Annotated in this window: 40 protein-coding genes (2 of these 40 cut by a window edge); 11 read left to right on the top strand and 29 right to left on the bottom strand. The window is 43.0% G+C overall.

Translation table 11 applies throughout. The features are described 5' to 3' along the window. From QP775_RS12600 to QP775_RS12585, 4 genes are all read right to left on the bottom strand, one after another. Window positions 1-132: the start of a glycoside hydrolase family 31 protein gene (locus tag QP775_RS12600; protein WP_285106422.1), read on the bottom strand. The gene continues 2,319 nt to the left of window position 1, outside the view; 132 of the gene's 2,451 nt are visible here — the first part of the coding sequence; its start codon is at window positions 130-132; the stop codon falls past the left edge of the window. Between the two features lie 103 nt (window positions 133-235). Beyond that, window positions 236-1,078, bottom strand: a complete 843-nt coding sequence (locus tag QP775_RS12595; RefSeq protein ID WP_239328731.1) for a sugar ABC transporter permease — start codon at window positions 1,076-1,078, stop codon at window positions 236-238. After that, window positions 1,075-2,466 (bottom strand): carbohydrate ABC transporter permease, encoded by a 1,392-nt coding sequence (locus QP775_RS12590; protein ID WP_239328732.1) that lies wholly within the window; start codon window positions 2,464-2,466, stop codon window positions 1,075-1,077. The genes QP775_RS12595 and QP775_RS12590 overlap by 4 nt, the downstream gene beginning before the upstream one ends. 119 nt (window positions 2,467-2,585) lie before the next feature. Then, the gene (locus tag QP775_RS12585) at window positions 2,586-3,869 is read right to left on the bottom strand and encodes a sugar ABC transporter substrate-binding protein (RefSeq protein ID WP_239328733.1); all 1,284 of its coding nucleotides are present in this window, start codon (window positions 3,867-3,869) and stop codon (window positions 2,586-2,588) included. 279 nt (window positions 3,870-4,148) lie between these two features. On the opposite strand from QP775_RS12585, the gene QP775_RS12580 reads away from it, so the two are divergent. The 4 genes from QP775_RS12580 to QP775_RS12565 all read left to right on the top strand — a co-directional run bounded on the left by QP775_RS12580 (window position 4,149) and on the right by QP775_RS12565 (window position 9,466). Then, window positions 4,149-5,198 (top strand): LacI family DNA-binding transcriptional regulator, encoded by a 1,050-nt coding sequence (locus QP775_RS12580; RefSeq protein ID WP_239328734.1) that lies wholly within the window; start codon window positions 4,149-4,151, stop codon window positions 5,196-5,198. 112 nt (window positions 5,199-5,310) lie between these two features. Beyond that, window positions 5,311-6,990: an alpha-amylase family glycosyl hydrolase gene (locus tag QP775_RS12575; RefSeq protein WP_483312013.1), complete on the top strand. Its 1,680-nt coding sequence runs from the start codon at window positions 5,311-5,313 to the stop codon at window positions 6,988-6,990. A 187-nt stretch (window positions 6,991-7,177) separates the two neighbouring features. Beyond that, a complete protein-coding gene (locus QP775_RS12570) occupies window positions 7,178-8,929 on the top strand; it encodes an alpha-glycosidase (RefSeq protein ID WP_285106415.1) in 1,752 nt (583 codons plus the stop codon). Between the two features lie 147 nt (window positions 8,930-9,076). Further along, window positions 9,077-9,466 carry a DUF5684 domain-containing protein gene (locus tag QP775_RS12565; protein WP_239328737.1) on the top strand — a complete coding sequence of 130 codons (390 nt, stop codon included), beginning with the start codon at window positions 9,077-9,079 and terminating at the stop codon, window positions 9,464-9,466. Window positions 9,467-9,851: 385 nt separating this feature from the next. Here the strand turns inward: QP775_RS12565 and ligA are convergent, their stop codons facing one another. The 12 genes from ligA to QP775_RS12505 form a co-directional block, all read right to left on the bottom strand. Further along, entirely contained in the window at window positions 9,852-11,903 is a 2,052-nt protein-coding gene (gene ligA / locus QP775_RS12560; RefSeq protein WP_285106413.1) for an NAD-dependent DNA ligase LigA, read from the bottom strand. 319 nt (window positions 11,904-12,222) lie between these two features. Then, the gene (pcrA, locus tag QP775_RS12555; RefSeq protein ID WP_285106411.1) at window positions 12,223-14,667 is read right to left on the bottom strand and encodes a DNA helicase PcrA; all 2,445 of its coding nucleotides are present in this window, start codon (window positions 14,665-14,667) and stop codon (window positions 12,223-12,225) included. A 307-nt stretch (window positions 14,668-14,974) separates the two neighbouring features. Then, a complete protein-coding gene (pcrB, locus tag QP775_RS12550) occupies window positions 14,975-15,682 on the bottom strand; it encodes a heptaprenylglyceryl phosphate synthase (RefSeq protein ID WP_285106462.1) in 708 nt (235 codons plus the stop codon). 567 nt (window positions 15,683-16,249) lie between these two features. Next, entirely contained in the window at window positions 16,250-17,779 is a 1,530-nt protein-coding gene (locus QP775_RS12545; protein ID WP_285106409.1) for an alginate O-acetyltransferase AlgX-related protein, read from the bottom strand. Between the two features lie 30 nt (window positions 17,780-17,809). Then, entirely contained in the window at window positions 17,810-19,234 is a 1,425-nt protein-coding gene (locus QP775_RS12540) for an MBOAT family O-acyltransferase (RefSeq protein ID WP_285106407.1), read from the bottom strand. 64 nt (window positions 19,235-19,298) lie between these two features. Beyond that, a complete protein-coding gene (locus QP775_RS12535; protein ID WP_285106405.1) occupies window positions 19,299-21,509 on the bottom strand; it encodes a glycosyltransferase in 2,211 nt (736 codons plus the stop codon). 21 nt (window positions 21,510-21,530) lie between these two features. Next, the gene (locus QP775_RS12530; RefSeq protein ID WP_285106403.1) at window positions 21,531-22,814 is read right to left on the bottom strand and encodes a class I SAM-dependent methyltransferase; all 1,284 of its coding nucleotides are present in this window, start codon (window positions 22,812-22,814) and stop codon (window positions 21,531-21,533) included. A gap of 1 nt (window position 22,815) precedes the next feature. Further along, on the bottom strand, window positions 22,816-24,039 hold the full coding sequence (locus tag QP775_RS12525; RefSeq protein ID WP_285106401.1) for an ABC transporter ATP-binding protein: 1,224 nt from the start codon (window positions 24,037-24,039) through the stop codon (window positions 22,816-22,818). A 14-nt stretch (window positions 24,040-24,053) separates the two neighbouring features. Further along, window positions 24,054-24,830 (bottom strand): ABC transporter permease, encoded by a 777-nt coding sequence (locus QP775_RS12520; RefSeq protein ID WP_285106399.1) that lies wholly within the window; start codon window positions 24,828-24,830, stop codon window positions 24,054-24,056. After that, window positions 24,823-25,782 carry a GDP-mannose 4,6-dehydratase gene (locus QP775_RS12515; protein WP_285106460.1) on the bottom strand — a complete coding sequence of 320 codons (960 nt, stop codon included), beginning with the start codon at window positions 25,780-25,782 and terminating at the stop codon, window positions 24,823-24,825. The genes QP775_RS12520 and QP775_RS12515 overlap by 8 nt, the downstream gene beginning before the upstream one ends. A gap of 28 nt (window positions 25,783-25,810) precedes the next feature. Beyond that, on the bottom strand, window positions 25,811-26,779 hold the full coding sequence (gmd, locus tag QP775_RS12510; RefSeq protein ID WP_285106397.1) for a GDP-mannose 4,6-dehydratase: 969 nt from the start codon (window positions 26,777-26,779) through the stop codon (window positions 25,811-25,813). 26 nt (window positions 26,780-26,805) lie between these two features. Then, the gene (locus QP775_RS12505) at window positions 26,806-27,882 is read right to left on the bottom strand and encodes a mannose-1-phosphate guanylyltransferase (protein ID WP_239328753.1); all 1,077 of its coding nucleotides are present in this window, start codon (window positions 27,880-27,882) and stop codon (window positions 26,806-26,808) included. Window positions 27,883-28,117: 235 nt separating this feature from the next. Between QP775_RS12505 and QP775_RS12500 the strand changes: the two genes are divergently transcribed. Genes QP775_RS12500 through QP775_RS12485 form a run of 4 tightly spaced genes read left to right on the top strand, consistent with a single transcriptional unit; the run spans window position 28,118 to window position 34,328 of the window. Beyond that, window positions 28,118-29,608, top strand: a complete 1,491-nt coding sequence (locus tag QP775_RS12500; RefSeq protein ID WP_285106458.1) for a sugar transferase — start codon at window positions 28,118-28,120, stop codon at window positions 29,606-29,608. After that, a complete protein-coding gene (locus tag QP775_RS12495; protein ID WP_285106395.1) occupies window positions 29,608-30,735 on the top strand; it encodes a glycosyltransferase family 4 protein in 1,128 nt (375 codons plus the stop codon). The genes QP775_RS12500 and QP775_RS12495 overlap by 1 nt, the downstream gene beginning before the upstream one ends. A gap of 32 nt (window positions 30,736-30,767) precedes the next feature. After that, window positions 30,768-31,862, top strand: coding sequence for a glycosyltransferase (locus QP775_RS12490; RefSeq protein WP_285106393.1), 1,095 nt, complete (start codon window positions 30,768-30,770; stop codon window positions 31,860-31,862). 3 nt (window positions 31,863-31,865) lie between these two features. Then, window positions 31,866-34,328 carry an O-antigen ligase family protein gene (locus QP775_RS12485; protein WP_285106391.1) on the top strand — a complete coding sequence of 821 codons (2,463 nt, stop codon included), beginning with the start codon at window positions 31,866-31,868 and terminating at the stop codon, window positions 34,326-34,328. A 39-nt stretch (window positions 34,329-34,367) separates the two neighbouring features. Here the strand turns inward: QP775_RS12485 and galU are convergent, their stop codons facing one another. The 8 genes from galU to uvrB all read right to left on the bottom strand — a co-directional run bounded on the left by galU (window position 34,368) and on the right by uvrB (window position 48,035). Next, window positions 34,368-35,258, bottom strand: a complete 891-nt coding sequence (gene galU / locus QP775_RS12480) for a UTP--glucose-1-phosphate uridylyltransferase GalU (RefSeq protein ID WP_285106389.1) — start codon at window positions 35,256-35,258, stop codon at window positions 34,368-34,370. Window positions 35,259-35,503: 245 nt separating this feature from the next. Next, window positions 35,504-38,119: a U32 family peptidase gene (locus QP775_RS12475; RefSeq protein ID WP_285106387.1), complete on the bottom strand. Its 2,616-nt coding sequence runs from the start codon at window positions 38,117-38,119 to the stop codon at window positions 35,504-35,506. A 419-nt stretch (window positions 38,120-38,538) separates the two neighbouring features. Further along, window positions 38,539-39,534: a stalk domain-containing protein gene (locus QP775_RS12470; RefSeq protein WP_285106385.1), complete on the bottom strand. Its 996-nt coding sequence runs from the start codon at window positions 39,532-39,534 to the stop codon at window positions 38,539-38,541. 63 nt (window positions 39,535-39,597) lie between these two features. Next, on the bottom strand, window positions 39,598-40,764 hold the full coding sequence (locus QP775_RS12465) for a S1C family serine protease (RefSeq protein WP_285106383.1): 1,167 nt from the start codon (window positions 40,762-40,764) through the stop codon (window positions 39,598-39,600). Between the two features lie 214 nt (window positions 40,765-40,978). Next, window positions 40,979-41,185: a DUF2759 family protein gene (locus QP775_RS12460; RefSeq protein WP_239328764.1), complete on the bottom strand. Its 207-nt coding sequence runs from the start codon at window positions 41,183-41,185 to the stop codon at window positions 40,979-40,981. 666 nt (window positions 41,186-41,851) lie between these two features. Then, window positions 41,852-42,625 carry an HAD family hydrolase gene (locus QP775_RS12455; RefSeq protein WP_285106381.1) on the bottom strand — a complete coding sequence of 258 codons (774 nt, stop codon included), beginning with the start codon at window positions 42,623-42,625 and terminating at the stop codon, window positions 41,852-41,854. Between the two features lie 297 nt (window positions 42,626-42,922). Continuing rightward, window positions 42,923-45,790 (bottom strand): excinuclease ABC subunit UvrA, encoded by a 2,868-nt coding sequence (gene uvrA, locus QP775_RS12450; RefSeq protein WP_239328766.1) that lies wholly within the window; start codon window positions 45,788-45,790, stop codon window positions 42,923-42,925. Window positions 45,791-46,037: 247 nt separating this feature from the next. Then, complete coding sequence (gene uvrB / locus QP775_RS12445) at window positions 46,038-48,035, bottom strand: excinuclease ABC subunit UvrB (protein WP_239329199.1); 1,998 nt, start codon at window positions 48,033-48,035, stop codon at window positions 46,038-46,040. Between the two features lie 464 nt (window positions 48,036-48,499). Between uvrB and QP775_RS12440 the strand changes: the two genes are divergently transcribed. Next, window positions 48,500-49,312 (top strand): flagellar motor protein, encoded by an 813-nt coding sequence (locus tag QP775_RS12440; protein ID WP_239328767.1) that lies wholly within the window; start codon window positions 48,500-48,502, stop codon window positions 49,310-49,312. Then, complete coding sequence (locus QP775_RS12435) at window positions 49,296-50,174, top strand: flagellar motor protein MotB (RefSeq protein WP_285106378.1); 879 nt, start codon at window positions 49,296-49,298, stop codon at window positions 50,172-50,174. Before QP775_RS12440 ends, QP775_RS12435 begins: the two co-directional genes overlap by 17 nt. A 320-nt stretch (window positions 50,175-50,494) precedes the next feature. On the opposite strand, the gene QP775_RS12430 is transcribed toward QP775_RS12435, so the two are convergent. The 5 genes from QP775_RS12430 to ftsE all read right to left on the bottom strand — a co-directional run bounded on the left by QP775_RS12430 (window position 50,495) and on the right by ftsE (window position 56,350). Then, window positions 50,495-51,790, bottom strand: a complete 1,296-nt coding sequence (locus QP775_RS12430; RefSeq protein WP_285106376.1) for a PDZ domain-containing protein — start codon at window positions 51,788-51,790, stop codon at window positions 50,495-50,497. Between the two features lie 97 nt (window positions 51,791-51,887). Then, window positions 51,888-53,330 carry a S41 family peptidase gene (locus QP775_RS12425; RefSeq protein WP_239328770.1) on the bottom strand — a complete coding sequence of 481 codons (1,443 nt, stop codon included), beginning with the start codon at window positions 53,328-53,330 and terminating at the stop codon, window positions 51,888-51,890. A 113-nt stretch (window positions 53,331-53,443) separates the two neighbouring features. Beyond that, entirely contained in the window at window positions 53,444-54,727 is a 1,284-nt protein-coding gene (locus QP775_RS12420; RefSeq protein WP_239328771.1) for a murein hydrolase activator EnvC family protein, read from the bottom strand. Between the two features lie 35 nt (window positions 54,728-54,762). Continuing rightward, entirely contained in the window at window positions 54,763-55,674 is a 912-nt protein-coding gene (ftsX, locus tag QP775_RS12415) for a permease-like cell division protein FtsX (protein WP_285106373.1), read from the bottom strand. Further along, a complete protein-coding gene (gene ftsE, locus QP775_RS12410; protein WP_028543981.1) occupies window positions 55,664-56,350 on the bottom strand; it encodes a cell division ATP-binding protein FtsE in 687 nt (228 codons plus the stop codon). The genes ftsX and ftsE overlap by 11 nt, the downstream gene beginning before the upstream one ends. A gap of 465 nt (window positions 56,351-56,815) precedes the next feature. Between ftsE and QP775_RS12405 the strand changes: the two genes are divergently transcribed. Next, window positions 56,816-57,671, top strand: the 5' portion of a protein-coding gene (locus tag QP775_RS12405; RefSeq protein WP_285106370.1) for a VanW family protein. 572 nt of this gene lie beyond the right edge of the window; 856 of the gene's 1,428 nt are visible here — the first part of the coding sequence; it begins with the start codon at window positions 56,816-56,818; its stop codon lies off the right edge, out of view.

Here is a 57,671-nt window from a genome sequence, read left to right as displayed (position 1 = left end):
ATGACTGCCCACAAGTAGCAGCGCCTGATTCATTTCTTGTATATGAGTAATATTCCCAAGTTGAACGCCCGTATGACTTTGCGTCTGGTGACTTGCGTTCTCTGGATGTATAGCTGCGCTTGTATCTAGCATAATAGTCCCTCCTACTTTCATTCCAATTGAAATGCTCTCTATTTGTTGTTACTACACGATTGGAACCTATACGTCTTTTGTTGTCACTAGCGTCTGTTCATGATTACCCTTTGCTTGCCCCAGCGGTTAACCCTTCCACCAAGAAGCGCTGCAAGAACAGATACAGCAAGGCGATTGGAATCGCAATTAACACAGCGCCGGCCGCAAACATCGTAAAGTTCGATGATGCATTGTTTACCATATCCCACAATCCGATGGCCAGTGTCCACTTCTCTTTCGTCCGCAGCACCAAGCGAGCAAATATAAAGTCACCCCATGCGCCAGCAAATGTCATCAGTCCGATGTACGTAATCATCGGCTTGGAGAGCGGCAGCATAATTTTAATAAATACAGTCCAGTGTGTTGCACCGTCGATCCGAGCTGACTCTTCTAAGCTTTTTGGAATTGTGTCAAAGAAACCTTTGACGACAAACGCCCCCAACGGCGCCCCCGCCGAATACACTAAAATTAAAGCCAGATGGGTATCCAGTAAGTTTAACTGCATAAGCAAGATGTAGATTGCAATCATACTCATAAAGCCAGGAAACATACCGAGCACGAGCATACCGGACATCAGGTTTTTCCGTCCATAGAACCGAAAACGTGATAAAGCATAAGCAGTCATCACCACAAGAATAACGCCAAATATCATATTAAACGTCGCAATCTTTAACGTATTTAAATACCAACGACCATATTGATATTGTTCCGATGTAAACAAACTGACATAGTGTTCAAACGTCGGATTGCTAGGAATAAGTGACTCGCTATAAATGGACGATCCAGGTCGTATGGAAGACATCACAATCCAAATCGTCGGATAAAACACACAAATCGCGATGATAATCAGCATGAGATAACTGAAAAGTAACCGAGTACGTGAATTCTTCTTAGCCCCTACACTCATTGGATCATATCCTCCTCTCGGAACGAACGGGTACGTCTGTAGCTCCAAATCGACAACGAAGCAACGATAATAAAGATGATAATACCGATTGCAGCTGCCATATTAAACTTGTTATTGTCCAAAGTCAGCTTGTAGAGCCACGTCACGAGCAAATCCGTACTGCCCGCGTACTGGTATTCACCATTAGGCGGATTACCATTGGTCATCAGGAAAATAACGTTAAAGTTGTTGATGTTACCAGCAAATTGACCAATTAGAATCGGAGCGGTTGAATACGTAATCATGGGCATTGTGATCGCTTTGAACTTGTGCCACGCTGTCGCGCCATCCACATCTGCCGCTTCATACATATCTTTTGGTATGGTCGTTAATATACCAATAACAAGCACCATCGTTACCGGAATACCAACCCACATATTTACCATTAATACCGTTACTTTTGCCCAGAACGGATCAGACAACCAAGGAAGCTTGCCCAAGCCGAAATAACTCAAGTATTGATTGATCGGTCCAAACTCACCATTAAACATGTTGCGCATAATAAGGAAAGACAACATTTGCGGAATCGCATACGGGATTATAAAAATTGTGCGCCACATCGTTTTAAAGCGGATACCCGATTGTTGAACTAGAAGTGCAACTAGAATCCCGCCAAAATAACAGGTCACCGTGGCTAGTATGGCCCAAATAATGGTCCACGCCAACACGCCGTAGAACGTACCGCTCCATGTGCCTAGCTGCAGCAAGTCTTTAAAGTTCTGGAAGCCTACCCAATCGACAAGCTTCGCCGGAGGGATATGTTCGGGAGCCGAGTAGTTAGTAAAAGCAAGCAAGATCATAAAAATAATAGGCATTATCGTAAAGAACAACACTGCAGCCGTCGGTAGTGCAAGGAACAAGTAGGCAAACTTTTGCTCTTTGACATACTCCAAGGTTTGCAAGAAATTATTCGGCTTGTCACCTTTAGTTCGCATGCGTCCTACTGCATGGGCGTCTCTTACCACAAGTACATATACCCACACAAATATAAACAGAACAAGCAGCGTAATTAATCCTTTAATAATTAAATGAATGGAATGGTCGCCAGGAACCATTTTGTAGAGCTTTCCAACCTTCATCATTTGCGACGGCGTTTCACCCAATGTGTAAATTCCCCATACCGCTCGCGGCAAATAATTAATTAAATAAATTAAACCTACAGCTTCTAACAGCATCAACAGGATGCCTTTTATATATTGACGATTAAATAGTTGCCCAAGACCCCAAAATACACCGGAAAGCACTGCAGCTTTGGCGGCAGTATTGGACTTAGTCTCCTTTGGCGACGGCTGAGGTTGGCGGCTGATTGTCGCTGCGTTACTCGCTGAAGCTGATTGTCTAGTGGCCATGAGGTTCTCCCCTCTCTCGCTAACCTAAAGATCATGTTCGCATTTGTATAACCGTAACTATCCAATGAAACGACCCGGGCGAGCGTTGATCACTCCCCCGGGCCCCCTCTCTATCTCTTTTACTTCACAGCATCTTTAATTTGTTGTACGGCATTATCAAGTGCCGCTTTCGGGTCTTTACCTTTATTAAGCACATCTGCCAAGCCAGCAGCCATCGGACTCCACACACTTCCCATTTCTGGGATTGCAGGCATTGGATAAGAGTTCTTGAACTGCTCCAGTACAGCTACTGTAAACGGATCACCCGCTACTTTACTGTCTGCTGCCGCTTCTTTATTAGAAGGAACGACACCCGTCATTTCGTAGTTTTTCAACTGTGCATCTTTTGTTGAAGCAAATTCAGCAAACAGTTTTGCAGCGTTAGGATATTTCGAGTAAGAGTTCACATACCAAGCTTTAACGCCAGAGAATGTCTTGGACGGTTGACCTTCAATGCCAGGGATCGGTGCTGCACCCAGATTAATGCCAGATGCTTTCAGGTCAGGGATAGCCCAAGGACCATCAATATTCAAAGCCAATTGTCCGCTGGTAAAGAGACCTTTCTTGACGTCACCCGTTACATCGGAAGTCGTCAGTGGAAGCACTTGCTTGGCGAATTGCTGCAAGAACGATGCTCCTTTAATGGCACCTTCATTGTTTAAGCCAATATCGGCTTTGTCACTGCCGTTGTTGCCAAATACGTACCCACCAGTGGATGCAAGGAACATGTAATCGTAGTAGAAGTTACCGATCTCCCACATGTACGTATACTTTTTGTTTTTCACGTCGTTCATCTTCTTGGACAATTCGACGACTTCTTCCATTGTCTTAGGCGCTTCTGGAACCAGATCCTTGTTGTAGAACATGATTAGCGTCTCTACAGAACGCGGGTAGCCATACAGTATACTGTCGAAAGAAGCTGCGTTAACCGCTAGTTCGGAGTTCTCTGCACGCGTCTTCTGTTCGTGGAAATCATTTGGTAAAATCAATCCGGCTGTTACCGCTTTGCCCAAATTGTCGTGCGGAAACACGACAACATCTGCTGCAATGCCGGCTGGACCGTCATTTATCAGCTTGTTCACTTGGTCAGGTGCGGCTACTTCTTCGTATTTAACTGGGACGTTGTATTTAGCTGTGAACTCCTTCGCAATTGCCTCTATGAAAGGACGAGCCTCTTTACTTTCCCATACGATCAGATTTGCACCATCCTCAGGTTTCAATTCTTCATTTCCAGCTGATGTATTGTCTGTTGTTTCTGTAGAGGTGCCCGTATCCGCCGGAGTGGAATTGCTTCCGCTAGATGTACATGCCGTAATTGTGAATACCATCATGACTGACAACAGCATTGCTACCCATTTCTTCATCTTCTTTACTGCCCCTTTCGATTCTGGTTCATGGTGTGGAACAAAGCGCGCAAAGGTAAAAATAATGACAGACGTGATTTATATCTCATTAATTTATGCAAACCTTTGCACAAATAACTAAAAAAATAATTCCTTGCTATTACTTATGTTGTAAGCGGTTACGCCTAAACCGAATTATACACAGTGCCATATTGTTTGTAAACCGTTTGCACAAAAATATTTTATCCTCTATACTTTGACACATAATCGGAATAGTTCTAGTTAAGCGAGGTATTATTTATGGCAGTAACGATTGTAAATGTAGCCGAACAAGCCGGCGTATCCCCTTCGACTGTGTCGCGGGTCATTTCGAATGATTCGCGGATCAGCCTGAAAACAAGTCGCAAAGTACGCAAGGTGATGGATGAACTCGGCTATCACCCGAATATGTTGGCCAAAAGCCTGGTAACGAACACGACACACAATATCGGAATCGTGCTTCCTCGCCCTGCAGATGAATTGTTACAGAATCAGTTTTTCTCGGAAATTATACGCGGCATGGTGGCCAAAGCAGCCTCCATTCATTACGATATTCTGATGACAACGGGATCCAATGCGGAAGAAGAGGTCAAGGCGGTAGAGCGATTAGTGCGTGGTCGTAACGTTGACGGTATTATTTTGCTGGACTCGCATAAGGATGATGTCAATATCTCCTTTCTTCGCGAGAAAAAGTTTCCGTTTGTGCTCGTGGGACGCAGTGAGGACTTTAGTGACATAACCTCCGTCGATAACGACAACATTGCAGCATCACAAGCTATCACACGGCACCTCATAAACCTTGGGCACCGTCGAATCGCCTTTGTGAGCGGTCCATTTGATTTGACCGTATCCAAGGACCGACTGGATGGATTCAGCAAGGCGCTGTTGGAAGCTGGCATACCGTTTGATCGTGGTTATGTATATGAGGGCGCATTCACACCAGAATCGGCCGCCAAGATCACCGAGCAAATTTTATCGTTAGCAGAACGTCCAACCGCTATTATCGCAACTGATGACGTGATGGCATTTAGCATTATCCGCACCTTGTGGAACAACGGTTTGCGTGTTCCTGAAGAATGCAGCGTAGTAGGATTTAACAACACCCTGTTGGCTCAGATGTGTCTGCCGCAAATCTCAAGCGTTGACATTGGCACCTACCAGATGGGTCAATCGGCCGTGCAAGCCCTTGTGCAGCGTATTAAGGGAGAAGGCTTCGAGCAAGCCCGTATCATTATTCCCCATCAGCTCATATGGCGCGATTCGGTTCAGGCACCCGTCGAAATATTAGAATCAGCATTGCTGAATAAATAATAGTTGTTTGAGAGTACTGCAGCCGCTAGAGGTATTTGTATCTCACCGCTGTCCGCTTGATAAATGAAATGATCTGTACCTGCTATGCATGTCCACCACTGCACTAAGGAGCGTGATCCATTTGTTCAAGTCCAAACCAATTGTTCGGTTTCTGCTTACAACGCTAGCTATCACAACGATGCTGTTTGCTTCCAGCTGCCAATCCTCCTCCAATACATCAACGCCAGCAGCCAGCAAGTCAACCGCACCGTCTCCACAAGTAGAAGCAACATTATCCGACGTCAACAAAACGTTACAGTTAACCGACGCCCTCACCCCGATGGGCCCTAGCAGCGGTGTCTATTATGAAATATTTGTCCGTTCGTTCTATGACACCAATAAAGACGGAATCGGGGATCTAAATGGAATTACTGCCAAGCTGGATTACTTGCAAGACCTTGGTGTTAAGCATCTGTGGCTGATGCCGATTAATCCTTCTCCTTCCTATCACGGCTACGATGTTACCGATTATTACAGCATTAACCCTGACTACGGCACGATGGAGGACTTCAAGCGGCTGCTAACAGAAGTCCACAAACGCGATATGTCACTTGTGATGGACTTGGTCGTGAACCATACGAGCAGCGAGCACCCCTGGTTCACCCAATCGATGAAAGGGATAGATCATCCAAAACGAAATTGGTATATGTGGGCGGAGGATTTGAAGCTGGATCCCGCTACCAGAGGTGCCTGGGGGCAGCAAGCTTGGCACCAGAAAAATGGACAGCACTACCTCGGCATCTTCTGGGAAGGTATGCCTGATCTGCATATGGATAACCCCGATGTCCGGGCCGAGATTAAAAAAGCCGCGCAATTCTGGCTTAAGCTTGGCGTAGATGGATTTCGGTTAGATGCCGCCAAGCATGTATACGAAGACTTTCAGAATACAAGTCAGGACCCTGCTGTTGTAAAAAGTAATCAACTATGGTGGCAGGAATTCCGAAAAGCCGTCAATGAGGTCCAACCAGATACCTATCTGGTCGGTGAAGTGTGGGACTCCCCGGCTGTTATTGGTCCGTATCTGAATGAAGCACTGAACTCTGCATTTAACTTTGATCTGTCTAAGCGACTGATCTCGATGGTAGCAGATGAGAAGGACGCAGATGTCGGCGCGATGTTGAGCCGAATTTATACGTACTACAGCAAACAGTCCAACGGTCAATTCGTCGATGCGCCCTTCCTGTCCAACCATGACGGAAACCGCGTCATGAGTGAATTGGGCAGCAACGTGAACCACGCCAAGATGGCAGCTTCCGTGCTGCTTACGCTGCCTGGCAATCCGTTTATTTATTACGGTGAAGAAATCGGAATGCTTGGCATGAAACCAGATGAGCGGCTGCGGGAGCCAATGCAGTGGTCTATGGATGCCAAGGCTGACGGCATGACTTCGTGGGAGCCTGCCGCTTCGAATGAGAAGACGGTATCTGCTGAACAGCAAATGCTGGATCCCCAGTCATTATGGCATCACTACAAGAAGCTAATCACATACCGTAATTCCGACAAAGTGCTACAGAACGGAGGCATCCAGTCCTATACATCTGGTCAGGACAAAGTAGCTGGATATATCCGGGCAACTAAAGACGAAGTGCGGCTCGTACTGCACAATTTATCTAGCACTAAGCAGGAGATTAAGCTGCAATCAGGTGCTGCTGAGACGATGAAGTCGTTGGTATTTTCCAGCATAGATGGGGCAGTCCTGGCTAATGGTACTTGCACGATACCGCCTTACAGTACAGTAGTGCTGGGACCGTGAATTCGTCAGGGCATCAGGCCGTTAGATACTTAGTTTTGTTAGCTGTTTCGTTGTTTGGCTATTTGTTTGTTTAGTTATTTCGTTGTTTCGTTGTTTCAGTCTTTAGTTCCTGAGTTGTTTATGACTTCATTCGTCAGATCAGAAGATTCAGCAATCCACTTTCCCACATTAAAGGAGATATCACATCATGCTGTTAGAAGCTATCTACCATCGCCCCAAGCAGAACTGGGCCTATGCCTATGATCGCAAAACCATTCATGTACGCATTCGCACTAAGAAAAACGATGTTAGCCGTGTGACGGTATACTACGGTGACAAGTTTGACTGCTGGGAAGGGCTGGAGAGGACAACGACTATATCCATGACACGACTATACCAAGATGAGTTGTTTGACTATTGGCAGGCAGAAACAGTTCCCACCTTCCGTCGACTCGCGTACGTATTTAAGCTGGAAACATCGACCGAGGAAGTGTGGATGACGGAACGTGGTTTTCAAAAGGATACGCCTACACCAACTAAAAGTTGGTTCGAGTATCCGTTTCTGAACCCCGTAGATGTATTTACCCCTCCTGCCTGGGTGAAGGATGCTGTTTTTTATCAGATCTTCCCGGAGCGCTTTGCAAACGGTGATACACACAACGACCCTGAAGGCGTACTGCCTTGGGGAGGCGAACCGACACCGGACAATTATTTTGGAGGGGACCTGCAAGGGGTAATGGACCACCTTGACCATCTGGCGAAGCTGGGTATTACGGCTATTTATTTTACGCCAATATTTGAAGCAACGACCAATCACAAATACGACACAAAAGATTACATGAAAGTGGATTCACACTTTGGGTCTAACGAAAAGCTCAAGGAACTGGTAGCTGCCTGCCATCGCAAGGGCATTCGGGTGCTGCTGGATGCTGTGTTTAACCATTGCGGTTATACTTTTGAGCCTTACGTCGACGTGTTGGAGAAAGGCGAAGAATCCATCTACAAAGATTGGTTCCATGTCCGCCAGTTCCCGCTAACGGTCATTGACGGCATTCCAACCTTTGATACGTTTGCTTTTACACCAATGATGCCAAAATTAAATACTGAAAATCCAGCGGTTAAACAATATTTGCTTGAAGTAGCCCGGTACTGGATTGAAGAAGTCGGCATTGACGGCTGGCGCCTCGACGTCGCTAATGAAGTCGATCATCAATTCTGGCGGGAATTCCGACAGACAGTAAAAGCCGTTAATCCAGAAGCGTACATTCTCGGTGAGATGTTCCACGAAGGCATGATGTGGCTGCAGGGGGATCAGTTTGATGCGGTCATGAATTATCCGTTCACGTATGCCATTCACGATTTCTTTGCAGAGGGCAAGATCGACGGCATACAATTCGCGCAGGCAATCGAACATCAATTGGCCAGTTATCCGCAGCAGGCGAATGAAGTGATGTTTAACCTGCTCGACAGCCACGACACAGCACGATTACTGACTTTATGCGGCGGGGATAAGCGCAAGTTGAAGCTGGCTTCTTTGTTCCAGCTGACCTTCCTGGGGACACCGTGTATCTACTACGGAGACGAGATCGGACTGGACGGAGGCAACGACCCTGACTGCCGCAAATGTATGGAGTGGGATGAATCGAAGCAGGATCTAGAACTGCTGCAGCATTATCAGGACACGATAGCATTTAGACACAAATATACAGCGCTTCGCACCGGCAGCTTCCGCTTTTTGTATGCAAAGGAAAATGATCGGGTCATCGCATATGAGCGTGCTGACGAGCATAGTCATGTTATAGTGCTGCTCAATAACAGTTCCCGTCGTCGGACGGTTCGACTGTCGTTACCTCAAGGTGAATGGCACAATGAAGTTTCGGGAGAGACCGTTGTGGTTCAAAGCAGCAAGGTTTCCATCTCGCTTGAAGCGATGAGCGCCCTTATTTTACGTCGTGAATAAAATTCATTAGTTTTTCACCCAGCCTATACACAAGGTCATTAAAGTAGTTATGTCACCATACTCTAATATATCCCTCATACGTGCTAATGCGTGCTTAGCAGCCTGAAAGGTAAAACGATGAGAACGATATAACAAAGGAGTGATATGATGTATAACTTCTACGAGGACGGCCTACTAGGGTTAGGCTGGGGTCTATTTTCCATCCTTCTTTATTTGGTATTTTACCTGATCGGAACAGTGCCTTATTATGTACTTGGCAATAAAGCCGGGTACGACAAGTCTTGGTTTGCCTTTATTCCCATTTTAAATATCGTGCTTGTAATCCGGGTGGCGCAGGAGAGCTTGTGGTTCCTCCTACTCCTCATTATCCCGTTTGTTAATATTGTGGCTAGTATTTATTTGATGTACAAATTTATAAAAGCGTTCGGCCGGAGCGGACTTGAAATCATTCTGCTTATTATTCCAGTTGTTAATCTGGTATACCTTTACTACTTGGCCTTTAGCAACAATGTACGGTATGTCCTATATCTACGTTAACATCAAGGTGTATCACCTGTTAACTTATAGCGGCTGGCTACGCTTAAGCCAGGTTTGGGATAGAGCACGAATATCGTCCCTACTGCAAACCTTCAAGGTTCGATAGCAGATGGCGGCGTACCAAGTCTGGTCGGATTTTATAGTGGAGTTAAACGCAACACGAGCAGCCCCCACTCCACGCGGAATGGGGGCTGTTAGCGCTGCAGCTTTTTATTCAGGATAAGATCGTTTTCCTTGACTAGCGAAGAGAGGATACAGTGAATTGCTACTCACCTGCACTCGAAAGGCTTTACTTCAAATTGACATGGTTATCTTATGACATCCCGAAGTATTGGTTAGTCTGGCTGTCCACAGCTATACCGAGTTGAGCCATATCATACTGTATTTATCCCTCGCCCAACGCCTCATTTAGCAAACGAACAAACTCATCTTCATCCGTAATCGTCTGAATGCCAAGCTGCTCCGCCTTAGCCAGCTTGCTGCCGGCCTTTTCGCCAGCGATCACAAGATCTGTCTTCTTGGACACACTTCCTGTTACCTTCGCGCCGCAAGCTTCCAGCTTAGCAGTGGCATCATCGCGCGTCAGTTGGTGCAGCGTCCCTGTAAGAACTACCGTTTTGCCAAAGAAGACAGAATCCGTACTCACTAGTGCCTTTGGCTCCTCGCTCTGTGGCGCAACGCCTAGTGCAAGCATCTTCTCCACACTCGCCCGATTCAATGGATCGGCAAAGTAACCTACGATGCTGTCTGCTACAATCGCACCTACATCCTGCAGCCCCATCAATTCTTCTGCTGTAGCGCTTATGACACCTTCCAAGCTAAGATAATGCTCAGCGAGCGCACGTGTCGTTGTCTTACCTGTGTTCGGAATGCCCAGCGCAAACAAGAAGGAGGACAACTCCCGCGTCTTACTTGTCTCCAGTGATTGCAGTAAATTGTTCGCTTTCTTCTCACCAAAGCGGTTCAATGCTACAAGCTGCTCGAAAGTGAGCGCGTACAGATCAGCCGGATCGCGCACCTCGACTTCGTCGTACAACTGCTCTGCTGTCATTACGCTGAACGTCTCGATATCCATCGCGTCACGAGATGCAAAGTGAGCCAACCTTGCTACGATCTGCGGTTTGCAGCCAAGTCTATTGTTGCAGAACAAATGTGCTCCGCGCATTTCCAATTCTGAGCCGCAGGAAGGGCATTGTGTTGGACATACAATTTCTTGACCATCCTGTTCTTCAGTTACCTTGCCCAATATCTCAGGGATCACATCATTGGAACGGCGTATAAATACACGTGAACCCAGAGCAAACTTTAGATTCTTACGTTCGATGTCCCCGATATTGTTCAGTGTACAATTTTGAACCGTAACCCCTGCCAGCTCTACTGCTTCAACACGGGCGACTGGCGTAATTTTCCCCGTCCGACCGACTTCCCAACTGACGCTCTCCAAAACAGTCGTTGTCTCTTCTGCTTCAAACTTAAAGGCTACTGCCCAACGCGGGAACTTGTCGGTGTACCCCAACACTTCACGGGTCCGCATGTCTGTCAGCTTTACAACAGCTCCGTCAATCAAATAGTCCAATGAAGCCCGCTGCTCTTGAACACGCTGCAATTCTGCTTTGACCTCGTCAATCGTACTGTAGTAAGTCACATATGGATTAACTTTGAACTCGTTGTCGCGCAGAAATTGCATCATCTCTTGATGGGTGTCAAACGCCAGTTCATCCGTATAACCAACGTTATAGAAAAAGGCGTTAAGCTTCCGGGTCGCCGTCACTTTTGGGTTTAGATTGCGCAGGGCGCCTGCTGCAGCGTTGCGTGCATTTTTAAGTGGTTCGGCTGCCGTCTGGTTATAGGCTTCCAGCACGGATAGATTCATAATTCCTTCGCCTTGAATCTCAAGTGTGCCAGCCGTATACGGGATTGTGAGTGGTACAGAGCGAATCGTTTTCACCTGCGGAAGAATAGACTCTCCAATCGAACCGTTGCCGCGTGTTGCCGCTTGCACGAGTTCACCGTTGCTGTATGTCAAATTTAGCGTAAGGCCATCAAACTTCAGCTCCACGACAAAATTCGGGTCTGGCAGTGGTTCAGCGTTAGGATTCTTAGTATTATAATCTGCAATTAGCTTAATGACACGCTGGTACCAAGCTTGCAGATCCTCTTCATTCTGTGCTTTGTCTAGGCTCCACAGGCGCGCAAGATGTCGATGCGGATCAAACCCGTTCAGCAGTTCGCCGCCAACCCGCTGCGTGGGTGAGTTAGGCAGCACAACACTTGTCTGCTGTTCCAGCACTACAAGCTCATCATAGAGCACATCGTACTCCTTATCGCTTGCAATGGGATTGTCGAGCGTGTAGTAATGGTAGTTGTACCGGTTCAGCTCGGTTATAAGCTCCTGAATGCGGGCTTGTTGTTCAGCGGAGGCTGCTTGGCTAGTCATGTATGGGCACGCCCCTTTCCTAATGATTAAGTCTATTTGAGTTATCAGTGTTTCTGTAGGCCTGTGTTAAGCAGATCAGCAGAGCATCCTATCCTATTCCTGTATTTAGACCCTGACTTTATATGTAACACGCCCGCACATGGCCTGTATCTGTTATTGCTGCCATGACGGGCGTGATGTACTTCTATAGTATCGCGATACGTGTACAGTTCAGTTGTACTAGTTATCAGATATTGTCTGGAAAATAAGAAATGAATATACAAGTGTATTTTTTACCCACACACTGTGCTTGCACTTTATTCATTTGTATATTTCTAGATCAAACCTTCGTAACAGGCGCAAACGCAGCCAACAAACGCTTCACTCCTACTGGAGCTGGGAAGGCAATCTGCAGCTCGGTATCCGTCCCTGTTCCTTTGACGGATACGATTACCCCGATCCCCCACTTGCCGTGGGAAACCTTGTCGCCAGCCTGGAAACTTGCATCACCGCTGCCCGCTTGCTTTGCCTTATCCAGCGGCGTAGACACCGTCACGCGGTTCGTACCTGCTGTTCCCCCTGCTCCTGCAGGGCGCATTGCACCGCCAAATGTGCCCGCAGAGCTGCGTGCCGTCGCTTGCCCTGCTGTGCCATAGCCCGTACTGCCAGGTGCTGTACCAGCGGCTGATCCACCGCCTGCACCATTGTAGCCAAGTCCGCGCCCACCATAACCTGCGGATGCAGCTTGCCGGCCGTAACGATCAAAGCTCCCGTAACGTCCGCCAGATGGCGATACATCTTCCTTCAGCTCGTCTGGAATCTCGCCTAAGAAACGAGACGACGGATTCGCATTCGTCCGTCCAAACAAAGTCCGCGTGCGCGCAGACGTCAAGAACAACTGCTGCTCCGCCCGCGTAATGCCAACATACGCTAAGCGCCGTTCTTCCTCCAGCTCCTCGTTATCCGTAAACGCTCGGCTGTGCGGGAATACCCCTTCCTCCATACCGATAATAAACACAACGGGAAACTCCAGCCCCTTAGCGCTGTGCATCGTCATCAGAATGACAGAGTCGGCCTGTTCCTCGTCTTCTGCATCGTTCATGGAATCAATGTCCGCAATGAGTGCCAGATCCGTCAGGAAGGATACAAGCGACCTGTCCTCATTACGCTGCTCAAATTCTTGTGTTACCGACAGGAACTCGTCGATATTCTCCATACGGGCTTTGGACTCTAACGTATTCTCACGCTGCAGCTCAAGCTTATACTCAGACAGTTCCAACGTCTTCTCCGTCAGCTCAGTTACAGAGACAAATTCCTGCATCTTATTCAAACTATCGATCATGCTATAGAATTCGCGAAGTGTGCCCTTCGTGCGCGGCGCAATATCAAGCAAATCCATGTCGCCAATCACTTTCATGATCGACGTGCCCCGCTCCGATGCTGCTTCCGCAAGCTTGGCAATTGTTGTCGCGCCAATGCCTCGCTTCGGTACGTTTACAATCCGCTCCAGACTGATATCGTCGTCAGGGTTGGAAATTAATCTTAAATATCCCAGCACGTCTTTAATCTCTTTACGATCGTAGAACTTAATTCCACCTACGATCTGGTAAGGAATTTCAGATTTAATGAGAATTTCCTCGATTACACGAGACTGTGCATTCGTCCGATACAAGATCGCATGCTGGCTGTACGATTTACCACTCATTTGATTCTTCTTAATTTCGGCGGTTACAAAATACCCCTCATCATGCTCCGTATCCGCTTGATACACTTTGATCGGATTGCCTTCGCCGCTGTCTGTCCACAGTTTCTTAGGCTTCCGTCCCGTGTTGTTCTGAATCACTTGGTTCGCCGCGTTCAGAATATTTGCAGTCGAACGGTAGTTCTGCTCCAGCATAATCGTAGTTGCATTCGGGTAATCCTCTTCAAAATTGAGGATATTCGTAATATCCGCCCCCCGCCAGCGATAAATTGATTGGTCGCTATCGCCAACTACACAAATATTGCGATGCTGATCCGCTAACATACGACAAAGCATGTATTGCGCACGGTTCGTATCCTGGTACTCGTCAACATGAATGTATTTAAATTTCTTCTGGTAGAAATCTAACACTTCAGGCTCGTCCTTAAACAACTGCGTTGTCTTCATAATGATATCGTCAAAGTCCAGCGCATTGTTCGAACGAAGCCGCTTCTGATACTGCGTGTATACTTTAGAGACAAGACCATCAAAATAATCGCCTATCTTCTCCTCGAATCTCTTCGGCGTAACAAGTTCATTCTTTGCGGTGCTAATCGTGGACTGTACAGCCTTAGGATCAAACTTTTTCGTATCCACATTCTGTTCCTTCATAATGCCTCGAATAACCGACAAGGAATCCGAAGAATCCAGAATCGTAAAGTTCGAAGAAAACCCAATTCGCTCAATATCACGACGTAATATACGTACACACATGGAGTGGAACGTAGAAACCCAAATATCTTGGCCTTCTGGTCCAACTAACTTGGCAACACGCTCCTGCATCTCGCGCGATGCTTTATTTGTAAATGTAATCGCCAAAATGCTCCACGGCGCCGCCTTACGCGTCGCGATTAGGTAAGCAATACGGTGCGTCAGCACACGTGTCTTGCCTGATCCCGCTCCCGCCATAATAAGCAATGGTCCTTCCGTTGCCTCTACCGCTCGCCGCTGCTCAGGGTTCAGCCTCTTAATCGCCTCATGAATGTCCGTCGCCATCTTCGCTGGCTTCTTCCCCTCATCCGCTGATTCCAGAAATTCAAACATAAGTCCGCAAGCTCCTTCCCTACCTAATATTTATTATAACGATCCATAAATTAATCGTGACTATCCATCAAATAAGCTTATTGGGATCTCTGATCTGATGCCAAAAACTCACTCTTAAGAAGAAATATTGTGTCCCCATGATCTCAAAAACACAATTAATCAAAGAAGCTCCCTAGCAAAGCAACTACTACCTCTGATTTTATATTTATCACTAAATACATACCAAGCCTTAATGAACTTTCTTTAGTAAAAAACTACATAACAGCAATTTAAATATGTTAATCCTTAAATCCTAACATTAAACCTTCTAGTCGCTCGCCTTGACGGCCTCAACAGTAGCAAGAGCAGCCTCCAAGTCTTCGTACACCACATTACCTACCACAATCGTATCCGCAGCTTGCGCAGCCAGTCTAGCCTGCTCCACAGTCCGAATACCACCGCCATAGATGACATGCGCCTGGCTTGCCGCCTTCCTAATCTGCCTAACCGTGTCCATATCACCAAACATTCCGCTGTACTCTGCATATATAACAGGCAGACGCATCAGCTTGTCCGCAATATGCGCATATGCCGCTGCTTCCTTAGCTGTTAGGTTTGCATTCGCCTGACTTACTTTCGCCGCTGTTGCTTCCGGATTCAAAATAATATACCCCTCTGGAATAATCATTTCCCACGGCATCATATATCCGTATTGTTCAATCGCACGCTTATGCTGGCCTACTAACCAATCCGTGCTCGTTGTATTCATCACCATTGGGATAAAGTACGCGTCAAAACCGGGTACGACCGCATCCAGATCGGATACCTCCTGTACCACAGGCAGTGCAAATCTGCGAACGCGCGCCATCAGGTCCACTGTATTCTCAAATGTAACTCCACTTGATCCTCCAACCATAATGGCATCAGAACCGGACATACATATCCGCTCCAGACACTCATCGTTAATTTCTTTGTCCGGATCAAGCTTAAATACATGTTTCCATTGTCTTAACTGTATATCATGAATTGCACTCATTCCATTTGCGGAAGCCGCCACTTCAGTTCCTCCACTCTCTGTATATACATCTCACGCTCCAGCGCATACAAGCACTGACCAATGGCCCATAAGATGGGCCTAACAGAATAAGTCTAAGCCAGCGGAAAGGGGGTGTCAATGAAATGGGAGCAGAAAAAGAATGGATGTTCGCATTTACTGTTATATTCCAAGATCTACTCTAAAATGAGTAGTATAATATAGGTTTTCTATTAGTATTAGGATTATTTCTAATACCTAGTTAAGGATGTGATATAATTGCAAGAAGTAAGGATTATTTGTCAAGGAGTGTCACTTCAAGAGTTCTGCTTTTCAGTTGAACAAACGCCAGTTTGTTGATTGCAGAGTCCATTGACAGTATTAATAAGTAAAATGAACGAATTGAGTTCTGGCTTAATTACAATCTAAAATTAATTGACATACTCATTCAGAGAAAATACCATAAAGTATTCATAACGGTATCTCTCATGCAAAAACTACGGCCCGAAGGATAGACATCTACATGATTGTCATCTTCCGGGTCGTAGTTTTATTGAACACCTATCAAAATTACTTTCCTACTTTTTCGAATTTAATATCGTAAATAATAATATCTTTGTCCATTTCGTTAATACCATCCACAAAGAAACGCAATTTTGAATCTTTCATACTTTCACTAGAAGAATTAAACACTACATTAAACTCTTTAAAGTCATTGCCAATATCCTCGTTCCGATATTCCGGTAGATTATCAGGAAATAAATCAACGTTCAGTTTATTATACCCTTTTGCCTTATATGACAATAAATAGTCCGTATTCTGAGATAGATTCAACCCCGATTTGCTTAGAAAAACCGTCTGATTCTTAGCACCCTTTTTAAGCAGATATCCAATTTTACCTTTGATGTCAATCTGACTTACATTCTTATCAATATAATCAAAACTTATTTCTTGAATGTCTAGCTTATTTAAAGCATCTTGTATAAATCCATCTAATATTTTCGGTATATTTTGTTCATTCATTTCAACAATAATTGCATCTTTATTAAATACATCCGTTTCCCAATCAATCGAATTCACCGGACCCTTATCAGATCTCTCTTTTCCAATTTCATAAGTAACTAATCGTTTATAATAAAAATAAAAATCAATAGATGAGGTAACTTTATACTCATGTAAAAGTTCAATAATTAAATCATCAAAACTTCCGCCTTCGATTAAAATTCGAGGCTTATAGTGCTTACCCGCTGTTGCATTTATTATCGGGTGATATGCCTCGAAGTTATCTGGGGTATTCCATAAATTCAACAGCTGAGCGATATCTTTGTCTGAGCCTATAGGATTATTATCGATTTTTACATCCTCTAAAGAAAGTTTAGTCAAATCTTGAGACAATTGCTCCTGTAAATTATCAATAATGGCTTGAGTAGTGTATAAGGCGCCTAACTTATTCCAGTGAGTTCCGCCCTCAGGGAATAAAGGATACTGTCCTTGATTCCTCTTCAATCGGGTAATTTCATGCCCATCCACATAATTAATTTTATATTTATCCAATAAAGGAATTAAATTATTGTAATTTCTAGGCTTCTCATTTTGAGAATTTAAAACATTCGAAATATACTCTGGATATATCGAGGCTTTGCTAGGAGTCACAACCAGTAAAAAGGCAATGCCTCTCTTTTTAAGTAAAAGTTGTAACTCTTTAATTTGTTTAATTTTACTCTCCAAGAGGGCTATATCAATTGGAGGTGTTATATTAAAGTATTCCTTAATGTAATGTTTTTCAAAAAGATTTTTATTTTTCCCCACTAATAGAGTACTGTTATTCGGCGTATCATTAAATAATGAATAGTAAATTTGATTGTTAGTTCGAATAAAGTATTCTTTAAAACCAACATTTTGATTAAACCAAGAGTTATATTCCTCTTGAAAATTTCCTGATAAAAAATTAGCAATAGTAAATGTGGGTTTCTTTTGAGAAACCTCAACCCCACTCGTCTTAAGAGAAGGGAAAATATTATAAATCATTTGTAATAATGGCAAACAAAAGAAAATAATAATGAATATAATAAATGTTTGCTTATAAAAAAAATTTTTCATAAATTTAAATTCTCCAAGTATAACCAAAGTTTAAAATCTAAAATATATAAAAGGACTAAAGGTAGTGGACACGCACTTTGAGATCGATAAAATTAACAATAGAACAATAATAAATATCCTAAACACATCATGTTTAACCCAACTAATTTTATTTACTACTTTTTCAAATTTGGTGAACATCGGAATAAATACTACTATCAAGCCTAGTAACAACATTATATAAATGCTACTACTTATATTCAAAATTTCGAGAGAAGGATCAACTGTCTGTTTAAACATGCTAAACATTGATCTCATAAAGTTGAGTGCATAATCTATCGTCTCGGATCTAAATAAAACCCAGCTAAACATTATTAGAATAAAGGTTATGAAAATATTCAATATTCTTGGTATTTTTTTAGAAAAATCCAACCAGAATATTTTATCAAAAATGATACACAACCCATGAAAAGCTCCCCATATAACAAATGTCCAACTCGCCCCGTGCCAAAGACCTGATATCAAGAAAACAACCCACAAGTTGAAGTAATTTCTAAATTTAGAGCATCTATTACCTCCTAATGGTATATATATATAATCTCTCATCCAGTTCGAAAGAGATATGTGCCATCTCCTCCAAAACTCTGTTATATTTTGGGATATGTATGGTTTGTTGAAGTTTTCTTTAATATCAAAGCCCATCATCTTACATAACCCAATTGCCATATCTGCATAACCGGAAAAATCAAAATAAATTTGAAGTGTGTAGCATAAAATTCCTAACCATGAATGATAAAATCCTACATCACCTGATGGTACAGAAAAAATGTTATCTGCAACATTGCCAAAGCTGTCTGCAAACCACACCTTTTTTGTAAGACCTAACACAAACCTGTATAGACCCTGAATAATATTGTCAATACTATTATTTCTCTTTCTTATTTGATCAACAATATCTTGATACTTGATAATCGGTCCTGCTATAACCATCGGAAACATTAATATATATATTAAGTAAGAACTAATTGTTTCGGTAGGTTTCTTTACATTTCTATAAACATCTATAATATAACTTATTTTATGGAAAACAAGGAACGAAATACCAATAGGTAGGCCGACTTGAGTCCACTCTATTACATGAATGTTAAAATATCTTAATAAAGAATTGATGTTATCCACAAAAAAGTTGCAATACTTAAAGTATCCTAACATTCCTATATTTAGAATCAATGATACTACAAAAAAATACTTTTTTTTCATTACTTCTGCATTATATTTAAAAATCAAATTACCTAATTGCCAATCTACAACTAAAGATAGAATTATTACAAATGAGAATGACGGTGCACCCCATAAAAAAAATAATAAACTTGCTATTAAAAGAACTCTATTCTTATACTGATTATTAGTTAGAAAATAAACTATAAAGAAGATTGGCATAAAAACAAATATGAATAACGGTGATGCAAATACCATTTAATATCCCCCAGATTATAGTAAAATAGCGTATCAATAATTATGAAATACGCTATTTCGCTTATTATATCTCTTCGTTTTTCAAACCAAAAATTGTATATTTATAAAAATCTTCCGAGCTTTTTACCATTTTTTCAACGCTAAACTGCTGCTGATATTTCTGTAAACCATTCCTCCCAAGGCTTTCTCTAAGAGTCGTGTCTTTTATCAATGTAGAAAGTGCTTTAAATAACTCCATAGAATCTTTGGGCTCTATGAGTATTCCACAACTCTCATCGACAATCTCTTTTACTCCTCCCGTACTGCAGCCAATAACAGGTTTACCGTATCTCATTGCTTCTAAATATATAATTCCAAAGGATTCATAAAGTGAAGGTGCAACAAAGATATCACATGAAGCATATAACTCGTGTAAAGTATTATCATCAACAAATCCATAAAACTGAACATCACTAATATCCATAGTTTTTGTCTGTTCTTCAAAATATTCTTTGTACGTTTTACCTGTTTTCTTATAAAAACCATCGTGTCTACTATTATCTTGACCAGCAATAATCAGCTCAAATTCAAATTTCTGCTTCAACAACTCGATAGCAGCGTCAATAAGCTCTAAAATCCCCTTCCTTTTTTCTAATCTGCCTACAAATAGTATTTTGGGTTTGCTATTAACCTTTCGTTCTGTTAGATCCACTTCTTTTATTCCTATAGGGATCATCTCACACATTTTTTTATTGAGGTCAATATTATAAAGTTCACTTATTGTACTAATAATGTTGTTACTAATACCAATAATACCGTCCGAATTTTCGAGTAGCCTTCTCTCTAAGGTTGTCGAAACTTCCAAATCGAGCGTGTTTTTCATTTCATGAACTTCAATTAGCTTCTTAAGAGGTGTCTGTAATCTCGTTACCAACGGAACTGATTTATTTAAAGAATATATATAACCTTCAGCATTCCAGATAGGGCTTTCGATTATGTCTAATTTATACTCTAATACAATTTGATTAATTTTAGAATTAACAGAATAACTGTAATCTAGTTTGCCTTTAGATTCTGGAAATTCATTCAACTCAGTTGTCGGGCAGTTCGTAGGAACAATTGCATGAATAAATAAACCTTCTCTTGAGGACGTCACTTGTTCCCGCTCTCCTCGTGTAATGACATGAACTTCGTGACCAAAATCTACAAGTCCATTCGCTAAATCAAACGTATATGATGCGATCCCTCCGTGCCCGATAGGAGGATAGTCAATACTCAATAATCCTATTTTTAGCATAGCAGTCTCCATTGTAAACTCAGGTTTTATTTGCTTTTTGTATAAAAGAAAATCAGTGTACGAAATTTCAGAAGAGTCCATAAAACTTCTTTTTCGTAATAAACCAGATACAGTGCCATGAAGTAATCCTTTGAACCACATTCTATTGAATTTTATAAATTTCTTACCGTCTATGTTTTTATTTTTATACCAGCTTAAAAATGATCTTAATAAACCAGAATATCTTTTTATAGTTTTAAAATACCCTATTGGACGTTTCATACCCCTTGTATTTTTTAAAGCAAAATAAACGTTATTCTTCACCTCTGCGAACCAGTTAATCTCATAAAATGATTTTCTATTATGACTCTTTGCTGGGTAATGAAATACCACTGCTCTCTCATGATGGATTATTTTATAACCTTTCTGAATTAACCTTAGACATAAATCTGTCTCATCATGAATATATTCAAAAAACTCATCAAATCCCCCAACATCTATTAAGGCATCGCGTCTATACGTTGCATTGGTACCCATTTGCCTATTAAACCAAAATCCTTCTTTATCGTTACACTGTCCCGGCTCATTCCTAATATCTTTTATCTCGCCATACTGATTGACAATTCCATATTTAAACTGCAAATTGCCTTGTCCTCTTCTGGAATCATAAACTTTCCCACCAACACCAGTAACTTCTTCATCTTTTGTAAATGAAGCGACAACTTCTTTTAACCATTCTGCATTAGGTATCGCATCATCGTCAATAAAGACTACTATTTCACCACCGGCTGCTCTTATCCCGATATTTCTTGAAATTGATAGATTAAATTGATTGTTTTGATATACTTTTATTCCATCAACATTAGAAAGAAACTCTGTTGTCCCATCTGTGGAAGGGCCATTTACAACTATTACTTCAAAGTTATCATAATTTAGATTATTTAACCCATGAAACACATATTTTAATGTATCTAATCTATTTGTAGTGCAGATTACTATCGACACCCTAGGTGAATCCATTAAGTATACCCTCCAGCACAACTATTTTTCTGCTCTTATTTCCATCTCTAAGCAAGCACCATTTTTTCTTCCTAGTTCAATTACTTTAATATTTTTAAAACCTACGGATATTAATAAAGCAGTTAACGATTCAGGTGAGAACATATTATAGTGATAATTCCCTGCATATTCCTGACCGCCAAAGGTAACTTCTCTCATATCTTCAAATGATATATTGCCATTAACGTATTCTTTCATCATACTCGTCCAGTCTGGGCAAATGACAGTAACCTTCCCACCTGTCTTGAGAGTTTTGTACCAATGATCCACTATTCCATTAATTTGAGTGTGTTCAAAATGTTCTACTAGGTGCGCTGAATATATTTCAGAGATAGTTCCATCCTCAAAAGGTAATTCGGTAACATCAGCAACTAGGTCAACAGCATCAAGTGGTCTACCGTCAATATTAATATAATCTTGCTTTGGTATTCGACCACATCCTAAATTGATTCTTATATTATCTCCCATTTCTTTTTCTTTTTTGTAAAAAGAAGCTCTGTATTGCACATTTATTGAAATCATTTTGTCATTTTGACTGGTATTATTTTTGATTTCATGAAATATTTCTCCTCTTATATTTTCCATTCTATTGATTAATCTCGCCTCTTGTTCATACATATACTGCTCGTAATGTTTAATCTTAGTTTCCAACTCATTTTGTTTACTTTCCACTTTAACACTGTTGTCTGTTACTAATCTTTCATTCTCGCTTTTTGTATCATGGAACATAGTTAATATTTCATTTTTCATCATATTAATTTGATTAATTAATTCATTAATATTGGATTTATATAGAACCTCATTCTCAAGGTTAACTGTCTTAACTCGTCTATTTTCTTCAGTTAATATCTCCAATTCAGAACGAATAGATAATATTTCCTTTTCCAATAGGAGTTTAGATTCTTTAATCTTTTCTTCCAATATTGATAATGTCTTATCATCTCGTTCAGTCAACAAATGTGCTTTATTCAAATAATTAACAATATATCCATTGAATTCAACTTGTTTCAACATTACTATCTTTGTAATAGGTTTTAAAAGCTTTCTAACTACCTTTTTCGTAAATACTATCAACTTCGCAAAAATGCCAGTACGGTTTGAGTGAATAGTTCCTCCCTGGCTTGTATCAACAGTAAGGTTTGCATGATGAATAAACCATTTCATATGCTCTAATTCCATTTCCAAGTTGGAGGAACTATACCCGCCAGAGATCATCTTGAGTTTTCTCTCTAAATTATCAACGATTAGCTCAGCCTGCTTCTTCATATTATTCTCCTTTTATTTCCCAAGAATGTGAAATTCTCACAAGTCCAATATCTGTTTGCAACGATCTAACTTCAAATTTGTTGCATTTTCTTTTATAATCGTAAGGAATACCATCATCACTATGTGATGCAACATCTAAAAAATAAGTACCTGGTAACAAAGAAAGTGAATTAATACTAAACCCTATGCTCCCACTATCAGGCAAATCCGAAAGATCTATTCTATCAATGTAAGTATTTGTCCCGTAACATAACACCCCATCCCCATTATTTATCGCAATACCAAAACAAATTGACTTCACTTTTTTATGCACCCTATAGTAAATCTCAAAAATATATTGATCATCGGTCTGTAGCACGTATCTCTCATTAGAGAATTTATCTAATATTCTCACCCTGCTAATTTCAACACTAGGTCTTTCTTCTGAATTGATAATGGTCGGATTTTTTTCCTCCGCACCTTCCTTTATCTCTTCTAGTTGATGCCTTTTCTCCTCATTATCGCTTAAAAAAGTTAAATACTGATTAATTACTATTCGAGGATCTCCACACTCTGCAACCCTTCCGTCGTTTATCCAATAAACTTGATCACATAGCTTCTCCATAATCCCATGGTCATGAGATACAAATACTATTGTTTTCCCTCTCTGCTTTAACTCTTGAATACGATTTATACATTTTCTTTGAAAAGATGCGTCCCCAACTGCGAGCACCTCATCTACAAGCAGAATATCAGGATCTACATTAATAGCTATTGAAAAGGCCAGTCTCATGTACATACCAGATGAATAACTACGAACAGGATTATCAATAAAATCTTCTAATTCGGAAAAAGATATTATGTCATTCATTCTTAGATCAATTTCTTTTTTAGAATATCCTAATATAGAAGCATTCATATAAATATTTTCTCGACCAGAAAAATCAGGATGGAATCCTGCTCCTAGCTCAAGCAAACTGGATATTTTCCCAAAAACCCCAACATGTCCATTATCTGGATATATTATCTTCGTTATTATTTTCAATAACGTGCTTTTGCCTGAGCCATTTTTCCCAATCAACCCAATAGTTTGGCCGCTTTTAATTGTTAAGCTTATATCTTGCAATGCTTTGTACTCTATATATTTAGTTCTACCTGCATAAACAAGGCGCTCTTTTAATGTTGTGTTCTTCTCTTGGTATATTTTAAAAGTCTTAGAAACATTTTTTAATTGTATTACATCCACATTAAATCCTCCTACTATAGTTCCTCTGCAAATTTCTTTTGCAGTCTTTGAAATAATAATGAACCTGAAATCAACATTATTATTCCTATAATGAAAATTATTGCCAATGATAAAAAGTCAGGAGTAATATGATCATAAAAAATATTATGATATGCGGTTATAATCGGATTCATTGGATTTAATTCAAACAGGTATTTAAATTGTACCGGAACCATATCAGCAGTATATAGAACTGGAGTTAGGTAAAACCATACCATCAACAAAATAGTTAGAATATGCTCTAGGTCTCTAAAATAGACATTCAAAGATGATACAATAAATGACAGACCAATTGTAAATATAGTTTGTATCACAAGAATTAACAAAAAATAGATGGCATTCACACTTAAAGGAAGGCCAAATAGATACAGAGCTGGTACTAGTATTACAATCGACAACAGAAAATTCACTAGTCCTGCTCCTACAACAGATAATGGAAGTATAATTCTAGGGAAATATATTTTTTTTACGAGATTACCTTGTCTTATTACTACACCAGCACTAGCAATAATACTATTAGAGAAGAAATTCCAAGACAATAACCCTATAAACAGAAACATAGGGTAATTTTCTATATTAATTCTCATTATTGTAGAAAATATAACACTATACACTACTAGCATTAACAAGGGATTTAAGAAAGTCCATAAAAAGCCAAGTAGAGAACCCTTATATCGGGTTCTCAAATCAGTTAATACTAAGCTGTATAGCATCTGTCTATAAGCATATAGTTGTCGTAAGCTATTAATCATTTGCAATTTTCTCCTGTTTAACCAAGGTTCTTCTTTCTATCATTACGTCTCGAATAGTTTTGTGTATGTCTATCTGAGTACCCCAACCTGTGTGATTAATCAATTTATTGTTATCTCCAATATAAATTGGATTGTCCAATGGTCTGTACCTTTTCAGATCTTTTCTTACAGTGATCTCTCTTGTAGAATAACTAATCATTATATCTAATAGATTCTCTACAGATCTTCCTATACCACTTGATACATTATATACTTCACCTGATATTTCAGATATAGCTAACAACCAATAAGCTTTTACGATATCTCTTACGTCTGTAAAATCTCTTATTGAGCTTAAATTACCTGTATAAATTATCGGATCTTTATCAAGGGCTGATTCTATCGATACTATTTGATTAATCAAGTCCGGTACAACAAAGCCGCTTGATTGCCCTGGTCCAATGTGATTGAAGGGCCTCACATGTATTGTTTTTAATCCATAGGCTTTGTTGTATTGTTGGGAAATCATACCCATGGCCATCTTACTCAAACCGTAAGGATTGGTTGGTGTAAGCGTAGAACTCTCTACAAGAGGCATGTCTTCCGTATTTTTCAAACCATATTCTTCAGAAGATCCTATAGTTACTATGACTGAATAAGGCACTATCTCTTTAATTGCATCTAACAAAAAAATTGTTCCATTCAAATTAACTTCAAATGTCCCAATTTTATTTTCCCATGACTTATGAACATTACTTTGCCCTGCAAGATGAAAAACAATATCTGGCATAACGTCTTTTATTACTTTTTTTATAGTTAATGGATCGCCCAAGGGCATTCGAATATAATTGAAGCTGCTATTTATGTGGGGCACTTCATTCGCATAAGTACACCATATTTGGTGTCCATCATTAAGTGAATTTATGTAGTTAGCCAAATGTCGACCAACAAACCCTGTCCCACCTGTTATCATGACTCTAGACATAAACAACACCCACAGATCAGTTTAGTTTTTGGTATTTATTTACATCACTATCAACCATCATCTTAATAAGCTGTTCAAAACCTACCTCAAGTTCCCAACCTAGCTGTTGTTTAGCCTTGGTGCAATCCCCTAGCAAAAGATCAACTTCAGCAGGACGAACAAACTTAGGATCAATCACCACGTATTCTTTCCAATTAAGTCCTGCATGTCCAAATGCAATTTCCACTAATTCTTCCACCGTATGGGTTTCATTGGTAGAAATAACATAATCATCCGGCGTATCTTGTTGAAGCATCAACCACATCGCTTTTACATAGTCTCCAGCAAAACCCCAGTCCCGCTTGGCGTCCAAATTCCCCATTCGAAGCTCGGATTGCAGTCCAAGTTTGATACGAGCCACAGCATCCGTTACTTTACGAGTAACGAACTCTACACCACGACGTGGAGATTCATGGTTAAACAAGATACCTGAGCAAGCGAACATGTTATAACTTTCACGATAGTTGACAGTAATCCAATGCCCGTAAACCTTTGCCACACCATAAGGGCTCCGAGGATAAAAAGGCGTTGTTTCTTTTTGAGGAGTCTCCATTACTTTGCCAAACATCTCACTGCTCGAAGCTTGATAGAAGCGTGCTTCAGGCTTAACTAGGCGAACTGCTTCCAACATGTTAGTAACCCCTAGCGCTGTCACTTGAGCAGTCAATCCCGGTTGTGTCCAAGAAGTACCTACAAAAGATTGGGCAGCCAAGTTATAGACTTCATCAGGATTCGCAATCTTAACCGCTTGCATGAGCGAGGTAAGATCCAGAAGATCGCCATCAATAAATTCAATCTCATTCTTTATATGTTCAATATTCTCCATAATCGGAACACTGGTTCTTCTTCTTAATCCGAATACTTTATATCCTTTTTCCAATAATAATTCCGCTAAGTAAGAACCGTCTTGTCCTGTAATTCCCGTAATCAATGCGCGTTTTTCCACAATGCATATCTCCTTTATGCTTAATGTTATAAGTAGTGCTCTAGCTTTTGGATCCTAAGTTCCTTAATTAGAGACTTGATCTCTTGTGCTTTTTCTTTGTTACAAATCAGCGTTACATCATCCGTCTCCACAATAATTAAATCCTCTACTCCTAGGGTAGCAATCAACTTCCCATTACTTTCGATAATGCAACCTTTAGTATCAATATTTAAGGTGTTACCCCTAATAACATTACCATTATCGTCTAATTCATCAATTCGCTCTAAGGCTGTCCAACTTCCGACATCGTCCCATCCAAAAACGCATGGGATCACATAAATGTCTTGTACTTTTTCCATAATACCATAGTCAATGGACTGATCTGGCATCTTAGGAAACTCAGAACGAATAACATCATTTCGATCACATTGACTAAAGGCAACTTTCATCGTTTCTAGTAAATCATGGACTTGAGGCATATGCTCTGCGATATATCCACGTATGACAGAAGTTTTCCATACAAATATACCACTATTCCAGTAATAATTACCTGCATCCAGATAAGAAGTTGCTTTTATTAGGTTGGGCTTCTCGACAAATTGTTGAACTCGATGCACCTGAAAATCATTTAAAACTCGGATATCTAGTGTGCTCTCAATATATCCGTACCCTGTTTCTGGATATGTAGGTTTAATGCCTAGTGTAACCAAGTTCTTCCCTTCACGGCTAACATCCACTGCGGTTTGAAGGATGTGAACAAACTCATCTTCATCTTTAATGATATGATCGGACGGTAGTACAACCATAGTACTATCAGGAAACTTTTCTTCTATAATTATAGAAGCCAAACCCACACACGGCGCCGTATTACGACCAACAGGTTCGATAATAATGTTCTCATAAGGGAGAGCTGGAATCTGGCCCTTGATCAGTTCCGCATAGAGTTCATTCGTCACCACAAACACTTGTTCAATAGGAATAAACTTCTGCAGCCGATTCACACATTGCTGAATCATAGACTTGCTGCCAGAGATATTAAGAAATTGCTTCGGTAAATTAGTCCGGCTCTTTGGCCAGAAACGTTCTCCCTTGCCTCCTGCCATTATGACCGCAGTAATTCTCATTTTCAAACCTCCATTGTGTACTGACCCAAAATACTATTATAATTCACTATTAATTTATAGTTCAATGTAACATTCGCCAGCTGATACCTAATTTCTTCAAAAAGAGTTATAATTGATGAATACTATTATGCAACTTACATGGTAACAATAAATCATACAAATTTCTACAGCTATATATTTGCAGATTGTCGTATATCAAAGAACTATGACTTGGAGGATAGACACTTTGGAGTATATGCATGTCAAAGCCAAAGAGAGAGATAACATATTACCACTGCTAGAGCTGAATAAGAGAATGGAAACAAAGAAAACGATGGTCCAAACGTTTTCTCTTGTGTTTTTATTGTTAGAGATAGGGCTTCTTACCTTTTTATATTTCATCTTTTATGCATGGCGGATCCACTTGGAATTTAATGTTCCTTTTGAAATGTTTGAATTAACTAATCCACGCTTCTCCTATTACTTATATTTCTATTTAATGTTTATTGCTCTATATGGGTTCCTTACATTTCGTTATCGGATTCACTCTTTTATAGCAACTAGTGGACTAGTAGATGAAATTCTCAAATCAACACAAGCAATCGCCTATGCCATATTGTTCGCCGTAGGACTTAGTTTCCTATTTAAGTTGACAGATATCTCACGAGTAGTAATCCTTCTTTTTGGAATATCAGCATTAGGATTAGTAACGACATTGAGATTTGTGAAGCGAAAGCTCTATCTTGCCTTCAATGCGAGAGGGATTTTATCTCGAACAGCTATTATTATTGGAGCTGGAAAAGTAGGCAAGTCATTAATAGAAGAGTTGCAGAAACATAAATGGTTAGGATATACGGTAGTGGGATACGTAGATGATGAGGTTGATGATATCATTGCTGATACAACTTATTTAGGAAAAACAGAGGACCTACAAAATATATACAAACTTCATACTTTAGCTGATGAAATTATTATAACAATTCCATCTGAGAGAGAGCTTGTTCAGAAAATTATTTCAGACTTTCGAAAATCGCCTGTTGAAATAAAAATAATTCCAGATATGTTTAATTTAGTTTTAGGAACAGTCCAAGTAGGCAATATCAATTCCCTGCCAACAGTTTCTTTAGTTCGAACACCGATGCGGGGAACTGGTTTCTTATTAAAAAGAGCCTTTGATTACTTACTGACGCTAATTGCCTTGATCATATCATTACCCATCATGCTTATTACCAGTATTTGCATTAAGTTTGAATCGAAAGGTCCCGTGTTTTATAAACAATCCAGAATTGGAAAGAATGGCAAGCCGTTCAACATGTATAAATTCCGTTCAATGGTTCAAGATGCAGATCAGTTGTTAAATAAGCTAGCCTCGCAAAATCAAGTGGATGGAATTGCATTTAAGATGAAGGACGATCCACGTATTACACGCACTGGTAGATTTATACGGAAATATTCCATAGACGAGCTGCCACAGTTATTTAATGTCCTAAAAGGCAATATGAGCCTGATAGGCCCTCGTCCTCCATTGGAAATTGAAGTTGCTCATTACAGTGACTGGGAATGGAGACGTTTAGAAGTTCTTCCAGGTATCACAGGCTTATGGCAAGTTAGCGGAAGAAGTGATCTTTCATTCCAACAGTGGGTGAATCTTGATGTATATTATATTGAGAATTGGAGTATCGCTCTTGATTTAAAAATACTCCTTAAGACCATCCCAGTAGTATTAAAAGGAGAAGGAGCATATTAATGAAGGTATGCATTGACGGACAGCCCTTGCTTGGACCTCTTACAGGAATCGGGAGATACACTGCTGAACTGTTAAAGGTCCTCAATACATATGAGGACTTAACCATATCCGTCGGATTGAATCAGATTTTGAAACAAAGGGAGTTAAACAGCCCTGTACCTAGTACATGCTCCATTTATAATAGTCGTTATCCATACAAAGTAATTCGACGACTCATGAAACCTAACTTCTTATATAAGTTCCGATATGATGAATTCATAAACGATCCTTTTGATGTATATCACGGAACTAATTATACTCATATACCAATCAAAAAACAGCGTTATGTAGTTAATATTCACGATTTGGCTTTTATGAAATATCCGGAGACTACGAGCAGTAAAATATATAACCATCATATGAAATGGGTGCCTTACAGTGCTGTAAGTGCCAATCATATTATTGCATTATCGGAATCTGCTAAAGCAGATATTGTTAGCTTGCTGAACATAAACCCTGAGAAGATTACTGTCATTCCATTAGCAGCTGACGCCCGTTTTAAACCATTAAAAAATCAGGTTGTTCGGCCAATACTTCAGAAATACAACATGCCTGATCAATATATTCTTTGTGTGGGGACGATTGAAGCGAGAAAGAATTTAATTACAGTTGTAAAGGCCTATCATCAACTAACTAGTAAATATTTGCTTGATCACAAGCTCGTCATTGTTGGAACAAAGGGATGGAAAACCTCTTCTTTATATGAATATATTGAGCGGCATAAGCTTCAATCATGTATTCATTTTGCTGGTTATGTAGATGACGAAGATTTACCTGCCATTTATAATGGAGCAACTATGTTAACTATGCCATCATTATATGAGGGGTTTGGATTGCCACTCGTTGAAGCTATGCAGTGCGGAGTACCTGTGATTGGATCGAACGTATCCTCTATACCTGAGGTTATTGGAGACGGAGGTATTTTATGCTCACCTCACGAGCCTGAGGATTGGGCAGATCAAATATTAAATGTTCTTCATGAGGATTCCAATTATCTGGATAGGAAGCAACTCGCTCTATCTAGATCGTCTACATTCAGTTGGAAATTAACTGCAGATAAAACGTATAATATTTATACTTCTGTGTAACTATTATTAATTGCTTAAATAGGAGAAGGTAAATGAAACTAGCCATTATTCATGATTATATAAATCAACACGGAGGCGCGGAACGGGTATTAGAGACCTTCATGGAACAGTACCCAGAAGCACCAATCTACACACTAATATCGAATCTCAACAAAATGCCTGATGTCTTTAAGCAAGCTGAGATTCACAATTCATTTATACAAAATATACCATTTTCTCAAAATCACTATAAGAAAATGCTATCCTTGCTCCCTTTAGCAGTAGAACAGTTTGATATGAGAGAATACGAAGTAGTTTTATCTACTTCTAGTGCATTTGCCAAGGGTGTAATCACGAACTCCTCTCAAACGCATGTTTGTTATTGTCACACCCCCATGCGTTATGTATGGGACTTATACCATCAATACATGGATGAACTTAGAAATCCCATTTTCAAATGGGTGTTACCTCGAGTCCTGCACAAAATACGCCTGTGGGACTATGCAACCGCCCAACGCGTGGACCACTTCATTGCTAACTCGAATAACGTTGCCAAAAGAATCAAGAAGTACTACGGAAGAGAATCAGTTGTCATTCACCCACCAGTGAATCTAGAGCAATTCTCGATATCAGATAAGATAGAGGATTATTTCTTAATTGTTTCGCGACTCATTCCTTATAAGCGTATTGATTTGATTATCGAAGCGTTTAACGAGCTTAAATGGCCATTGGTCATTATTGGAGATGGATATGATCGCAAGCGATTAGAGCAGATGGCAGGTTCGACTATTACTTTCCTCGGCTATCAATCAGATGAAGTCATTGCGCAGTACTATTCGAAGTGTAGGGGATTTATCCTAGGAGGGGAAGAAGACTTCGGTATAACTCCCTTAGAAGCACAGGCTAGCGGTAGACCCGTATTGGCTTATGGAAAAGGCGGTGCACTGGAAACTGTAATTGAAGGAGAAACCGGATTATTCTTTAGGGACGCAAGAGTATCTTGCATAGTTGAAAAACTTAAACAAATGAGCACTATACAATTTGATTCCAATCACATTTATCAGCATGCTGCATCTTTTAATAAGCAACGTTTTCAAAAGCAAGTACATCAATTCATTGAACAAGTTCATAACAAGGGAGTGCAGTAATTAATGTCAGAGTACGGCTATAGTAAGTCTACGACCAAAGAAAAACGATTAGCATGGGATAAAATACCTTTCTTTGCTCTTATCTTATTCTTTATATGGGCGCCATACCAAGTGGCTTTATTTAACGGGCAAAGTTCTAATTTTGAACCCCCTATTTATTTATCCATGCTGTTTGCATCCATCATTTCTTTTTTATTTTTCCCTAGTTTTTATAAAGAAACCAAAGAAATTAATACAAAAACCATCATAATTCTTGGAGCATTTCTCCTCCCTATTACTTATTGCATTTCAATGTTTGGTGCAGCTTCCAGTTTTATGGCAACCAACCTAACTTTAATTATGTGTGTGTATTTCATTTTCTTTGCTATTACTTCTACTTACCTTAATAAAGATAGCAATAATAATTCTATACAATCACTAATCATTATATCCTCCTATGGAATCGTTGCCTTTGGATTATTACATTGGTTAAACAGTGTGAAGTGGATTCAAGTATCATTGGGATGGCTTATTCCGTTCGATGCAAATGGCTTGTTTAAGGACGCCGTGATGATGACTGTGGATGGCGCCCGTTTAACATCCGTTTTCCAATACGCTAATACATACGCTGCATTCCTTATGGCCTTCTTATTTGCAGCTGTGTTTTATGTCGGAAAGTCACGTAAATGGTGGAGCCGAGCGACACACGCTTTCATGATGGTTCCTATTATGTTGTCTATCTTCTTGACTTTGTCTCGTGGTGGTTTGTTACTTTTACCAGTTGTGTTCATAATCCTTTTAGTATTCTTAAAGCCTCATCGTCAGCTGATGTGGATATTCCACTTAGTAATTAGTGGAATTGTCACTGTTGGAATTCTTAATCCTGTCACAGATATTGGACTAAATGTCCAACAGGCTTTTTCAACAACTGAATCTATGAAGGGCTGGGCTTATGTGGCCGTAGGTTCATTGATATCAGCAGTGTTGTCTTTGGCCCTTGAGAAATGGGTAGCACCTTGGTTAGAGAGTAAAATGTCACACTTGTCTAACAAGAAGTGGGGTACCTTCCTTTTCCCTATTGGAGGTGCACTACTTGGAGCGTCTCTCTTGTTTATTTTCATGGGTACAGATGCTAAAAATATTCTTCCTGAGAATATTCAAACTCGACTAGGAAATATCAACTTAGTACAGCATTCTGTCTTGGAGCGCTTCACATTCTATAAGGATTCCATGAAAGTTATTGCAGATCATCCAGTCATCGGTGCGGGCGGCGGAGGTTGGGGGGCTCTATATGAGCAGTATCAGAACAATCCTTATACTTCTCGTCAAGCGCACAATTTCTTTCTGCAGTATCTGATTGAAACTGGGATACTAGGGTTTGTCATATTTATGACTTTCTTAGTTTACTTGTTCTATCAATTTATTCGTTCTTATATACGTGCTCATGAACACAAACGCGAAAGTTACTTTTTATACTTCATCATTGCACTTTCGATTCTTGTTCATAGTATTTTGGACTTTAACATGAGTTACGTCTTTATGGGAATTCTCGTATTTATTGGGCTAGGTGGGATGAGTGCTGCCATAGATAGCAAGCCGTTCACTAAACTAAGTTGGAATCCTACAAAAGTGCGTTCTATTTATATAACTGCGTTAGGTCTTGTATCTGTTGTCTTACTCATTACTGCTATCACATTTGTATCAGCATCTAATTCATTTAATCAATCCGTTGCTGCTGCAGGCAGCAGTAATGACTATACTCAGATTACAACTCCGCTGGATAAAGCGCTTGGGATTCAAGGACATCATCCCAATTATGTAGGTATGAAGGCTGATCTATTGAGTCAAATCTATAAACAAACGCAAAAAGAAGAGTTCTTCACTGCTGCTGATAGCTTATTAAAAGATACACTTAAGTCCGAGTCGTCTAATAAGCAATTATGGATGCAATTAAACAAACTCTATTCCTACAAAAATATGAATAAAGAAATTTACGATGTTTATGACAATAATAAATACCGTTACCCATGGGATATTGAGTGGTATGAGCAATTCATGCACATTTCATCCCTATTGGGATCTAATTCGGACGACAAAGCTTTAAAGGATAAGTATTTAAATTCCGTGTTTGATTCCTTAAAGCATATTCAACTGGGTATTGAACATCTGAAGACGCTCCCTGAGGGGCAGCTTCAAGGACGTAAATTTGAGGTTACACCTAAAGTAGCACTTCATGCGGGTCAAGCTTACTATCTGACGGGTAAAACGCAAGAGGCTTACGACATGATGAAAGCACATCTGCAAGAGGATTTAACACCTGACCCAGCTAAGCCGAATGATACAAGCAAGGTCGACCTTCTAAGATGGTACCTTGCTATGACTAAGAAGCTTGGATTACGAGATGATGCGAACCTAGCTAAGCTCCTGGCTCTTGATCCAGAGGAGCAGGCAAAGATAGATAGTATCGTAAACATGCAAATCCAATAAACGTGTTGCAAGCATATGTAACAGAAAAACGACTCGGGATTAATCCCGAGTCGTTTCTGTATGTGCTGACCGTATTTGCTGTTCCATGTAACGAAGTAATGGCTCTCTCAAATCAGAGTGTTGGAGCGCATAATGAATCGTTGTTTCAATAAAACCAAGCTTCTCACCTACGTCATGGCGCTGGCCTTCAAAGTGATAAGCGAGCACTTGCTCCACTTGGCTTAAATGCTGGATCGCATCTGTTAATTGAATTTCCCCATTTACACCGGCTTCTTGCTCCTCTAGTATCTCAAAAATACGCGGAGTTAAGATATACCGTCCCATTATAGCCCAGTTAGAAGGTGCCGAATCAACGAGTGGTTTCTCAACTAACCTTTCTGAACGCATAATACGCTCGGACAATTGATTACCAGCAACCACTCCATATCGACATACTTCCTCCCATGGCACAGGTTGTACACCTACTACAGTTGCTTCATAATCGTTATACACGTCTATCATTTGTTTAAGGCAAGGGTTCTCCGCTTCGACGATATCATCACCTAGTAGTACAGCAAAAGGTTCATCTCCTATAAATTTACGCGCACACCATATGGCATGTCCCAATCCACGAGGTTCCTTTTGTCGAATATAATGAATATTTGCCATATCAGAAGACTTGCGCACTTCTTCTAGTAGAGCATGTTTTTCTTTTTCAAGTAGCATATGCTCCAGCTCAAAATAATTATCAAAATGGTCTTCTATTGCACGTTTTCCTTTACCAGTCACTATGATAATGTCTTCAATGCCTGAATCGACTGCTTCTTCTACAATGTATTGTATTGTGGGTTTATCAAGGATTGGAAGCATTTCCTTGGGCATTGCTTTTGTTGCAGGCAAAAAGCGTGTTCCGAGTCCAGCTGCAGGAATTATAGCTTTACGTATTTTCATTTGTTCCTCCGCCTTATTTCATTTATAAATAACAATCACTTTCACAATTATACATGATAATAATGGATATTACATGATTATTGAAAGTAATATGACCCATGATTCAAGTTGAGAAAGTAATATCCTAAATGCCCATGTGCCTGTATAAATTATATTATTAATTTCAAACTGGTATAGAATTAAACCAATCAATTAGAAATCCCTCAACCTACACATACAAGTTATATCTGGCTGAGGGACTCTCGTTACTTCACCAATTGTCCACGTGTAACGCCAAGCTGATTTGTTGCCTTGAGCGTACGCCACACCTGTGTGCCACTAATCTCGCCGCACAGGGAGCGGTTGTACAAGTCAATGACCTGGTTGACCTGCTCTGCGGTCTCCTCCAGGAACTCGACGCGATAGGAGTCGACACCAAGCTCGAGGAAGTTCGGCAAGTATTCCGAGCCGGACTGCTCGATGGCGTTGTACACCGTATTGCGGCAGCCTTCGTCTACGCGGACCGGATGGGACATTCCGATACGGTCACGCAAGGAGACGTTGTGCTCTTCGCACGGACGGCCACAGTTCGTGTAGTCTGTGCCTTCGCTGAGGAACGTACAGTACACACAATGCTCCGTATGGAACATCGGCAGATGCTGATGAATGACGATTTCGAGCTTAGACGTGTCCGCGTGACGCAGCATATCCACCATCTGCTGAATGTTCAAGTCATACGATGGTGTAATCCGATCGAGACCTGCTTCCGCAAACAGCTGCACCGTCTTGTGATTCGCTACGTTCAGCGAGAAATCACCGATCAACTGCGGGAACGAGTCGGCTCCCATCGGCTTCGGCGGACAGATAGCCAGATTGGAGTTATCTGCTGCTTCCGCCATGATCTCATCGCTTGGCAGCACTGCCGTGCTGGCCTCAGCACGCTTAAGCTCCCATTCAGCCTTGGCCTGCTGGTAATAATGCAAGGCACCCGTGTTGCGAATTAACACCGCATCCGGCTTCAGATTCAGGATGTTGCGATGGTAGCCGTTCTCGTTTGGCATGTGGATGCGTGGTGTAACCAGCGCAATCGGCTTGCCAGCAGCTCGGCAGGCTTCGATTGCTGCCGGGAACTGCTTAATAAACTCGAAGTCGGCGTAAATTAACGCCACATCGGTCAGCACTGCTGCCTGCACCTGCTCCAGCGTGCGGCAAAGCGCAGTAAGCTGCGCGCCGCCAAACGGCACCGCCGTATGCTGCACGCCGGCGCCTGCCAATACGTCTACGTCATGCTTGACGTAGACAGGCGGCTTCGGCCGTTCGCCCGCCAGGTGCTCCACCGCGCGGCGGCGAATCGCATTCAGCTCACGCATGGGCACGATCACGCTGCCTTCCAGCTCAGCGTCCAACTGCTCCAGCTGGTACACCGTACCGCCCAGACGTCCGAGCTGCTCTTCCAGCAGTTCACGATCCATCGGGCGCTTCTGCGCCTCTTCCAGCAGCAGCTCCGAATCTACTTGAATGGTCGTGCCCTTCTGCACATCCGTCCACCACGTCTTCAGCGGCTCGCCTACACGGCCTTCTACGCGTACATGCATCGGAAACACCCGATACGGTTTCTCCGTTTCAAATGTGGCGCGCATCCGCTTGTCGAGCGCCTGATCGCTTGTCTTCCAGATCCGATCGCCGACCTTAACCCGGCGTAAGTTCACATCGTTGCGTCCTGGCACGATGTCCACGATCCAGCCTTCCTCAGCCTCGCCCTCCAGCTTCACGCCTTTGCGACGTACATCATAAACACGGCCGCCCTCTTCCTTCTGCGTCGGATCACCCGCGTCAAATCCAATCCCGTCACCGCGCTTCAGCGGCGCCTCCAGCTTACAGACCACGCCATCACGCAGCACCTGCTCGACACGGCCCAAATACACGCCGCGGCTCTTCGGAAACGTTCCGTCTACGAGCTGCTTGTTGTTTGTACCCGACAGGAAGCCGTGCGTAAAGCCGCGTGAGAAGCTCTGCTGCAGCTCGCGCACTTCTTCCTTGGAAGGCCCCGTCCACGTGCCATCAAAATAATCATCTATTGCTTTCCGGTACTTGCTCACAACGTTAGCTACGTACTCTGGCTGTTTCATACGTCCTTCAATCTTAAAGGATGTCACACCCGCTTCAATGAGCTCTGGCACGATGTCTATCGCTGCCAGATCTTTCGGCGACAAAAGATAAGTAATATCGCCCATCGGCTGATGCTCACCGTCTACCATCATGTCATATGGCAAACGGCATGCTTGCGCGCATTCGCCACGGTTGGCAGAACGACCGCCCCACATCTCCGAAGTTAAGCATTGGCCAGAATAAGAAACACACAAAGCACCGTGTACAAATACCTCCATCGGCACTTTAGCGATCTCGCCGATCTTCTGAATTTGCTTTAAATTATTCTCACGGCCCAATACGACCCGCTCCATACCAAACGGTTTCGTAAACTCAGCTGCCTCAGGAGACGTAATCGTCATTTGTGTAGAACCATGAATCGGGAAGTCCGGAGACATCTCACGGATCAATTTCACCAATCCCAGATCCTGTACAATAACCGCGTCTACACCTGCATCGATACAAGCATCAATTAGCTGCTGCGCATCTCGCAGCTCATCTTCAAATACCAAAATATTAAAGGTCAAGAAGCCCTTAACCCCATAACTATGCAAAAACGCCATAATCTCAGGCAGCTCGTCCATCCGAAAATTGTTCGCACGCGCACGCGCGTTGAATTTTTCTACACCAAAAAATATCGCATCCGCACCATTCGCCACTGCAGCACGCATACAATCCCAATCACCCGCAGGCGCCAACAATTCTATATCTTCACGTTGTATCTCTCTAGTCATCTTCATCCTCCATCAAAGTGCCCCATCAGGAGCTCTAAATATACAGTTTACCCCATAATAGAGGCTGAATCTACCTCCTGACACAATGAAATATTTCACACTAATAAGGATAGTAATAAACACAAAGCACCCCAAGACCATGCCTCATGATCTTGGAGTGCGCTCATCTATAGATCTTCGTCTATAGTCACCCTTACTTGTGTACCGTCATAGACTCTATCACTTTCATAAATTGCTGCTCTGCCTGAGACGAATAAGACGCCTTTAAGCCGCGCATATAGAAAACAACAACATCCTGTTCTTGCCAACACAGACGATATATAACGTGGAAAGAACTTATAATTCATATACTCGTATCGTAAAAATACAGTCTTCTGCTTGTTAAGCTTAGGATGTGTGTCCGCTAGGGTTAATCTTAACTATTCTTTTCCCATCTGAATCGGCTTCATTCCAATTGGAACGGCAGAAGTCTGGAATGTTGGCACAAACGTATTCCATATCTCCTCATATTCTTCAAAACTACCTTCCGTGGCAAGTAATACGTAAGCTTTTCCATCCTTCTCGTAGCGCCTCATATAAGAAGTCTCTAGCGTTTTCTTCTCTTGAGAAACATGAACAATGGTCTTTAGCTCAGCAAACGTATAACCATGAATCTGCCCCACTTTTATGTCCTTGATATCCTCATGTGGCTCCACCCACTCTTTCAACGAAGACATCATATCATCTCCTGTTCTAGAGGTGCTCGCCGTACTGCTCATGTATAATGCAAAGTATGAAGTGCCGTCATTTGTTAAAAATTGAATGTTTCCTTTGTGCTCTGCATCCTCCCGATAATACCAATTGTCTGGAAGATGCACTGACCATCCGCAAGAAGGACATCCTGAACGGGCCATATCCACATTGGCTTCATCAGGGTTCCACAATAGGGATACGGAACGATCTTTGTTTGGTCTGATAACAGCTCCCAAGCCTTCCGCCACATCCCTAAGTGGGAGCATTAGAGTGTTGCCTCTTATCCTTGGCCGCACTTTCAACGTAACCTGCTTACGGTTGATCATAGCGTAAGAACTGTCCAGAGAGACAGTTAGCTCTCGTTGGCCTGCCATTATTACAAAAGCCTCTTTGGGTATTTCCCAATAGCCATGGATACCAAATGCCTTTATCAGAACTCCAGCAGGAATCATTGTAATTCCATTGGTCTCGTACGGCTGTTCAATCTTTGTCGTTAGCCCATTCACTACAGCTAGGTTACTTCCAATCCTAAATCGAATTTCCTTAACCATATTACTCGAGGTAACCCTGTCCATTGATTGTGCAAAAGCAGCTTCGTTTGACAATATAATCCCTGCAAGGAAAAACATCAGGATCCCTAATGTCCTCAACCCGGACCATAACCAATTCTTCTGACTGACCACCGTCTATGTTCCTCCTAAAAATCTATAGCCTATCGGTCATCCCATTAAATAGGAAAACATAACCTACGACTTATAATACTCCCCAAGCGTAACCTGCACAGTTCTTTTCTTACCGCCATTAAGCAGAACTAGCTTGGTTTGCTTGCCTGGCAGCAGCCCTTTTAATGCCTCATTAATATCTGCTAGCGTGCGTACGTGCTTGCCATTGACCGCCAACAGGATGTCACCTTCCTGGATACCTGCCTTTTTGGCATTCGCACTGATGACGACGTCAATCCTCAATGACTGCTCGGTGGGAAGGCCATATGCTGCCGTCCAGTTCTCATCCATCTGTACGCCAATCGCAGCCCGCTTCAGCTTCCCATACTTCAGCATGTGGTCAATTGTCCATTTCACCGTATCCGCCGGTATAGCAAATCCTAAATTATCAATATCCTCGCCGTAATATTTTAACGTGTTGATGCCTACTACTTCTCCCCGCATGTTCAGAAGCGGTCCTCCGCTGTTACCTGGGTTAATAGCCGTATCGGTCTGCAGCAGCTTGAAGTTATTATCAACAACACGATTTATACCGCTAATGACACCTACTGACACCGAATTCTGAAGGACAAAAGACACTGGAGTTCCAATAGCCACAACCCCTTGTCCAGCTTCAACTTTCCCAGCTGCGGGCATAAATGTCGCAGGCTTTAGCCCTGTTTTATTGATATGGACTAACGCCAGATCCACATCCTCATCCCATATCACTTTGGTTACGACATGGGACATTCCGTCTGATGTGATCACCATCGCCTTCTTCAAATGACGTACCACGTGAGCATTAGTCACGATCCAGCCATCTGCACGGACAACCACACCTGTGCCGTGAGACAGCGCATCACGCGGGTCTTCCACTTCCTCCAACGCCTCTTCGTCTTGTCCTATAATGGCCACAACAGACGGGCTTACTTTTTTAACAACACTAGGTACCGTACTTAAAGATAACTGGTACTGTTTGCTCTTAGCATCGTATTGACCCTTTCCACCCAAAACATCTGCAAGTGCACCTGCTTCTATGTAAGTCTTGCCATTAGCCTGTATTGCTGGCAGTGATACGGATTCAGCTGACGCAGTAAATGGCTGTGCCATCGTCATCCCAAGTATGACGGCCATCATGCAAATCAACACTTGTCCTCTCCGTGTTCCACTTGCACGTTTCCCAGTTGCTATGTCCTTGTTTGATTTCTCCATTTTTCTCCCTCTCCCTTAAGAAGCGAATTCCAATTTATTTCTATTCGCATCTTTAATCATTCTAGCTTCTGTCCCGTAATACCTCCAAGACGGCATTCAGACCAAAAAAAGACCCCTTGATATCGTAATCAAGGAGCCTTTACGCATGTTTCATTTCAGATAGGATATGTATAGATATGCGATTACCTAAGAGTCTCTAACCGTACCTTATGCATTACCAGCCGCTAATCATAATAAAGTCAGCAGCTACAAACACCAAGAAGCTCACAACGGCGAACCCCAGGGCAAACATATTTCTGGGACGCTGCTTCACTTGACGAATAACAGCCCATAGCAAAATCAATGTAAGCACGAGCATGAAAATATCAAAATAATCGAAAGCGCTCTCTTTTGCCGCTGCCGCCGCCTCAGCTAATAACATGGTGCGACCTCCCTCTAATCGTGCGATATACGTATCTTCATCTATGTTATATTTACCCAGCTCGACTTGCAAGATAAATTGTTCATATTTAACAAGATTGTCACCTTTTCTTCACGTTTATACCATTGCATTCTATATTTTCATGATTAATTTCACTGATATGATTTCATCACGTCTTTTTTATGGCTGTTTTCGCTTCATAAGCGGTACATACGCCGTTCACTTGTAGACACAGGGGTACACATTTAAAATCAATAAATATTAGTTCTCATTAGAAAGTAAGGTTACATTGACCTTCGGTGAAACCATCCTCATGCTGCTTCATCAGCATTCTATATAGACTAGGCTGAGGTGATATAAGGAGGTCTTATGAGACATTTCGGATAAATAAAGGCTGACAAGTGCAGCAACTTTAATAGTGAACGCCTTCATCTTTGGCAAATAACAACAAACAGCCCTGATCTCCTTTGCAGAGCACTCAGGACTGTTATATATGAAACCTACTTACTCAAACTTCAATGCCTCATGATTGTTTTTCCTGGTACATGAATTCATCGCTTGACCAGCACAGCTTTCATTATTCTACAATAGTGCTTACATCTATCGTCATCGTTATGGCAGCACGAATAAATGCAGGTGCCCAATATCATTGTCATCTGCGTCTAGTTACGTTCGCGCTTGCAATTCAATATCATGAAAGGAACGTATCATAGCATCTGTACACGCAGGCGGCTCCTCAAAACGCAGTTCCTCATCGATAAAAATTTGCAGCATAGCACCCGCACTCTGCCCCATTTCCATATCTCCGACTGAGTCACCAATAACAGCGACCTCATTAGGCTCTAGCCCAATCTCACGACACGCAAGTTCCACCATATCCGGAAAAGGCTTGCCATGCTCCACGCAATCATCACCCACCACAGCATCAAAGAAGTGGCGAATCCCCATTTTCGTCAAATGCTGTTCAGATGGTCGCTTGTCATCCGCCGTCACAACCGCAAGACGCAGACCGAGTGCTTTGCAGCGCTCAAGGAATGAGACAACCCCTTCTACAGGACGAATATCGGCCTTTTTCAGGATTTCCTCATTTGCATGCTCCACCACTGCTGTCACGCGGCGAGTCGCTTCATTCCAAGGCACGCCTGTTCGATACAAATAATAAGCAGCAATTCCGATCATCTGCGACGGGGAACCCATCGCAAGCGGGCCAAAGCGGTCATGCGCCGTTACTTGACGTTTTTCATTTAAGAATACGCCAAGCAAATACCCAGGACCTTCTGGGAGCTCTGCTCCTTCTAGACGAAGCTCACGTTCCAATCCATCCAACACTGTCTCTGCCCAGCTTCCCCACAAACTAATAAACTGCAGCAGCGTCCCATCCTTGTCGAATAAGATACCACGCACTTGCGCACGCTTCTCGCCGACGATTATCTCTACCATGCCGTAACCATCCTTTGTCCGTTTTAAGCCACAGTACATTTACAGCTTCATTACGAGTTCTACATCCGCCTGTCGGTTCCTGCCAACAGACAATAGAACTTTTATCCTCTTTGTGTTTGAAAACCAACCTTTATACATGCATTTTGATAAAATGCAGCATGAACTTGTACCAAGCTGAGCTGATACTGCACCTCACTTCCTAGGATCAACATCCACTACTTTTATACTAAGAAAGGAGCCCCGCAGGACTCCTTTCGATAAGCAATACCCTGTAAACTGAGCTGCCATCTTAACCATTTACGTATGTGCAGCCAACTCTTGCGCCTGTTCGGTGCGCAGGCGATCACGTGCTAGAATAGGCTTCAGGTAGCGTCCTGTATACGAAGCATCTACCTCTACAACCTCTTCAGGAGATCCTTGCCCAACGATCATACCACCGCCGCTGCCGCCTTCCGGACCGAGATCAATGACATGGTCAGCCGTCTTAATTACGTCCAGATTGTGCTCGATTACAAGCACACTCTCACCAGAATCAACGAGACGATGCAGCACCTCAAGCAGCCGATCGATATCGGCAACGTGTAGGCCTGTTGTAGGCTCGTCCAAAATGTATAAAGTCCGCCCTGTACTGCGGCGGTAGAGTTCAGCAGCAAGCTTAACGCGTTGTGCCTCACCACCCGACAAAGTGGTTGCCGGCTGTCCTAGCTTCATATACCCCAAGCCTACATCCATAAGGGTCTGAATCTTACGGTGAATACGCGGTACGTTCTGGAAGAAGTCAACCGCAACTTCAATCGTCATATCCAGAACATCAGAAATATTCTTGCCTTTATATTTCACTTCCAATGTCTCGCGGTTGTAGCGCTTGCCTTTGCATATCTCACACGGTACATACACATCCGGAAGGAAGTGCATCTCAATCTTAATAATCCCATCACCACGACAAGCCTCACAGCGCCCACCCTTAACGTTGAAGCTGAACCGTCCCTTTTTGTAGCCGCGAATCTTCGCTTCATTCGTAGTAGAGAACAAATCGCGAATATCATCAAATACACCCGTATACGTGGCAGGGTTGGAACGAGGCGTACGACCGATTGGCGATTGATCGATATCAATAACTTTGTCAATAAGCTCCAAGCCGCGAATCTCTTTGTGTTCACCTGGGCGTACCTTAGCTTTATTCAAGTCACGCGCAAGTGTCTTATACAGGATTTCATTAATAAGAGTCGATTTGCCCGAACCGGATACTCCCGTTACAGCCGTAAACATCCCCAGTGGAATCTTAACGTTTACGCTGCGCAGATTATTCTCCTTGGCACCGCGAATCTCCAACCAGCGGCCATCTGACTTACGTCGATTCAGCGGTACAGGAATAAACTTACGCCCGCTTAAATATTGGCCTGTTAACGAATGCTCGCTTGCCATTACCTCTTGCGGTGTTCCTTGTGCAATCACCGTGCCACCATGCATGCCCGCTCCCGGCCCAATATCAATAATGTAGTCCGCGGCCAGCATCGTGTCTTCATCATGCTCTACCACAATCAATGTATTGCCCAGATTACGCATATGCTCCAGCGTCTGAATCAGACGATCATTATCGCGTTGGTGCAGGCCGATACTCGGCTCGTCCAATATATAAAGGACACCCATCAGACTTGAACCGATCTGTGTAGCTAAGCGAATTCGCTGTGCTTCTCCACCAGACAAGGTACCTGCAGCACGATTCAGTGTTAGATACTCCAAACCAACATTAACCAAGAATCCTAAACGTGCATTAATTTCCTTTAAAATGAGATTTGCGATTAGCATTTCCTTCGCAGAAAGCTTTAACAATTCAAAGAAACGCTGCGCTTCACCAATAGATAACGACGTCACGTATGCCATGTTCTGTTCGCCTATCGTAACGGCCAAGCTCTCTTTCCGCAGGCGATGACCTTTGCAAGAGCCACATGGCTTCGCGCTCATAAACCCTTCAATGAACTCGCGAATTCCCTCAGAGGCTGTCTCACGATAACGGCGTTCCAGATTGTGAATAATCCCTTCAAACGTAACCTGCGCTTCCTTCTTATGGCCAAAGTCATTCTCGTATAGGAAGCGGATCTTCTCATTACCGGTACCATGCAGCAGCTTTGTCATATGTTCTGGCTCCAGCTGAGACACCGGTAAATCCGTCGGAATACTGTAGTGCTCACACACGGCCTGCAGAAATTGAGGATAATAATTCGACGTACTGCCTGCCCATGCCTCAAACGCGCCATCATCAATAGACTTGCTGCCATCCGGCACTAACAGCTCTGAATCCACAATCATCTTCAAGCCGAGTCCGTCACATTCCGGGCAGGCTCCAAACGGACTATTAAATGAGAACATCCGTGGTGCCAGTTCATCGATACTAAATCCGCAAGTCGGACAAGCCAAATTTGAACTGAACACAAGCTCTTCCTGATCAATAATATCGACAATCAGTTTGCCTCCAGAAAGGTTCAACGCAGTCTCGATTGAGTCCGCAAGCCGGGCTTGAACGTCTTCTTTCACGACAATACGGTCCACCACGACCTCAATGTTGTGTTTCTTATTCTTCTCCAATTCAATAGGATCCGCGACTTCTCTTAGTTCTCCGTCTACACGTACCCGTACAAAGCCTTGCTTCTGAATATCGGCAAATACTGTCTTATGCTCCCCTTTACGACCAGATATAATAGGGGCAAGCAGCTGCAGCTTGGTACGTTCCGGGTATTCCATAATACGGTCCACCATCTGCTCTACCGTCTGCGACGTAATCGCTATACCATGCTCAGGACAATGTGGGTGACCGATTCGCGCAAATAACAAACGCAAATAATCGTAAATCTCCGTGACTGTCCCTACTGTGGACCTCGGATTGCGGCTTGTCGTCTTCTGGTCAATAGAGATTGCAGGCGATAAGCCATCTATAGAATCAACGTCCGGCTTCTCCATCTGCCCTAGAAACTGCCTCGCATAAGCAGACAGCGACTCTACATAACGACGCTGTCCTTCCGCATAGATCGTGTCAAAAGCCAGGGATGATTTACCGGAGCCACTTAATCCTGTTAAAACCACAAACTTGTCACGCGGAATCGTTACATCGATATTTTTTAAATTGTGGGCACGAGCCCCTTTGATTACGATTGAATCACTTGCCACCGCTTTATCCTCCCGCTCTAGGTCCACTCGAACCACTTCATTAGCATTTATTTAATCATTACGAATTGAGGCACTTATCATAGAAACAATCGGGACGATATCGCCCTCACCATTTTCCTCAGCCGTATCTCGTACCGGAGCCTGGATGATTGCCTCGGCTGTAATATACTTTCACAGCATACTTATACGGAGTGGTCAAAGATACAAACGCATCACAAACGACCCTTTATGACGTGTTCTGTTTCAATTAATCCATCGCCCGCAGTTCAAGCAGAGCGTCACGCAGTTCAGCAGCACGCTCAAACTGCATGTTCTTCGCGGCATCTTTCATTTCCTTCTCCAAGCGTTGAATTAACGATTGGCGATCTTTCTTCGACATCTTATCTATGCCTTTATCCGCAGAGAACTCCGACTTCGACTCTGCTGACTTAGTAGCTTCAATAACATCACGTATCTTCTTCCGTATTGTCTGTGGTGTTATACCATGTGCTTCATTGTAAGCAATCTGAATCTCCCGGCGTCGTGCAGTCTCCTTGATCGCTTTGCCCATGGAATCGGTAATCTTGTCACCATACATAATAACGCGACCTTCCGCATTCCTCGCCGCACGACCAATCGTCTGGATTAATGAGCGCTCTGCACGCAAGAAGCCTTCTTTGTCAGCATCCAGTATCGTAACCAGCGAAACTTCGGGAAGATCAAGTCCTTCCCGCAGAAGGTTAATGCCAATCAATACATGATACACCCCGAGACGAAGATCCCGCAGTAGCATCATCCGCTCCAGTGTCTTAATATCCGAATGCAGATAGCGCACCTTGATGCCAATCTCTTTCAAATAGTCCGTCAAATCCTCCGACATCTTCTTTGTCAGCGTCGTAACAAGTACACGTTCGTCCTTATCCAGCCGTATCCGAATCTCGCTGATCAGATCATCAATTTGTCCCTTAGTAGGACGTACTTCAATGATAGGATCAAGCAGTCCCGTTGGACGAATAATCTGCTCGATCATCTGCGGGCAGTGCTCTAACTCAAACGGACCTGGCGTAGCCGAGATAAAGAGGGCCTGGCCTACCTTCTGCTCAAACTCATCAAACTGCAGCGGTCGGTTATCCAACGCCGATGGGAGACGGAAGCCGTGCTCCACGAGCACCGTCTTGCGGGCCCTGTCACCGTTAAACATACCGCGTATCTGGGGAAGAGAGACGTGAGACTCATCTACCACCACAAGGAAATCTTCCGGGAAATAATCAAGCAGCGTATATGGTGTAGCTCCGCGCTCACGGAATGTCAACGGACCGGAGTAGTTCTCAATCCCCGAGCAGAACCCTACTTCCTGCATCATCTCGATATCATATCGCGTACGCTGCTCCAGCCTTTGAGCTTCCAGCAGCTTGTTGGCTTCCCGAAGCTCAGCAAGTCGCTCTTCCAGTTCACGCTCAATGTCAACAAGCGCCCGCTTCATCGTCTCTTCAGCCGTCACGAAGTGAGAGGCAGGGAAAATCGCAATATGATCACGTTCAGCGATAATCTCACCTGTCAGCACATCTATTTCGGTAATTCGTTCGATCTCGTCGCCAAACAACTCTACGCGCACCGCGTGCTCACTCTTGGAAGCCGGGAAGATCTCAACGACATCTCCACGCACCCGAAATGTACCACGAATAAAGTTCAAGTCATTCCGCTGATATTGAATGTCTACTAATCTTGCCAGGATGTCATTACGCGAGCGCTCCATTCCAGTACGCAGTGACAATACCAGATTCCCGTACTCAATCGGTGATCCCAGGCCATAAATACATGAGACACTTGCTACAATAATAACATCCCGCCGTTCGAACAAAGCTGATGTGGCAGAGTGGCGCAGCTTATCAATCTCGTCATTAATGCTTGAATCCTTCTCGATAAACGTATCCGATGAAGGGATGTAGGCTTCAGGCTGATAATAATCGTAATAACTAACAAAATACTCTACCGCATTATTCGGGAAGAATTCCTTGAATTCACTGCATAATTGCGCTGCCAGCGTCTTATTGTGTGCAATAACCAACGTTGGACGGTTCACTGCAGCTATAGTCTGCGCTACCGTAAAAGTCTTCCCTGTTCCTGTCGCACCAAGCAATGTCTGATATCGCTTGCCTGCGTGCAGCCCTTCTACCAGCTTGTCGATCGCTTTCGGCTGATCGCCTTGCGGTTCAAACTCAGACACAAGCTCGAAACGCTTCGAGGACACTTGAATATCTGCCATGTTAATCTCATCACCGCACCCTTCATCAATGTTCCTTATTACAGCATTACCCCAGACTGCCCTATTCATAGACATGTCTCTTCATTCTTGTGACACAAGTAATATTAATGTGAAGCTCTCCACGTTAAAGTCTGTATGTTCATTCTTCATCGGAGAACCAGTATAAAAGTATAAGTGTAGGCATAAAGAAATACCCGAACTCCCAGTACGACAAGCCTTGAACCGCAACCATTCATACATAGGTAGGCCTTCAGTAGCAAATGCCCGTCAATAAGTAAAAACGCTAAACTTTATGATCAAAACACCCGATAAATGTATCATACCTTGATTCCTCAAGGCTAACCGCATAAGCGTTCAATGCACGTCCGTATACAACATAAAATAAGAATGTTTGTTCCCGTTTATTATACTCTTAACTTCGATTGGTTGCAAATGGGAACTGCATCAGGAGGATGGATTATAGCATGGATAAGACAACTTTAATTGGCATTATAGCGGGACTCGTCGCTTTGATCGGCGGATTCCTTTTAGAAGGAGGCAACCTCAGCGGATTATGGGAGGCAACTGCGGCCCTGATCGTATTCGGAGGAACATTTGCAGCTGTTGTTGTCAGCTTCCCCGGCAATCGTCTACGCAGCATTCCGCAAGCCTTGAAGTTGGCATTCCGTCAGACACCTACCCAAATGCCACGCCTTATTGACGATATCGTTGCTATGGGCACACAAGCACGCCGCGATGGCGTATTGGCCCTTGAAGATATGGTACAGAAGCACAAGAATCCCTTCCTTCGCGACGGCATGATGATGGTTGTAGATGGAACTGACCCGGAGCTCATTAAACAGATCCTTGATATCGATATGGATGCTGTTGAGCACAAACATGATGGTTACGCTAAAATATTTGAAGCCGCTGGCGGCTACGCGCCAACAATGGGGATTATCGGAACCGTTATGGGTCTTATTCACGTGCTGAGTAATCTAAATGATCCCACCATGCTCGGACCTTCCATAGCGGTTGCATTTACGGCTACTTTATATGGTGTTGCGACAGCTAACGTAATATATTTGCCGATTGCATCGAAGATTAAGACCCGAAGCGAGCAGATGATACGCGAGATGGAAATGCTTCAGTTTGGCGTACTTGCCGTACAAGCCGGAGAGAACCCGCAAATTATCCGTAAAAAGCTCAGCTCCTTTATGCAAGGTGAAGATGCCATACAACCGTTGCAGCGTGTGCCTGAGATGAAGCGGGGGATGACATATGAGACGCAAAAGTAGAACCCGGCGGGGTCAGTCCGCTGAGAATCACGAACGCTGGCTGATTACCTATTCGGATCTTATCACTTTATTATTAATATTTTTTGTAGTCATGTATGCGATGAGTCAAGTGGACTTAGTCAAATATGAGTCATTATCCGAGACGTTGCAGACTACGTTCCGCAGCGGTGACGGGCAGCTGCCAAAAGGATCAGGTATTCTTGACGGTGCTTATACCAAGCCTGGCCAGACAGGGGCTATTAACACCAAGAAAGATGGAGCAACTGGTGACCAAATAAACGCCAAGATGAACAAAATGCAAGCTAATGCGGCTCAAGATGCTGATCCAAACAAGCAAGCTGTGATGATTGGTCAAATTACGGAAAAGGATCTTGCATTCCGTAAGCAGGAGGAGATGCTGCAGCAGACGATGTCCGTTATCCAACAATATATTGAGGACAATAAGCTGCACGACGCCCTTAGCGTCACGGATACACCTAAAGGTATCGAAATAAGACTAAGTGACCGTTTATTGTTCTCACTGGGTAGAGCGGAGCTAACAAGCTTGGCGACACCGACATTGGACAAGCTAGCCAGTCTATTCAGCAAGCTGAATACAACAATTAGTATTGAAGGACATACAGACAACCTGAAAATGGCCTCGGGCGGTCGTTTTAAGGACAACTGGGCATTATCTGCCGAACGTGCTCTTTCGGTCCTACGATTCTTCGTAGATGAGAAGAATCTGGACAGTGCTCAGTTCCAAATCGCAGGTTATGGGGATACACGTCCTGTGGCTTCCAACGATTCAGACACCGGGCGTCAGAAAAACCGACGTGTCGAAATCATTATTCTACGAAACGTCGTACAGCCATCCACATAGTTCAAACCTTAACAGGGCCGTTCTTATAAGTCACTTTTTATAAGAACGGCCCTGTTGCTATATCTAACCCAATCTTGACGCTGATGAAGCATCCCAGCTGATGACGTATAGGTAGAAGAAGCGCCACATTTTATAAACAAATTGTACACATCTAATTAAAAGTTATTCACGTTTTGTACTATCTTACCCACAGTTTGTTAACAACTTGTTGACAGATTCGATGTTTTTCGAATAAGTTATCCCCAATTCACAATAAAATGACCGATTCTACCTTATAAAATAAGAAAACGCTCACTTCTCCACAGAAATGAGCGTTCGTATTATGCGGATGATTCCTTGTCTTTCGTGATACCTGCATACCCAGATCTCTTCCAAGGCGCTGACAACAAATGCAATAATGAAGCTGGCTTCGTAACCGCGACATAATTCACATCGTCATCCGGGGCAAGCAGTACACCCAACTGATGATGTTCTCCTGCATACACCGCACGCTGCACAAATTTCAGATCACCGCTGTTGTTATATACCTCAAGCTTGCAAAAAGCCGCGCTGGATCGTAGTGCTTGATGGAGCTCTTCCTTTGTCCGCACGGGAATACCATTCACTTTAGAAATCAGTTCACCTACGCGAATGCCTAGTTCCTCAGCCGGACTGCCAGGCAGAACGGCTTGAACTCGCAGCCCGTTCCGATCATGCGTAAGAATAGGACTTCTACCTGATTCTTCAAACTTGCTTTGCCAAATCAGCCATTCATGCATACCGATTGCAATGAGACCAGCCACGGCTATTAGCGGTGTCCACCAATTGGCTAAAAGTGACACAGCCAACAACGCAACAGCGTACATAAACAAACGGGATGATGTTACAGCTGCTTTCTCTTGTGGTAGATAAGTATACGTTAGCTCCGAGAAACCAATCATCACGGGAAAAGCCATCAACATCCAGCCCTGCTGCCAAATGTCTCCGCTTAATAGCGGTGTCCATGGAAGCTGCTCGCCTGCTGTAACCGCTGGAAACAACAAGAATAACGGAATTGGCCAAAGCGTCTGCATCTGATAGGCCCCCACAATTCGACCACGCTTGCTTTCCATAAATAAAGGACTCGCAAACGTGGGCGCCTGTTTGCGCACAAGCCAAGCCTCTGCAGCATGCAGCAGCGCAACAAGTACCAACAATCCTGCTGCATTCATCCCGCGCAGGTCTGCTGTTAGCATTCCCATCCAGCCTTCCGGATTCCAGTCCGGCATGAAGCGCAGTACCGTCTGACCAAGTGCTGCTACACCCGCTGCATAAGCAAGACACAGCATCCTCACACGGAACAACAACAGCACGATGCTGATACCCCATAATAAGAACACAATCGACTGCGGAATGGTAATACCAAGTCCGATGGAGGCTGCAGATACGCATAAACCTGCGAGCATCCCCCCCAGCCAAGCACGCCAGGTCTGCTCAATCCAGCTATGCATCTTCACTGAGAATAATCGTCTTTCGAGCAGCATTTGTCTACGATAATGTATAGCAATAAATACGACTGACAGCCAATAGAATGGCGACAGCAGCAATTGTAATAAGGCCCACGCAACACGATAGCCGAATTCAAGGGCAATGTCCACATTATTCGCTCCTTTCCGCGTATCGTTCTAAAATCAAGCCCAAAAAAGAAGAAGGCCGAAGCGAGTAGCTTGCGACCTTCTTACTATTCGACAATCGTTAGCGAATTTCCTTCTGCACGGTTTGAATCGCTGCTTTTAATTGAGCGTCATTTTTAGGTTCGCGCATCGCTTTTATAATTTCTAGTTCCAGCTTCTCAGCTGTTTGTTTGTCAACTTGACCGTTAGCTGTCAACGTATGCTGCTTCTGGAAAGCCTTCAACGCCGTCTCCGTACTGGCTGAGAAATAACCATCTTTACGATCCAGCTTATAGCCTAGTCCACCGAGTATAACCTGTACGTTTTGTACGTCGGAGGAGTTCATATCCAGCTTTAACGTCTTGTCTTTAACAACTGGCGCAGCATTAAAGTAATCCGGCTGCTTCACAGGAACGTCTGGTTCAATTCCTTTTTGGTGAATCCAGTTACCTTTAGGAGTCAGCCATTTGGCAATCGTAATCTTGATCAGACTGCCTTCATCGCCGCTTGTCGTGTAACTTGTCTGCACAGTACCTTTACCAAAAGTATGCTCGCCCACTATCTTAACGCCTGCAGACTCCTGCAATGCACTAGCCATAATCTCGGAAGCACTTGCACTGCCCTTATTCGTCAGAATCGCAATCGGGTAAGTTTTCGGCTTAGCCGTTCCCTCCGACTTGTGCACTTCCCGTTCCTTATTGCGGTATTCCACTTGCAGCAGAGGCTTGCCTTTCTGGATAAACGGCTGTGTCATCTTTTCCACGATATCGAGCACGCCGCCTGGATTGTTGCGCACATCGATAACTAAGCCCTTCATACCCTTCGCTTCCAAATCATCCAGCGCTTTTACGAAATGCTCGTGTGTATTCGTTGAGAACTGACGGATCTCGATGTATCCCACTTTGCCTTCCAGCATTGAAGGATATACCGTTTCTAAATCTACCTTGTCTCGAACGATATTAAACGTCATCGTATCGGGTGAGCCTGGTCGTTTAACTTCAATCTTGACCGTGCTGCCCCGAGGTCCACGAATCTTCTCTACCGCCTGATTTAACGTTAAGCCAGTCAGATTAGTCCCATCAACCGAAATCAGCACATCTTTGGGCTTCAGCCCTGCTCGTTCAGCAGGCGTATCTTTAATAGGGGACACAATCGTGACATTGCCTTCTTCCATCGACACCTCGGCCCCAATACCTGTGAACCCGCCCTCAACGCTAACATTAAAGCTATCTGCTTCCTGCTTCTGCATGTAAGTGGAATAAGGGTCTCCTAAAGCAGTAAACATCCCCTCCACAGCACCATTGACCAGCTTGTTACGGTCTACTTCTTTGAAGTATTTGCTTTCAATGACCTGCAGCACCGAGCTCAGCTTCTGAACTTCTTTTGTCGATAGTCCCCCGCTGCCTGCGCTAGCCTGTCCACTGCTGGCGAATATCGGCAGATCCTTTGCTGTCATGGTGAGCAGACTGCTAACTACAATTGCAGTCCCAACCATGACTGCAACTGTACGTCCTTTAAAATTCATAAGATCACCGCCCTTATCTCGTCCGCATGCTGATGTCAAACTACTCTATCAGTCATTGTTCACATGAGAGCATGTGTTTGAACACTCACTATTATATGCCAACATATCTATTTTTATTTCAAATACGGCGCTGGATCTACTTTCTCTCCATTCAAACGGACCTCAAAATGCAAGTGGTTACCCGTCGCGCGTCCTGTTGCGCCAACCTCTGCGATCTTCTCGCCACGTTTGACATCCTGCCCTTTATCGACCTTAATACCGCCTTGACGAATATGACCATAGAGAGTCCATAAGCCATTGCCATGGTCAATAATGACACAATAGCCATAACCGCTCCACCATTCTGCTAAAATGACGACGCCGTCATCCGCAGCATAAATGTTTGTACCACCCGGTGTAGCCATATCTAAACCACTATGGAACGCCCCGCGGCTGCCCGTAATTGGATCTACCCTTGAGCCAAATGGAGATGAAATATAATATTCTGCACGAAGCGGAACACCCAGTTTGCCGCCAGAATAAGCACCATTAGATCCGGAGCTCGAGCCTGAATCACTTCCAGAGTTGGAACCGGATTGCTCCCGCTCTCTTCTGGCCGCTTCTTCTCTCGCTCTTCGTTCAGCTTCTTCCTGATCCGCTATCTTCTTCTTCTTGGACATCAATTCAGAACGCTTCATCGCAAATTCGACCAGCAAGCGGTCCTGTTCTTCACTTAAACCATGAGATTCCTCAATTTGTTGGTCGAAGCTTGCAATCATAACTTCCTTCTCACGTTCTTGCTTCATTAGCTCCAACTTGGTCTGCTCCAGCTTAGCATATAGAAGTCGGACGCGCTTAAGCTCGTCCTCAATCTCTTTTTTCTTTTCCAGCACAAGCTGCTTGTCCCGCTTATGCTCCGCCAGTATTTGCTTATCCTGGTTAGCGATTTGCTCCAACGAGCTGAGTCGGTCCAAGAAGTCCATAAAGCTAGTCGAGCTAAACAATACGTCAAGGTAAGAGACATTACCGTTCGTATACATCAGCTGCACACGAGCATCGAGCAGCTTCTCACGATCAGCAATCCGAAGGTTTGCATCTTCAAGCTGCTTCGCATTCTCCTCCAGATTGGTCTCCGACTCGTCAATCTGTGTAGATACAGAAGCCAACTCATTAGCCTTCTTATCGATCTGTTTCACAATCACTTGCATATCAGACTGCGTCTTCTTCTTGCCCGATTCCGCTTCAGCACGTGTATCTTCAGCCTGCTGCTGCTTGTTCTCGGCAGTTTTCATCTGCTGCTGCAGCGCTCTTAATTCTTTGTTTACTTTGCTCATTTCCGAAGCTTGCCCCGTTGACGGGGACACCATAGTGAACAACAGCATACAGCTCAATACGAGCAACAACCATTTCTTTTTCAAGACGGGTCCTCCAATCGAATCGATCTGTAGATGGTTTAGACTTTCAAAAATTTACGAATAGAAAGAGTGCTGCCCCATACTCCTATTAATACACCAAGTACAACCAACAACCCAGTCAGCAGTAACCACAGTTCTTGCAATGGAATCAGCTGGATAAATTGCATGCCGCTCTGCGAAGCTAATATAAGCTGGTGATAACCAACAAATAAAACGGCAAGCGTAATAAGCGATCCCAGCAATCCAATCAACATCCCCTCAATAAAGAAGGGCCAGCGGATGAAGGAATTCGTTGCCCCTACCAGCTTCATGATGCCGATTTCGCGTTGACGGGCCATAATGGTCACTTTTATCGTATTGGATATGAGGAACATAGCCGTGACAGTCAGTCCAGCAACTAAGATTAAGCCTACATTACGAATCGTCTCTGTAATCTTAAACAGTTTCTCAACCGTACCTTTGCCGTACTTTACCTGCCAGATCGGCTTCTCGCTGTTCGTATCATTCAGCGCCTGAATCTTCTTGGCTACCATCGGCACTGTGTCCGGATTATACACATCTACAGTCATGGAATCCGGCAAAGGATTGGTCTTCTCGGTATAACCTTTCAACAATTCTTTGCCGTCCTCACCAAGACTTTGCTGGAGCAGCTTCATCCCCTCAGCTTTGGATATCGGTGTCACCTTGCTGACCTCCGACATATTCCCAATGTCTGTTTGCAGCAATTCCATCTGTTCTTTAGTCGTATTTAATTGAAGAAACACCCGAATCTGCACTTGGCTGTCAATCTGCTTCGTTAACGTATTCAAGTTAAAAGACAGTAAAATAAACACACCTAAAATAAACAACGAAATGACAATGGAGCTTATCGAGGCAATCGACATCCACCCATTTCGAAAAATACTCTTTCCGCCCTCGCGTATGTGACGGGTGACTGTGTTAATTGTCATAACCGTAATCCCCCCGTACTACATCGCGAACTATATGGCCATGCTCGATCGCAATCACTCGTCTGCGAATGGTATTCACGATGTCTTTGTTGTGTGTTGCCATCACAATCGTAGTGCCTCGATAATTAATCTCTTCGAGCAGCTTCATAATCCCCCATGATGTCTCGGGGTCCAGATTGCCTGTCGGTTCATCTGCTACTATAACTGACGGATTGTTGACGATAGCACGTGCAATCGCAATGCGCTGCTGTTCGCCCCCCGACAACTGTGCCGGCAGGCTGTTCACCTTATGCTTCAAACCTACAAGCTCCAGCACTTCAGGTACTCGGCGCTTGATGACTTTCTTGGGTGCTTCAATAACTTCCATCGCAAATGCGACATTTTCATAAACGGTCATCTTAGGCAATAATCTAAAGTCTTGAAATATGACCCCAATATTGCGGCGAACAAAAGGAATTTTCCGGTGCTTTAACTTGCCGATGTTAAAGCCATTTACCGATATCTGTCCTTTGGTCGGCACTTCTTCTCTATAAATCAATTTCATAAATGTTGATTTACCCGCACCCGACGGTCCCACCAAATATACAAACTCATCCTTCTCGATACGAACCGAGACGCCGCGCAGTGCATGCGATCCGTCCGTATACGTCTTCCATACGTCTTGCATTTCGATCAAGCGAATCACTTCCTACGTGTATAAAATCAGCTTATATATATTCGACATAGCTACCTCAATTCCTTTAATTAATTTCGATTTTCAACATCTTTTTACTTTTCCAGCTGCAAGGAAACATTATTTCCCGGGAAAATGTCGCCTACTGTAGGCTTCCATTGTAGTCCTTTGTATTTCGACTTGGATAGACGGGTTTATTGCAAAAATAAAGATATTCACTTGTGAAATGTCGAGGTTTAAACCTTATCCTGCTTCTGTATTTAGTCCCTGTTCGCTGCCTTGAAAGAGGTAAAGATTTAGACTTCTCCTGCATATACATGTTCACATAACAATCCTTATATGGCTGAAGCTATGACCATTTTGCATTAAGAAAAGGCGCACCCATGCAATGTGCAGGTCATGGTGTCGATAAGGCATGTCCCACAGGGGGTAAAGGGATCATGGTGTCAGTAGACAGGAGGCTGTCGTGTGAAGAAGTGGTTAAGTTGGTTGTTAGGGGGCATACTGCTCCTGCTAATTGCTACAGGAGCAGTATGGGGTTGGGCAAACCATTATGTGAATACTACCGCTCTACCTCCCAGAGTACACTTGTCAAGCTGGCTGATTGGCGGTATGGAGCGGCAGTCATTTGAAACTGAACTACTAAATAAAATTAAAAAATTAGAGCAGACTCCAGTTCAATTTATATTTAAAGGGGCCAACCTTAACCCCGTGCAGACTACATTAAAAGACCTTGGTGTTCGCTATGATTCCAAACCGCTGCTGCTAGCCCTAGACAAACTCTTCACAGGAAGCTTATGGGAACGTTTCCAAGCCCGACGTACTTTTAAAGAAACGTGGGCACTCGGATTTACATGGAATAATAACATATGGAAACAGCGATTTAATTCTGCTTGGGAAACCCAGACTTTTGGCAAGCCTGTTAATGCTCGGCGTGAGATTACAGCTGCGGACCAAGTGGCGTATACGCCTGACAAAAAAGTATACCGGCTTGACCGAATGCAGATGGAGCAGCTTATTCGTGTGGCTATTCCTTCGGATTGGAGCCTGGATCAGCGGCTGACGATTGAGGTCCCGCTGGTGCAGGCAAGTGCGGCGATTACTTTAGAGACGCTTCAAAATGAAGGCATCGAGCGTAAAATTATCGAAGTATCTACCTTTCTTCGACCTGGTGATGCAGGTCGAATTCATAATGTAAATGCTGCCGCCAAAACTATTGATGATATGATCCTAAAGCCAGGAGAGGTATTCGACTACGATAAAGTAATCGCCAAAACGGAGCGCTTGTATGGATTCAAAGAAGCCCCCGTCATTTTGAATGGCA

It is taken from the genome of Paenibacillus sp. UMB4589-SE434 (assembly GCF_030226685.1).
Lineage (GTDB): Bacteria > Bacillota > Bacilli > Paenibacillales > Paenibacillaceae > Paenibacillus_B.
Note: the sequence above shows the minus strand (reverse complement) of the source record. Positions and strands in the feature narration are given on the sequence as shown.

Coding starts and splice junctions, on each gene's coding strand:
- QP775_RS12435 (WP_285106378.1), top strand. CDS start 49,296: ATGAGACGCAAAAGTAGAACCCGGCGGGGTCAGTCCGCTGAGAATCAC.
- QP775_RS12505 (WP_239328753.1), bottom strand. CDS start 27,882: ATGAGAATTACTGCGGTCATAATGGCAGGAGGCAAGGGAGAACGTTTC.
- QP775_RS12495 (WP_285106395.1), top strand. CDS start 29,608: ATGAAGGTATGCATTGACGGACAGCCCTTGCTTGGACCTCTTACAGGA.
- QP775_RS12455 (WP_285106381.1), bottom strand. CDS start 42,625: ATGGTAGAGATAATCGTCGGCGAGAAGCGTGCGCAAGTGCGTGGTATC.
- QP775_RS12545 (WP_285106409.1), bottom strand. CDS start 17,779: ATGAAAAATTTTTTTTATAAGCAAACATTTATTATATTCATTATTATT.
- QP775_RS12460 (WP_239328764.1), bottom strand. CDS start 41,185: ATGTTATTAGCTGAGGCGGCGGCAGCGGCAAAAGAGAGCGCTTTCGAT.
- QP775_RS12580 (WP_239328734.1), top strand. CDS start 4,149: ATGGCAGTAACGATTGTAAATGTAGCCGAACAAGCCGGCGTATCCCCT.
- QP775_RS12490 (WP_285106393.1), top strand. CDS start 30,768: ATGAAACTAGCCATTATTCATGATTATATAAATCAACACGGAGGCGCG.
- QP775_RS12570 (WP_285106415.1), top strand. CDS start 7,178: ATGCTGTTAGAAGCTATCTACCATCGCCCCAAGCAGAACTGGGCCTAT.
- pcrB (WP_285106462.1), bottom strand. CDS start 15,682: ATGAGTGCAATTCATGATATACAGTTAAGACAATGGAAACATGTATTT.
- QP775_RS12595 (WP_239328731.1), bottom strand. CDS start 1,078: ATGAGTGTAGGGGCTAAGAAGAATTCACGTACTCGGTTACTTTTCAGT.
- QP775_RS12540 (WP_285106407.1), bottom strand. CDS start 19,234: ATGGTATTTGCATCACCGTTATTCATATTTGTTTTTATGCCAATCTTC.
- QP775_RS12585 (WP_239328733.1), bottom strand. CDS start 3,869: ATGAAGAAATGGGTAGCAATGCTGTTGTCAGTCATGATGGTATTCACA.
- QP775_RS12465 (WP_285106383.1), bottom strand. CDS start 40,764: ATGGAGAAATCAAACAAGGACATAGCAACTGGGAAACGTGCAAGTGGA.
- ftsX (WP_285106373.1), bottom strand. CDS start 55,674: ATGACAATTAACACAGTCACCCGTCACATACGCGAGGGCGGAAAGAGT.
- galU (WP_285106389.1), bottom strand. CDS start 35,258: ATGAAAATACGTAAAGCTATAATTCCTGCAGCTGGACTCGGAACACGC.
- ligA (WP_285106413.1), bottom strand. CDS start 11,903: ATGACTAGCCAAGCAGCCTCCGCTGAACAACAAGCCCGCATTCAGGAG.
- QP775_RS12425 (WP_239328770.1), bottom strand. CDS start 53,330: ATGAATTTTAAAGGACGTACAGTTGCAGTCATGGTTGGGACTGCAATT.
- QP775_RS12590 (WP_239328732.1), bottom strand. CDS start 2,466: ATGGCCACTAGACAATCAGCTTCAGCGAGTAACGCAGCGACAATCAGC.
- QP775_RS12530 (WP_285106403.1), bottom strand. CDS start 22,814: ATGAAGAAGCAGGCTGAGCTAATCGTTGATAATTTAGAGAGAAAACTC.
- QP775_RS12565 (WP_239328737.1), top strand. CDS start 9,077: ATGTATAACTTCTACGAGGACGGCCTACTAGGGTTAGGCTGGGGTCTA.
- QP775_RS12535 (WP_285106405.1), bottom strand. CDS start 21,509: ATGGATTCACCTAGGGTGTCGATAGTAATCTGCACTACAAATAGATTA.
- QP775_RS12485 (WP_285106391.1), top strand. CDS start 31,866: ATGTCAGAGTACGGCTATAGTAAGTCTACGACCAAAGAAAAACGATTA.
- QP775_RS12515 (WP_285106460.1), bottom strand. CDS start 25,782: ATGATAACAGGTGGGACAGGGTTTGTTGGTCGACATTTGGCTAACTAC.
- uvrB (WP_239329199.1), bottom strand. CDS start 48,035: ATGGCAGATATTCAAGTGTCCTCGAAGCGTTTCGAGCTTGTGTCTGAG.
- QP775_RS12500 (WP_285106458.1), top strand. CDS start 28,118: ATGCATGTCAAAGCCAAAGAGAGAGATAACATATTACCACTGCTAGAG.
- pcrA (WP_285106411.1), bottom strand. CDS start 14,667: ATGTTTGAATTTCTGGAATCAGCGGATGAGGGGAAGAAGCCAGCGAAG.
- QP775_RS12475 (WP_285106387.1), bottom strand. CDS start 38,119: ATGACTAGAGAGATACAACGTGAAGATATAGAATTGTTGGCGCCTGCG.
- QP775_RS12520 (WP_285106399.1), bottom strand. CDS start 24,830: ATGATTAATAGCTTACGACAACTATATGCTTATAGACAGATGCTATAC.
- QP775_RS12440 (WP_239328767.1), top strand. CDS start 48,500: ATGGATAAGACAACTTTAATTGGCATTATAGCGGGACTCGTCGCTTTG.